Origin of the sequence: Pseudoalteromonas sp. ECSMB14103 (assembly GCF_000813065.1) — a bacterium.
In the GTDB taxonomy this organism is placed as follows: Bacteria; Pseudomonadota; Gammaproteobacteria; order Enterobacterales; family Alteromonadaceae; genus Pseudoalteromonas; species Pseudoalteromonas marina.
The window spans coordinates 288,356-346,026 of sequence record NZ_JWGY01000003.1 but is presented as its reverse complement, the minus strand read 5'-3'; the positions used below and the strand labels follow the sequence as shown (position 1 = coordinate 346,026).

The 57,671-nt window shown below is 38.4% G+C and carries 48 protein-coding genes and 1 pseudogene (2 of these 49 running past the window's edge); 34 read left to right on the top strand and 15 right to left on the bottom strand.

The window, feature by feature from the left end:
* Nucleotides 1–823 carry the 5' portion of a hypothetical protein gene (locus RF53_RS09310; RefSeq protein WP_039037412.1) on the bottom strand. The gene continues 92 nt to the left of window position 1, outside the view, so the window shows 823 of its 915 coding nt (coding positions 1–823); the start codon lies at nucleotides 821–823; its stop codon lies beyond the left edge, outside the window.
* Nucleotides 824–1,210: 387 nt separating this feature from the next.
* Between RF53_RS09310 and RF53_RS09305 the strand changes: the two genes are divergently transcribed.
* From RF53_RS09305 to rluF, 10 genes are all read left to right on the top strand, one after another.
* Nucleotides 1,211–1,513 (top strand): isoamylase early set domain-containing protein, encoded by a 303-nt coding sequence (locus tag RF53_RS09305; protein WP_008127875.1) that lies wholly within the window; start codon nucleotides 1,211–1,213, stop codon nucleotides 1,511–1,513.
* 9 nt (nucleotides 1,514–1,522) lie between these two features.
* Nucleotides 1,523–3,514 (top strand): 4-alpha-glucanotransferase, encoded by a 1,992-nt coding sequence (gene malQ, locus RF53_RS09300; protein ID WP_039037411.1) that lies wholly within the window; start codon nucleotides 1,523–1,525, stop codon nucleotides 3,512–3,514.
* Nucleotides 3,515–5,752, top strand: a complete 2,238-nt coding sequence (gene glgB, locus RF53_RS09295; RefSeq protein WP_039037410.1) for a 1,4-alpha-glucan branching protein GlgB — start codon at nucleotides 3,515–3,517, stop codon at nucleotides 5,750–5,752.
* A complete protein-coding gene (gene glgX, locus RF53_RS09290; RefSeq protein WP_039037409.1) occupies nucleotides 5,745–7,808 on the top strand; it encodes a glycogen debranching protein GlgX in 2,064 nt (687 codons plus the stop codon). Before glgB ends, glgX begins: the two co-directional genes overlap by 8 nt.
* Entirely contained in the window at nucleotides 7,801–10,332 is a 2,532-nt protein-coding gene (locus RF53_RS09285) for a glycogen/starch/alpha-glucan phosphorylase (protein WP_039037408.1), read from the top strand. The genes glgX and RF53_RS09285 overlap by 8 nt, the downstream gene beginning before the upstream one ends.
* An 18-nt stretch (nucleotides 10,333–10,350) precedes the next feature.
* Nucleotides 10,351–11,652, top strand: a complete 1,302-nt coding sequence (gene glgC / locus RF53_RS09280; RefSeq protein ID WP_006791778.1) for a glucose-1-phosphate adenylyltransferase — start codon at nucleotides 10,351–10,353, stop codon at nucleotides 11,650–11,652.
* A 70-nt stretch (nucleotides 11,653–11,722) separates the two neighbouring features.
* Nucleotides 11,723–13,258: a glycogen synthase gene (locus tag RF53_RS09275; RefSeq protein ID WP_039037407.1), complete on the top strand. Its 1,536-nt coding sequence runs from the start codon at nucleotides 11,723–11,725 to the stop codon at nucleotides 13,256–13,258.
* 92 nt (nucleotides 13,259–13,350) lie between these two features.
* On the top strand, nucleotides 13,351–14,565 hold the full coding sequence (locus RF53_RS09270; RefSeq protein WP_039037475.1) for an EAL and HDOD domain-containing protein: 1,215 nt from the start codon (nucleotides 13,351–13,353) through the stop codon (nucleotides 14,563–14,565).
* 15 nt (nucleotides 14,566–14,580) lie between these two features.
* A complete protein-coding gene (locus tag RF53_RS09265) occupies nucleotides 14,581–15,666 on the top strand; it encodes a DUF418 domain-containing protein (protein ID WP_235420612.1) in 1,086 nt (361 codons plus the stop codon).
* A 64-nt stretch (nucleotides 15,667–15,730) separates the two neighbouring features.
* A complete protein-coding gene (gene rluF / locus RF53_RS09260) occupies nucleotides 15,731–16,696 on the top strand; it encodes a 23S rRNA pseudouridine(2604) synthase RluF (protein ID WP_033035542.1) in 966 nt (321 codons plus the stop codon).
* 92 nt (nucleotides 16,697–16,788) lie between these two features.
* On the opposite strand, the gene RF53_RS09255 is transcribed toward rluF, so the two are convergent.
* Together RF53_RS09255 and RF53_RS09250 are read right to left on the bottom strand one after the other, a co-directional pair.
* On the bottom strand, nucleotides 16,789–19,866 hold the full coding sequence (locus RF53_RS09255) for an efflux RND transporter permease subunit (RefSeq protein WP_039037406.1): 3,078 nt from the start codon (nucleotides 19,864–19,866) through the stop codon (nucleotides 16,789–16,791).
* Between the two features lie 2 nt (nucleotides 19,867–19,868).
* The gene (locus RF53_RS09250; RefSeq protein WP_039037405.1) at nucleotides 19,869–20,951 is read right to left on the bottom strand and encodes an efflux RND transporter periplasmic adaptor subunit; all 1,083 of its coding nucleotides are present in this window, start codon (nucleotides 20,949–20,951) and stop codon (nucleotides 19,869–19,871) included.
* A 122-nt stretch (nucleotides 20,952–21,073) separates the two neighbouring features.
* Here RF53_RS09250 and RF53_RS09245 point away from each other — a divergent pair, with 122 nt between their 5' ends.
* Both RF53_RS09245 and RF53_RS09240 read left to right on the top strand, forming a co-directional pair.
* Nucleotides 21,074–21,976, top strand: coding sequence for a LysR family transcriptional regulator (locus tag RF53_RS09245; protein ID WP_008127847.1), 903 nt, complete (start codon nucleotides 21,074–21,076; stop codon nucleotides 21,974–21,976).
* A complete protein-coding gene (locus RF53_RS09240; protein WP_039037404.1) occupies nucleotides 21,966–22,271 on the top strand; it encodes an MGMT family protein in 306 nt (101 codons plus the stop codon). Before RF53_RS09245 ends, RF53_RS09240 begins: the two co-directional genes overlap by 11 nt.
* Before the next feature lie 66 nt (nucleotides 22,272–22,337).
* Here RF53_RS09240 and RF53_RS19380 read toward each other — a convergent pair.
* The 4 genes and pseudogenes from RF53_RS19380 to trhA form a co-directional block, all read right to left on the bottom strand.
* Nucleotides 22,338–22,501: pseudogene (locus RF53_RS19380) on the bottom strand (IS3-like element ISCps9 family transposase); the annotation flags it as partial.
* Nucleotides 22,502–22,582: 81 nt separating this feature from the next.
* A complete protein-coding gene (locus RF53_RS09235; protein WP_039037403.1) occupies nucleotides 22,583–22,912 on the bottom strand; it encodes a helix-turn-helix transcriptional regulator in 330 nt (109 codons plus the stop codon).
* A gap of 170 nt (nucleotides 22,913–23,082) precedes the next feature.
* Nucleotides 23,083–24,765: a hypothetical protein gene (locus RF53_RS09230; RefSeq protein WP_039037402.1), complete on the bottom strand. Its 1,683-nt coding sequence runs from the start codon at nucleotides 24,763–24,765 to the stop codon at nucleotides 23,083–23,085.
* Between the two features lie 253 nt (nucleotides 24,766–25,018).
* On the bottom strand, nucleotides 25,019–25,648 hold the full coding sequence (trhA, locus tag RF53_RS09225; protein ID WP_039037401.1) for a PAQR family membrane homeostasis protein TrhA: 630 nt from the start codon (nucleotides 25,646–25,648) through the stop codon (nucleotides 25,019–25,021).
* A 151-nt stretch (nucleotides 25,649–25,799) separates the two neighbouring features.
* Between trhA and RF53_RS09220 the strand changes: the two genes are divergently transcribed.
* From RF53_RS09220 to RF53_RS09145, 16 genes are all read left to right on the top strand, one after another.
* Nucleotides 25,800–26,132 carry a hypothetical protein gene (locus RF53_RS09220; protein ID WP_008129213.1) on the top strand — a complete coding sequence of 111 codons (333 nt, stop codon included), beginning with the start codon at nucleotides 25,800–25,802 and terminating at the stop codon, nucleotides 26,130–26,132.
* A 342-nt stretch (nucleotides 26,133–26,474) separates the two neighbouring features.
* Entirely contained in the window at nucleotides 26,475–26,747 is a 273-nt protein-coding gene (locus RF53_RS09215; RefSeq protein WP_039037400.1) for a hypothetical protein, read from the top strand.
* A gap of 235 nt (nucleotides 26,748–26,982) precedes the next feature.
* Nucleotides 26,983–27,561 (top strand): LON peptidase substrate-binding domain-containing protein, encoded by a 579-nt coding sequence (locus tag RF53_RS09210; protein ID WP_033025371.1) that lies wholly within the window; start codon nucleotides 26,983–26,985, stop codon nucleotides 27,559–27,561.
* 67 nt (nucleotides 27,562–27,628) lie between these two features.
* Nucleotides 27,629–28,252 (top strand): sigma-70 family RNA polymerase sigma factor, encoded by a 624-nt coding sequence (locus RF53_RS09205; protein WP_008129206.1) that lies wholly within the window; start codon nucleotides 27,629–27,631, stop codon nucleotides 28,250–28,252.
* The gene (locus RF53_RS09200) at nucleotides 28,245–28,925 is read left to right on the top strand and encodes a ChrR family anti-sigma-E factor (protein ID WP_039037399.1); all 681 of its coding nucleotides are present in this window, start codon (nucleotides 28,245–28,247) and stop codon (nucleotides 28,923–28,925) included. The genes RF53_RS09205 and RF53_RS09200 overlap by 8 nt, the downstream gene beginning before the upstream one ends.
* Nucleotides 28,926–28,933: 8 nt before the next feature.
* Nucleotides 28,934–29,887: a YbgA family protein gene (locus RF53_RS09195; RefSeq protein WP_006794848.1), complete on the top strand. Its 954-nt coding sequence runs from the start codon at nucleotides 28,934–28,936 to the stop codon at nucleotides 29,885–29,887.
* A complete protein-coding gene (gene phrB, locus RF53_RS09190; protein ID WP_039037398.1) occupies nucleotides 29,887–31,281 on the top strand; it encodes a deoxyribodipyrimidine photo-lyase in 1,395 nt (464 codons plus the stop codon). Before RF53_RS09195 ends, phrB begins: the two co-directional genes overlap by 1 nt.
* Before the next feature lies 1 nt (nucleotide 31,282).
* Nucleotides 31,283–31,711, top strand: coding sequence for a nuclear transport factor 2 family protein (locus RF53_RS09185; protein WP_039037397.1), 429 nt, complete (start codon nucleotides 31,283–31,285; stop codon nucleotides 31,709–31,711).
* A 2-nt stretch (nucleotides 31,712–31,713) separates the two neighbouring features.
* Nucleotides 31,714–32,424 carry an SDR family NAD(P)-dependent oxidoreductase gene (locus RF53_RS09180; RefSeq protein WP_039037396.1) on the top strand — a complete coding sequence of 237 codons (711 nt, stop codon included), beginning with the start codon at nucleotides 31,714–31,716 and terminating at the stop codon, nucleotides 32,422–32,424.
* Entirely contained in the window at nucleotides 32,421–33,677 is a 1,257-nt protein-coding gene (locus tag RF53_RS09175; protein WP_006794852.1) for an NAD(P)/FAD-dependent oxidoreductase, read from the top strand. The genes RF53_RS09180 and RF53_RS09175 overlap by 4 nt, the downstream gene beginning before the upstream one ends.
* Entirely contained in the window at nucleotides 33,670–34,398 is a 729-nt protein-coding gene (locus tag RF53_RS09170) for a DUF1365 domain-containing protein (protein WP_008129195.1), read from the top strand. Before RF53_RS09175 ends, RF53_RS09170 begins: the two co-directional genes overlap by 8 nt.
* 49 nt (nucleotides 34,399–34,447) lie before the next feature.
* The gene (locus RF53_RS09165) at nucleotides 34,448–35,710 is read left to right on the top strand and encodes an SAM-dependent methyltransferase (protein WP_039037395.1); all 1,263 of its coding nucleotides are present in this window, start codon (nucleotides 34,448–34,450) and stop codon (nucleotides 35,708–35,710) included.
* On the top strand, nucleotides 35,688–36,197 hold the full coding sequence (locus RF53_RS09160; protein WP_039037394.1) for a DUF2878 domain-containing protein: 510 nt from the start codon (nucleotides 35,688–35,690) through the stop codon (nucleotides 36,195–36,197). Before RF53_RS09165 ends, RF53_RS09160 begins: the two co-directional genes overlap by 23 nt.
* A gap of 48 nt (nucleotides 36,198–36,245) precedes the next feature.
* Complete coding sequence (locus tag RF53_RS09155) at nucleotides 36,246–36,725, top strand: chalcone isomerase family protein (RefSeq protein WP_442960098.1); 480 nt, start codon at nucleotides 36,246–36,248, stop codon at nucleotides 36,723–36,725.
* Nucleotide 36,726: 1 nt separating this feature from the next.
* Nucleotides 36,727–37,266, top strand: a complete 540-nt coding sequence (locus RF53_RS09150; RefSeq protein ID WP_006793423.1) for a DUF3833 domain-containing protein — start codon at nucleotides 36,727–36,729, stop codon at nucleotides 37,264–37,266.
* 207 nt (nucleotides 37,267–37,473) lie between these two features.
* Nucleotides 37,474–37,749: an HU family DNA-binding protein gene (locus RF53_RS09145; RefSeq protein ID WP_006793424.1), complete on the top strand. Its 276-nt coding sequence runs from the start codon at nucleotides 37,474–37,476 to the stop codon at nucleotides 37,747–37,749.
* A gap of 91 nt (nucleotides 37,750–37,840) precedes the next feature.
* On the opposite strand, the gene ilvN is transcribed toward RF53_RS09145, so the two are convergent.
* Nucleotides 37,841–38,338 (bottom strand): acetolactate synthase small subunit, encoded by a 498-nt coding sequence (ilvN, locus tag RF53_RS09140; RefSeq protein ID WP_006793425.1) that lies wholly within the window; start codon nucleotides 38,336–38,338, stop codon nucleotides 37,841–37,843.
* Nucleotides 38,338–40,065, bottom strand: a complete 1,728-nt coding sequence (locus RF53_RS09135; protein WP_008129190.1) for an acetolactate synthase 3 large subunit — start codon at nucleotides 40,063–40,065, stop codon at nucleotides 38,338–38,340. Before RF53_RS09135 ends, ilvN begins: the two co-directional genes overlap by 1 nt.
* Nucleotides 40,066–40,549: 484 nt before the next feature.
* Here RF53_RS09135 and RF53_RS09130 point away from each other — a divergent pair, with 484 nt between their 5' ends.
* Nucleotides 40,550–43,564 (top strand): immune inhibitor A domain-containing protein, encoded by a 3,015-nt coding sequence (locus tag RF53_RS09130; RefSeq protein ID WP_039037392.1) that lies wholly within the window; start codon nucleotides 40,550–40,552, stop codon nucleotides 43,562–43,564.
* Nucleotides 43,565–43,616: 52 nt separating this feature from the next.
* On the opposite strand, the gene RF53_RS09125 is transcribed toward RF53_RS09130, so the two are convergent.
* The 6 genes from RF53_RS09125 to RF53_RS09100 all read right to left on the bottom strand — a co-directional run bounded on the left by RF53_RS09125 (nucleotide 43,617) and on the right by RF53_RS09100 (nucleotide 50,697).
* Nucleotides 43,617–44,624, bottom strand: coding sequence for an isocitrate dehydrogenase (locus RF53_RS09125; RefSeq protein ID WP_006793428.1), 1,008 nt, complete (start codon nucleotides 44,622–44,624; stop codon nucleotides 43,617–43,619).
* A gap of 186 nt (nucleotides 44,625–44,810) precedes the next feature.
* On the bottom strand, nucleotides 44,811–46,499 hold the full coding sequence (locus RF53_RS09120) for a hypothetical protein (protein WP_039037391.1): 1,689 nt from the start codon (nucleotides 46,497–46,499) through the stop codon (nucleotides 44,811–44,813).
* A gap of 7 nt (nucleotides 46,500–46,506) precedes the next feature.
* On the bottom strand, nucleotides 46,507–46,893 hold the full coding sequence (locus RF53_RS09115) for a DUF3192 domain-containing protein (protein ID WP_033019488.1): 387 nt from the start codon (nucleotides 46,891–46,893) through the stop codon (nucleotides 46,507–46,509).
* Nucleotides 46,894–46,962: 69 nt separating this feature from the next.
* Nucleotides 46,963–47,736 carry a flap endonuclease Xni gene (gene xni, locus RF53_RS09110; RefSeq protein ID WP_039037390.1) on the bottom strand — a complete coding sequence of 258 codons (774 nt, stop codon included), beginning with the start codon at nucleotides 47,734–47,736 and terminating at the stop codon, nucleotides 46,963–46,965.
* 10 nt (nucleotides 47,737–47,746) lie between these two features.
* Complete coding sequence (gene ppnN / locus RF53_RS09105; protein ID WP_039037389.1) at nucleotides 47,747–49,090, bottom strand: nucleotide 5'-monophosphate nucleosidase PpnN; 1,344 nt, start codon at nucleotides 49,088–49,090, stop codon at nucleotides 47,747–47,749.
* 71 nt (nucleotides 49,091–49,161) lie between these two features.
* Nucleotides 49,162–50,697 (bottom strand): GGDEF domain-containing protein, encoded by a 1,536-nt coding sequence (locus tag RF53_RS09100; protein ID WP_039037388.1) that lies wholly within the window; start codon nucleotides 50,695–50,697, stop codon nucleotides 49,162–49,164.
* A gap of 204 nt (nucleotides 50,698–50,901) precedes the next feature.
* Between RF53_RS09100 and RF53_RS09095 the strand changes: the two genes are divergently transcribed.
* The 5 genes from RF53_RS09095 to RF53_RS09075 form a co-directional block, all read left to right on the top strand.
* On the top strand, nucleotides 50,902–52,683 hold the full coding sequence (locus RF53_RS09095; protein ID WP_039037387.1) for a M61 family metallopeptidase: 1,782 nt from the start codon (nucleotides 50,902–50,904) through the stop codon (nucleotides 52,681–52,683).
* A gap of 155 nt (nucleotides 52,684–52,838) precedes the next feature.
* Nucleotides 52,839–54,926 (top strand): bifunctional diguanylate cyclase/phosphodiesterase, encoded by a 2,088-nt coding sequence (locus tag RF53_RS09090; RefSeq protein ID WP_039037386.1) that lies wholly within the window; start codon nucleotides 52,839–52,841, stop codon nucleotides 54,924–54,926.
* A 430-nt stretch (nucleotides 54,927–55,356) separates the two neighbouring features.
* Entirely contained in the window at nucleotides 55,357–56,628 is a 1,272-nt protein-coding gene (locus RF53_RS09085; protein WP_039037385.1) for an O-acetylhomoserine aminocarboxypropyltransferase/cysteine synthase family protein, read from the top strand.
* A gap of 257 nt (nucleotides 56,629–56,885) precedes the next feature.
* Nucleotides 56,886–57,266 (top strand): BlaI/MecI/CopY family transcriptional regulator, encoded by a 381-nt coding sequence (locus tag RF53_RS09080; RefSeq protein ID WP_039037384.1) that lies wholly within the window; start codon nucleotides 56,886–56,888, stop codon nucleotides 57,264–57,266.
* Nucleotides 57,267–57,277: 11 nt separating this feature from the next.
* Nucleotides 57,278–57,671, top strand: partial view of a M56 family metallopeptidase gene (locus RF53_RS09075; protein WP_039037383.1) — the 5' end (the start) only. It continues 1,223 nt past the right edge of the window; the window shows 394 of its 1,617 coding nt (coding positions 1–394); its start codon is at nucleotides 57,278–57,280; the stop codon falls past the right edge of the window.

The following is a 57,671-nucleotide window of genomic DNA, read 5'->3' as shown; positions in this document are numbered from 1 at the left end:
TGAATACAATTGTATTATCGTCATAAAAAGTGATGGCTTCTTTTTGCGTAACGATGCCTAAATCTATTTTAGACACATCACCAGAGAAAAACTGATCACCTTTAAAGTTCTCAAATAACCAAATACTTGTAGAGTCGAGTAGTACGAGTTTTTTACGATCTGGGCTTAACGCTGCAGAGGTTATCCAGCACAGTTTTTCCATTGTTGTACAGGTTTTAAAAGATCCTATTAATTGGGCTTTAAAGTTAGCAGCGTGGTCGCCTACTTTGTATAAATTTGTAATGCCATCAAAAGGTTCTGTGCGGTTTTTAGTGAATAAATAAAGGTGGCGACCCAGAGCTACAAACGCTTCTAGATCAAAATTACGATTACTTGGTTTTATTGGATTGCCATCCATTTCAGGGTACGTAAACTTTATTATTTCGGCATTTGTTGTATCGGTTTTGATATCAATTGGATTCTCTATTTTATAAATAGTCAGCCAACGCCTATCATTTTTATTGTTACCAAAATCACCTAAAAAGAAATGACCAAATTTATTTTGAGTCATGTCTTCCCAATCAATGTTTTTAGCATTAGATACTAAAATCTCTTGCGCAATCGACCCATCTTTATTTAAGCGGTAAAGCTTTGGATCGTCACCCCCATCGTTAATTGCCCACAAGCGATCGCGCTTATCAAATTCAATGCCTGATATTTCTTTGAGTTTAGGGTCGAATGAAATTTCCTTTTTACTGTATAAGGTGTAGATTGAGGAAATAATAAACACTGCGACAACAAAAAAAATTAATGCCGTAGTTAATAAAATGCTTTTTTTCAACATGAAATTTACGATATTTCAGAGCGTTAACTTGATGTGTATTATCACTGATGTGAATACGTAACAAAAGTAGTTTATTGGGTAAGCTCTCTTTTTACTTCAAACCAAGTCATCAGTGTAATAAAGGTAAGTATTAAATAGTTAAATCGCTCCAATTGGTTTGAAAATTGCTGTGTACTAAATATGCCATTCTTAATATCTATATTTTATGTTTTACGCACTAATAAAGTGCGATAAGTAAGATTGCCTGCACTGTAATAAAGCGTAAACAAAAGTTTGCTTTACTACGGTTAGCTTAAAGTTTGACTGAATACATTCCCACATCGCCAGCTTAAAAATAGGCCCTGTGGCAATAATTAAATACCTTTTACTGTTTAGTTGGAGCCTACTATGTTGCATAAACGATTTTTTAAAACAAAAGATGAAGCGGAAATCACCTTTGAATTTGCTCACCCAGATGCGCAAGAAGTCTGCTTAATTGGCGAGTTTAACAGTTGGCAGCCCGTGCCAATGAAGCTTAATAAAAAACAAGGCGTGTTTAAATGCAAACAACGCCTTCCTCTTGATCAACAATACCACTTTCGTTATTTAATAAATGGCGAATTTTGGGATAACGATCATAAAGCAGACGCTTATGAGGCTAACAGTTTTGGAACTGAAAATAGTATTGTTAACACCCAACGTATTAATTAAGGCCTGTAAATGAACGAACTTTCGCAGTTGTTTTACTTACACGGTATTGGTTATGAGTTTACTAAATACACAGGCGAGCAGATATTTTTCAGTGAAGATACACGTAAGCGTGCCCTGCAATGTTGTGGTGTTGATACAAACGATCATAACAAAATAGCTCAATTAAATTATAAGCTCGATGTAGAGCCTTGGATGCAGCTCTTACCCAATGTAAGTTTAATTGAGCAAACAGACTGTTATTTAAAAGTGAAAATAGATGACAGACAACTTAGCCAAACTGCATCAGTAAGTGTTGAACAACTGGGAATAGAGTGTGAATTTACTAACCTTGATGATTTAATAATTACAGGCGAATACCACTTTAATGGCGTCCGTTATATTGAAATTACACTGCCTTTACCTTCAATACCAACAGGGTATTACCACGCAGACATTACAGTAGGCGAACAGCACGCAAGTACTGAGATCTGGTCTGTGCCCGAGCGTGTTTTTCAAGTTGAAGATACAAAAAAAACGGGGGTGTCGGTTCAGTTATATACGCTTAAAAATAATGAAAGATTGGGAATTGGCGACTTTTCAGATTTACTCACGCTAGTTGACTTGTGCTGTGAGCACAATATGGATTACATATTGCTCAATCCTCTGCATTTGTTGTTTTGCGACATGCCTGAGCGTGCAAGCCCATACAGCCCTAATAGTCGAGCGTTACTAAACCCTTTATACATTTCTGTTGATTTGTGCGAAGACAGTAAAAACAATGCTGAATTAGCAAAAATTATGCAAAGTGATGAGGCGACTTCTCTTTTAAATAAAAGCGGACAGTTTATTAATTACGAGGATGTTAGTTGCGTTAAATATAAATTATTTAAAGCACTGTACAACCATTTTGAATTAACAGCCAGTAAACTTCGTCGTGATGCATTCAATACTTTTTGCGATAAACATCAGCCCACCTTACAAATAATAGATTCACAAACCCCTCTTTTTGATTATTACCTACAATGGCAAGCGCATTTTCAACTTGGTTTATGTCAAGAGCGGTCCAAGAAAGGGGGGATGGCAATAGGTCTGATTAATGATTTAGCTGTTGGGTGCGCTGGCGATGGTGTTGAGTTCAAATCACAACGGTCATTATTCGCCGATAATGCCAGTGTGGGTGCACCGCCTGATCCTTGGGCTGAGGGCGGGCAAAATTGGGGGTTACCGGCTTTAAATCCGCAAAGTTTAGCACACAATAATTACTCATTTTACCGTTCGTTAATTCGTGAAAATATGCAGAATGTAGGCGGGCTAAGAATCGACCATGTTATGGCTATTCGCCGCTTGTGGTGGTGTTTTGAAAATAATGGTCAGCGAGATGGTTGCTATATTTATTACCCCTTTGAACATTTGCTGGCTATTTTGAAAATAGAGTCGCATATTAATCAAAGCATAGTTATAGGTGAAGATTTAGGCATTGTTCCACCAGAAGTAAAACATGCATTATCAAGTAGTGGTATTTTTTCAAACAGTTTGTTTTATTTTGAAAAGCAAAACGATGGTGATTTTTTACCATTACACGAATTACCCTCTCAGTGTTTGTTGATGATTGCAAATCACGATGTACCGCCCTTTACAGGCTGGTGGCAGCACGATGACATAGTTATAAAACAACAATATCACTTAATTGACGACCAACAATCAACGCAAATTACCAACCAGAGAATCGATGAAAAGACGCGATTGCTTCGTTTTATTAATGCTACAGCTAATCTTACATTAACGATACACAGCGATGCTAAGTCGGTTTATCGTGCGCTTAGCCAGTGTTTAGCTGGCTCAGATTCTCGATTGTTTGCACTACAAATAGATGATTTAGATGAACAGCAATATCCTGTGAATATTCCTGGTACAGACAAAGAATATCCAAATTGGCGACGTGTATTAACACATACATGTGAAGAAATTTTTGCTAACAACGCCACGCTTTTAGCTGCAATCGATTCAATAAGGAAGGGTTAAATGAGCAGTACAGCTTCAAATAGTTCGGCATTACCTAAATCTCAATACGCTGACTACGATGCCCAAGTTAATGCACTTAACATAGGGCGATTTAAAGACCCATTTAGCTTTTTAGGTGCACATAAAGTAAGTGAATCTAATATAGAAGTGCGTGTATATTTACCTGGTGCCCAACATGTTTCTTTGTCAATTGACAATCAACTAGTCGAAACGCAAAGATATAAGCACAGTGATTTATTTATAGCCCGTGTAAGTCATTTGCCTACCTCGCCTTATTTATGTACAGCCAAATATAGCGGTACTTCGACTACGTTTTTTGATGAATTTAGTTTTAACAGTGAGCTTGATACAGATGCCATGTACTTATTTAACGAGGGCAGTTTAGAGCATGCATACTTGCACTTTGGCGCGCACTTTACCAACCAGCAAGATGTAGATGGCGTTCGTTTTTGTTTGTGGGCACCTAATGCAGCCAGCGTTTCAATTATTGGTGAGTTTAATTTTTGGCAAGCGAATCGACATTTCATGCGTTTTCACCCTGCCAGTGGTGTGTGGGAGTTATTCATTCCCGAGCTTAAAGCAGACATGTGCTACAAATTTGCCATTACAGCGCAAAGTGGTGAGGTAATAGAAAAAGCAGACCCTTACGCTTTTAAAATGCAACAGGCTCCAGGTACCGCGAGTGTTCTTCAATACAAACCAGAGGCAATAGCGTTAAGTGAAAAAGCAATAAGCAATAGGCAAAAGCGCAATCATATAGACGCACCAATCAGTATTTATGAGGTGCACTTAGCGTCGTGGCAGCGAGGTGAAGGTAATCGTTATTTAAGTTATACCGAACTTGCCGACAAACTCGTAAGCTACGCGCTTGAAATGAACTTTACCCACTTACAGCTTATGCCCATAAGTGAATATCCGTTTGACGGTTCATGGGGCTATCAGCCTGTTGGGCTGTTTGCTCCAACCAGTCGTTTTGGCGATTACAACAGCTTTAAATATTTTGTAGAGCAATGCCATAAATATAATGTAGGGATTTTACTTGATTGGGTTCCTGGGCATTTCCCAAGTGATCCCCATGGTTTACACCGATTTGATGGTACGCACTTGTACGAACATGCCGATATGCGCCAAGGCTTTCATCCAGATTGGAATACTTATATTTATAATTATGACCGTCCAGAAGTTAAGAGCTTTTTGATTTCTAATGCAATGTATTGGCTTCATCAATTTGGCTTAGATGGTTTAAGAGTAGATGCCGTTGCGTCAATGTTGTACTTAGATTACAGCCGTAAAGAAGGTGAGTGGATACCTAATTGCTATGGCGGTCGCGAAAACCTCGGTGCAATTGAATGCCTCAAACAGGTTAATTTACGCAGTTATAAAAACAACCCTGGCATTATGATGGTGGCAGAAGAGTCGACTGCTTGGCCAGGTGTTACGCAGAGTGTTGAGCATAATGGCCTAGGCTTTGGCTATAAATGGAATATGGGGTGGATGAACGATAGCTTGTTGTATATGCAACGCGATCCACTTTATAAGCAACATCACCATCACGAAATCACGTTTTCGATGGTATATGCATTTAGTGAAAACTTTATTTTACCGCTGAGTCACGATGAAGTTGTTCATGGGAAAGGCGCGCTAATTGAAAAAATGCCGGGCGATGATTGGCAAAAATTCGCAAATTTACGTGCTTATTATGCATTTATGTGGGCACACCCAGGTAAAAAGTTATTATTTATGGGGGGGGAAATAGCCCAACGTGCTGAGTGGGGGCATGATCATTCTATTGATTGGCATTTACTACAACATGAAAGTCATAAAGGTATAAAGCAGACAGTAAAAACGTTAAATGAGGTTTATAAAAATCAACCCGCGCTGTATGAACTTGACTCAAGTGCCGCAGGATTTGATTGGATTGACAACAATAATAACGAGCAAAGCATTTTAAGCTTTGTACGTTACGCTAAAAATGCCCATGACTTTGTAGTTGTGATTGCCAACTTTACGCCTATGTCATATCAAGAATATACCTTAGGCGTTCCGAGCAAAGGCGTTTATAAAGTAATAATAAACACGGATGAAAGCGAATTTTTTGGTTCCGGTATTAAAGTATCACAAAACCAATCAAATACTGTTGTCACTAACGACAATCCTCAACATGGTTTTAACCAAAGCATCACTATTGCTATGGGTGGCTTAACAACAATTTATTTGCAAAAGGTACAAGATGAGTAATCAATTCGAAGTAACTCACGGCCTTGTTGAGCCTCTTGGCTCGAGCTTGCATTTAAATGGTGTTAATTTTTCATTGTACGCGCCAAAAGCGACACAAGCGTATGTGTGTTTATTTGATAAAAGTGGCCACTCTGAAATACTAAAAGTGGCTATGAATATAAATGAAGGTGGTATTTGGAGTATCCATATTGCACCTCTCACCACTGGGGCACTTTATGGGTTCAGGGTTGAGGGTGAATATAACCCTGATAATGGCCTGCTATTTAATGAACATAAATTATTAATTGACCCTTACGCTAAAGATTTATTTGGTGAGTTTACATGGAGTGAACGCCATTATGGACAAATGCCAATAGGCACCAAAAGTACCGTTAACAATGCCATTGATATACCAAAATCAAAAGTGTCATCAATTGATTTTTATGAACATAAAAAACCGAATCACAGATGGTCTAAAACAGTCATTTATGAGTGTCATGTAAAAGGGACTACGTGTCGTCATCCTAAAATACCTAAGACGCTGCAAGGCAAATTTTTAGGATTGAGTCACCCGCATTTTATTGACCATTTAAAAAGTTTTGGAGTCACAGCAATAGAGCTACTCCCTGTGCATGCCTTTATTAGCGAGCAATTTTTAACAGGCAAAGGCCTACAAAATTATTGGGGATACAACACGCTTAACTTTTTCACTCCTCACAAAGACTATTTGGTAAACGACGATATTAACGAGTTTAAACAGATGGTTAAGGAGCTTCATGCTGCAGATATTGAAGTTATTTTAGATGTTGTTTACAACCATACAGCTGAAGCGGGTAATGATGGTCCCATATTGTCGTTGCGCGGGTTAGACAACCTTGCTTATTACCGTACAGTAGAAGCTCAACCCAATGTATATATAAACGATACGGGGTGTGGTAACACCATTAATATAGATCACCCAAAAACCTTGCAGCTCGTACTCGATAGCCTGCGATATTGGGTTGAAGTAATGGGTGTCGATGGTTTTAGATTTGATTTAGCAACAATACTGGGCCGCTCAAAGGCTGGGTTTAGTTCAGCGCATACGTTTTTACAAACTATTGCTCAAGACCCTGTTTTAAATAAGGTAAAGTTAATTAGTGAGCCATGGGATATTGGCCCTGGTGGGTATCAACTCGGGGCTTTTCCTCCACCTTGGCGAGAGTGGAATGACCAATACCGAGATGTAATTCGTCGTTTTTGGAAAGGCGATGAAGGGATTATAGCCAACGTGGCTAAACGCTTACATGGCTCGTTTGATATATTTGAGCATAGCCATCGAGGCCCATTAAATAGTATTAATTTTATAACCAGCCATGATGGATTTACGCTTGCAGATTTAGTGAGTTACGAGCATAAACACAATGAAGCTAATGGCGAGAATAACAGAGATGGCCACAGTGCTAATTACTCATTTAATTGCGGGGCAGAAGGCTTTAGCACTGATGAGAAAATAGCCGCATTAAGATTACAACAACAAAAAAATTTTTTACTCACATTAATCCTTTCTAAAGGCGTGCCTATGATTGCTGCTGGCAGTGAAATAGGGCATTCGCAAGGAGGCAATAACAATGCATATTGTCAAAATAATCGCACGAGTTGGCTTGCATGGAAAGACTCACAGCTGAATCATTCTTTAACGCGTTTTATAGACGATGCCCTTAAAATTAGACGTGCACATAGTGCGTTTAAACACAGTGTGTTTTTAGACGATATAGACGAGCGCTTTACAGTGAAATGGTTTACCGAAACAGGTGACACTATGACAGATTCGCATTGGCATGAGAATTCGCGTCAATTTTTAATGTATAGCTTACTAGATAAGCAAAATAAACACGCATTACTTATTGTATTCAATGCTAATAAAAAATCAGTCAGTTGTCAGTTGCCTCCATCACCTATTAATGCGCAGTGGCAAATGGTTTTATCAAGTGTAAATAATGCATCTTTAACAACTCACCAAGATGCACCCGTTGAAATTTCTGCACAAAGTAGTTGGGTTTTTAGTGCTAACTTAGAGGACGTAGCTAATGGCTAAGCAAGTTGAACAAGTATGTGTTGTAAAGGGGTGGCAAGAAGGCCCAGTAATAGACGAAAGCACCTTAAAAGATGATTTAACGCGCCATTTTTATTACACCCTAGGGCGAGACAAAGTCGGTGAGTCGCAGCTGTATTTGTACCATGCATTAGCATTGACGATCCGCGATCGTTTAGTGGCACGGTGTCGAGAAACGAATAAAAAAATCAAACAGCAAAAAAGCAGAAAAACCAGTTACCTTTCACTTGAGTTTTTAATGGGGCGTGCTCTGGGCAATGCGGTATTAAATCTTGATTTAGAGGATCAAGTGTCATCGGCACTACAAGAATATTGTACTGAAATTGAAACAGTTGAAGACGCAGAGCATGATGCAGGCCTTGGTAATGGTGGCTTAGGGCGCTTAGCTGCGTGTTTTTTAGATAGTTGTGCAAGTTTAGCTTTACCCGTTGTGGGTTACGGCATTAGATACGAATACGGAATGTTCAACCAATCAATTAATGATGGTAATCAAATAGAGCAACCCGATAATTGGCTTCGTGAGGGTCACCCTTGGGAGCTAAGTGCTCCCGAGCACTCTAAGCGCATCAAGTTCGGTGGTTATGTAAATAGTTATACTGATAAACAAGGTAGGGAACACCGCCAGTGGGTTAGTAGCCATGACGTGTTAGCAGTGCCTTACGATGTGCCCATTCCTGGTTATAAAAACAATATTGTAAACACGCTACGCTTATGGAAATCAGAAGCGACCGACGAATTTAACCTAACTGAATTTAACGCGGGTAGTTATTCAGAAGCCGTTGCACAAAAAAACTTAGCCGAACAAATCACTATGGTACTTTACCCTAACGACAGCAGTGAAAATGGTAAAGAGCTACGACTACGCCAACAATACTTTTTATCATCAGCGAGTATTCAAGATATAGTTGAACAGTGGGTGAGTGATCATGGTGAAAGCTTTACTGATTTTGCCGATTACCATGTTTTTCAATTAAACGATACTCATCCAAGTATTGCAGTGGCAGAGCTTATGCGAGTGTTAGTTGATGATTACGAGCTCGACTGGGATGATGCATGGCAAATAACCACAAAAACAATGGCCTACACAAATCATACATTATTGCCAGAAGCGTTAGAGAAATGGTCAGTTTCATTATTTTCAAAATTGTTACCCCGTATTTTAGAAATAGTATTTGAGATAAACGCACGTTTTCTAGCCGAAGTTGCACAGCATTGGCCTGGTGATGTTGATAAACAGCGAGAGCTATCGCTAATAGAGGAAGGTGGCGAACCGCAAATTCGCATGGCTTATTTAGCCATTGTAGGCAGCTATTCAGTTAATGGTGTTGCTGCACTGCATACAGAGCTATTAAAAGCGGGTTTATTTAAAGAGTTTTATACACTTTGGCCTAACAAGTTTAATAACAAAACCAATGGGGTTACACCTCGCCGTTGGCTTGCCCATTGTAACCCTACATTGAGTGAATTGATTAGTGAGAAAATAGGCACCGATTGGGTACGTGACTTTGCTCAAATAAACCAGCTACGTCGTTTTTATGATGACACATCATTTCAAGCACAGTGGCAAAAAGCCAAAGTAACAAACAAGCAACGTTTAGTTGATTTAGTGAAAGAGCGCTGTGGTGTAGAGTTTGATGTATCCATGATGTTTGATGTACAAGTTAAACGGATTCATGAATACAAGCGTCAGTTACTAAATATACTCCATGTTATCCATTTATATGACCGCATTCGCCGTGGTGATACACAAGGATTAGTGCCACGTTGTGTTTTACTCGGTGGTAAGGCTGCACCGGGTTACTACATGGCTAAAAAAATAATTAAGCTAATCAATAATGTGGCAGATGTGATCAATAAAGATCCCCTCGCGTCGTCGTATTTACGCGTGGCTTTTTTACCTAATTACAATGTGACAGCCATGGAAGTTATTTGTCCAGCTACTGATTTGTCTGAGCAAGTTTCAACCGCCGGTAAAGAAGCTTCAGGCACCGGTAATATGAAGTTCATGATGAATGGTGCATTAACTATTGGCACGTTAGATGGCGCCAATATCGAAATTAGAGATGCCGTTGGTGCCGATAATTTCTTCTTATTTGGTGCAGAGGCACATCAGATTGATGATATTAAATCTCGTTATAACCCCGCACATTTAATTGAACAAAATAGCGACTTAGCCAATGTTATGCACTTGCTAGAAAGCGGGCACTTTAATTTATTTGAACCTTGCCTATTTGACGATGTAATTAATGCAATTAAGAGCCCACACGATCCGTGGCTTGTTGCACACGATTTCGAAAGCTACGTATCTGCACAAAAGCAAGTAGATAAAGCCTATGCTGATCAAGCTTATTGGACGCAAATGAGTATTTTAAATACCGCTGCCAGTGGCATATTTTCAAGTGATAGGACCATAAGCCAATACAGTGACGACATTTGGCATTTAACCCCACTCAATACTAGTGACACTGACTCAACGACAACTACCAGTAAAGCCACTAAAAGTTAGATAAATGGAGAGAATAGTATGCCTAATTATGCAAATCGCTACATAAGTAGCCTAACTAGAGAAACGTATGCGTTAATACTGGCTGGTGGTCGTGGTTCTCGCCTGCACGAATTGACCGACTGGCGTGCAAAGCCAGCCGTTTACTTTGGTGGTAAACACAGAATTATTGATTTTCCTTTGTCTAACTGTATCAACTCGGGTGTTAGGCGTGTGGGTATAGCAACACAATATAAATCTCACTCACTTATTCGCCACGTAAATCGAGCTTGGGGGCACTTTAAAAAGGAATTAGGTGAATCGGTTGAAATATTACCTGCATCACAACGCCATGGTGATGAATGGTATTGCGGCACCGCCGATGCTGTTTTTCAAAATATGGATATTATTCGTCATGAGTTACCTAAATATGTAATGATTTTATCAGGCGACCACGTTTATCGTATGGATTACGGTGCATTGCTTGCTGAACATGTTCAAAAAGGGGCCGATATGACCGTGTGTTGTATCGAAGTACCTGTTGAAGAAGCTGCAGATACCTTTGGTGTAATGACAGTAGATGAAGAAAGCCGTGTTTGTCGTTTTGATGAAAAGCCAGCAATGCCAAGCTCAGTGCCAGGCAAGCCGGGTACATGCTTAGCATCAATGGGTAACTATATATTTAATACTGAGTTCTTATTTGAGCAACTTAAGAAAGATGCTGAAAATGAAGGCTCAGGACGTGATTTTGGGCATGACATAATCCCCGCTATTATTGAAGAGCATAACGTTTTTGCATTCCCATTTAGAGACCCTCAACAGGAAGGTCAGCCATATTGGCGCGATGTAGGAACACTCGACTCATTTTGGGAGGCTAACATGGAGCTTGTTATGCCTGAGCCTCAACTTGACCTGTACGACCCAGCGTGGCCAATTTGGACATACCAAGAGCAATTACCCCCAGCTAAATTTATATTTGATGATGACGACAGGCGAGGAATGGCCCTTGACTCTACAGTTTCTGGAGGGTGTATTATTTCAGGTTCGGCAGTAAGAAAATCATTGTTATTTTCTAACGTGCATGTGCGCTCGTTTTGTGAAATTGAACAATCGGTTATTTTACCGGGCGCTATTATTAACCGCGGATGTAAAATTAAACGTGCAATAATAGACAGAAGTTGTGAAATACCTGCAGGGCTTGAAATAGGGTTTGACCGTAAAACAGATGAAGAAAATGGTTTTAGGGTATCAAAAAAAGGCATTGTACTTGTTACCCGCGACATGCTTAGTGAACTTGCTAAAAAGTTAGAGCGTCAAACACAAGAAAATAAGAAACTAGCTTAATACAGAGTTAGGCAAAACAAGCTTGCCCTAAAGCGGGTAAGCTTATTAAAACAAAGGAAGTAGTAAATTAATGCATGTATTAATGGTTGCAGCAGAGAACGATGCGTTACCTGGCGCTAAAGTAGGCGGTGTAGCAGATGTAGTCCGTGATGCCCCGAAGGCTCTTGCGAAGCATGGCGTATCGGTTGATGTAGTGATCCCAGATTATGGGTTTGAGCCATTAAATAGGCATTGTATAGGTGAAGTAACCGTGGCGTTTAATGCTCAATCTCATGTAATGACTTTGTTTAAAGTGGATCAAACAAAAAATAATATAACTCAAATTGTAATAAGCCACCCAATGTTTAGTGAATCGGGTAGCGTTTATTGTAATGATGCACCGGGTAGGCCATTTGCAACCGATGCAACAAAGTTTGCGCTATTTAATGCGGCTGTTTGCGAAGCATTATTACAAGGACTACTTAAACGTCCTAGTACGCTGCATTTACATGACTGGCATAGTGCATGCGTTGCTGTTTTACTTAAGTTTGAGCCGCGTTATTGTGCTTTACACGATATACATTTAGCGTACACAGTGCACAATTTAGCACTACAAGGAATAAGGCCTTTTAAGCACGATGAGTCGAGCTTAGAAGCTTGGTTTCCATCATTAAGTTACAACGGGCAACACTTGTGCGACCCAAGGTATTCAAATTGTTTTAACCCAATGCGAAGCGCCATTAATTTAGCAGACAAAATTCATTTAGTATCGCCTACCTACAGCCAAGAAGTGCTTAAACCCAGTAATTACAATGATGGCTTTTTTGGTGGTGAGGGGCTTGAACAAGACCTACAAAATGCAGCCAATCAAGGTAAAGTGGTCGGCATTTTGAATGGCTGTGAATACCCTGCATTGGAAGTAGCAAATGCAGTTATGGACGAGTTGTACAACGAGGCAGAAAAAAGCTTATTTGCTTGGATGAGCAACAGCGAACAGCTTGAAAGCGTTCACTACATTGCGCACCAACGATTAAAGCAATTTAAAGCGACACCAAATAATGGGCCAATTGTGACAAGCGTAGGTAGACTCACAGAACAAAAAGTATTGTTATTATGTCAGCCATTAAATGGTGAACTTGCGATAGACGCAGTATGTAATAGTATTAATGAACAGGGTGGGCGTTTAATCATATTAGGCTCTGGCGATAAAGCGCTAGAAGCATTGTTTACAAAAGCTATGGCACGTAACGAAAATTTACTATTTTTAAAAGGTTATGCGCAAAGAGTAGGTGATTTAATGTATCAATTAGGTGATTTATTTTTAATGCCTAGTTCGTTTGAGCCTTGCGGAATAAGCCAAATGCTGGCAATGCGCGCAGGCCAACCTTGTTTGGTACATAGTGTTGGTGGATTAAAAGATACGGTAATACACAATCAAAATGGGTTTAGTTTTAATGGCGCAACATTACGTGAGCAAACACATACTTTGCTTTCATGTTTAACCGAAACGCTAGCATTTTATAAACAACATCCAAAAAAATGGCAGCAAATAAAATCTAATGCTAAAGCAGTACGCTTTTCGTGGTCTCAGGTTGCAAGTGATTACATTTCAACCTTGTACCGATAAAGTTTGTTTAATTTCACTTAAGCGAAGTGACATTTTAGATTATTTACGCTATTAATAACTTGGTATTAATGGAATTAAATAAAGTAGGTAAAGTGTCTGTATTTGTTGCAAGGCAAGCAATTTTCAATCGGCGTCAAAAAGTAGTTGCTTACGAGCTACTTTTTAGGGACAGTCCTAAAAACTTTTTTCCTGATATAGCCGAAGGGCAGGCAACTGCACGGCTTATTATGGAAAATCAACTTAATTTGGGCACACGCCATATCACCTCTGGTAAAAAAGCGCTCATCAACATTGGGCCTGAATCTTTAGAGCTTGACCTGTGTGCCTTTTTACCGTGCCAAGACGTTGTAATAGAGCTTCTTGAAAGCATAGAGCCCACTGATACAAATTACGAGTTATGCCGAGAGCTCTTTCATAGTAACTTTAATTTAGCCCTTGATGACTTTGTATACAAACCACAATGGGATCGCTTTTTAAAGCTGGTTAAACTCATAAAATTTGATATAACCATAACCCCATTAAACGACATTCACCCTATTATAAAAAAGCTCAAAGATCACAAACAAATTAAGTTACTCGCAGAAAAAATAGAAACACAGGAAGAATACGAAGTTGCCGCTGGCATGGGCTTTGATTACTTTCAAGGTTATTTTTTTGCAAAACCCACCATGATGAAGCACAACGACATTGATTATAACTACGGGTTAGTCGTTGCAATATATGCTGAAATAATGGGCCCCAATCCAGATTTAACCAAAATAGCAGCGTTGTTTGAATTGGATGCCGCACTGGCTTATAAATTACTACGTTTAATTAACAGCGGCGTATTTCCCATACAAAGTAAAATAGCCTCCTTGAAGCAAGCGCTGGTTTATTTGGGCCAGGAGCGGTTAAAAAAGTTTGTTAGTTTAATTGTGACCGCTCACACCGCTGGTAAAAAGCCTGCAGAGCTAATGCAAGTGTGCGTCGTACGTGCGCGCTTTTGTGAATTGATTGCTAAAAAAGTGGCCAAGCATCAGTCAGGAGAGGCGTTTTTAACCGGCTTGTTTTCGCTTCTTGACGCTATATTAGATCAACCAATGAGCTTGCTTGTTGAAAAATTACCTTTTCAGGATGAGATAAAAGCAGCCTTGCTCGAAGAAAAAAACACACTGTATTACATTTTAAAAGTTGTTAAAGCATACGAAACCGGCAGCTGGTGGGCACTCGAACAAGCTGTTATATTTTTAAACATACAAAGTGATATACTACCAGAGCTTTACCAGAAGTCGGTTGACTGGGCCGACAGCTATAAAAATAATATTTAACGGAAAATAGCTTTAATGCGTAATTATAATATGGACTTTATTCGCGGCATTGCCGTGCTTGGCTTAGTGTTTATGAATGGCTATGCCTTTGGTTTTATGGAATTCGGTTATGTGCCTTTAACCATCCCCCCTGTAAGTGACACCATTATTGAATATTTGAATATACTGTTTATAGAAGGCCGATTTAGAACGCTGTTTAGCTTACTTTTTGGCGCAGGTTTATATATTCAATGGCAGCTTTTTAAATCATCTGTGCAAATAAAAAGTAGATTATATTGGCTCATAATTTTTGGTCTTATACATGGCTTTTTACTTTGGGCTGGTGATATTTTGTTTGTTTATGGGGTGTCTGGCTGGTTTATTATTAAATATCTAGACACCGACAACCCTAAGCTATTGCAAAGAGGGCTTGAGTTTACGGGGCTCTCGGCGGTTGTTACGTTTTTAGTGTTGTTCACTATTCCTGACGATCAGAGCTTTCGTGACTCTGCCAAGTTTATTGAGTTATTTAGTCCTCATTACAGTGATTACTTTAATGAAAATCTTTTTATAAATATCCTTATGCTAATCACAGTGCCGCTAATGACGATGTGGATGTGCGTTGGCATCATGCTAATTGGCATTTACGCGTATAAAGAGGGAATATTTAACAAAGGTCTATCAAATCAGCAGTTGTGGGTGTGTGGCTTAGGTGTACTTATATTTTGTAGTATACGAGTAAGTACATCAACGCTTACTGGTGGTTTGGGTATGAGTTTACAAGAAATTTCTAACATGTTTGCTGCTCTGTGTATGGCTGGGCTTTATATTCATGTAATTGTTAAGTTTTGTAATAATAGCCCACAGTTTGGCAAACTAATACAGCAGGCGGGTCGCATGGCATTCACACTGTATATAAGCCAAACAGTTATGCAATTGCTTATTTATAGAGTGTTATTTCCAGAGTGGATACTTAGCTTTAATAGAATAGATTACTGGTTAGTTGCTGCCAGCTTAGTTGCTGTGCAGTTATTATTTACGTTATTTTATAGTCGTTATTTTAAACAAGGGCCGCTTGAAGTGCTGTGGCGCAAATTAACCGACATTAAATCGGCGGCATAACTCGCATTTTTAGGTGGTTTGGGTATACACTAGCGACCCTAAAAAATTAATACCATTAAGTGATATGACCGAATTAAAACGTTTAAATAAATTTATTAGTGAAACAGGTTTTTGTTCACGCCGTGAAGCCGATAAATATATTGAGCAAGGTCGTGTGTCAGTTAATGGTAATGCGCCAGAAATGGGAGTGAAGGTTGCAGCAACCGATGTAGTATTGGTCGATGGCAAACCATTAAAAACACCACCTAAACGCGTTTATATTGCCTACAATAAACCGGTGGGTATAACGTGTACAACCGAGCGTAAAATCCAAAGCAATATTGTTAAAGCGGTTAATTACCCCGATCGTATATTTCCAATTGGGCGCCTAGATAGACCTTCTGAAGGGTTAATATTTTTAACTAACGAAGGCGACATTGTAAATAAAATTTTGCGTGCGGGTAATAACCACGAAAAAGAATACGTTGTCACCGTAGACAAGCCTCTTAATCGCCAATTTGTATCTAAAATGGCCAACGGCATTCCTATTTTAGATACTGTTACTAAAAAGTGTAAGGTTACACAAACAGCCCCTAAAGAATTTAAGATCATTTTAACTCAGGGGTTAAATCGCCAAATTCGCCGAATGTGTGAGTATTTAGGTTACGAGGTGGTTACTTTAAAGCGTACTCGTATTATGAATGTAACATTAAAAGGGTTAAAAGTGGGTCAATGGCGTCATTTATCCGATGTTGAAATGGCGCAAATAAACGACTCAATTGCTGACTCAGGCAAAACACAAGAGCACTCGTTAGATACTAACAAGCAAGTTGATAAAAATGCGGCTATATCACCTAAGCGCGACTTTCAAGGTGAAAACCCTCGTCGTAATAAGCAAAAAGAGCGAGGCGATGAGCAAAAAAATAATCGCACTAATGCACCTTATCAAAAGCGCTCTACAACCTATGTTGGTAAACCAAAAACGGCAAAAGCAAATAGTGCATCTAGCAATAAAGCAGGCGCACGCACTAAGCTAAGTTTAAAAAAATAAGCTAAGCAATTATCACTGTATTTATTTAAGTTATAAAAAATGCCACAGTTTACGCTGTGGCATTTTTATTTAGTTAAACACTTAATATGTCTTTATTTACGTGGTTGGTATTCAATTCTAAAAATCATAGTATATAAAACAGGCACTACTATTAATGTAAGTATGGTCGCAAAGCCTAAACCAAACATAATTGTGACCGCCATAGATTGAAAGAACACATCAAACAGCAAAGGGATCATACCGAGTATTGTAGTGATTGCAGCCATTGCAACAGGGCGCACACGGCTCACCCCAGAATCAAAAACCGCTTGGTAAGGTGAGCTGCCCGCTTTTAGCTCAAGGTTTATTTGGTCGACTAATACAATGCCATTTTTAATGAGCATACCACTTAAGCTTAATAACCCAAGTAGGCCCATAAAACTAAACGGCGCGTTCATTGCTAATAAACCGGCACTGACACCAATAATTGCCAATGGAACTGTAGCCCAAATTACAAGAGGCTGTTTTAATGAGTTAAACAGTAAAACCGTAATAGCAAACATAGCTAAGTAGCCAAGCGGCAAAGACCCAAATATAGCTTTTTGAGCTTTGCTAGAAGATTCATATTCGCCGCCCCATTCTAATGAGTACCCATGAGGTAGCTCTATAGATTCAACAGGGCCACGTACTCGGGCAAACAATTTAGCGGCTGTTTCATCTCCTAGCACATTTTGGTCGGCCATTACCGTTATTGTTCGCTTTCTATCGCGACGCATTATTAGGCTGTCTTCCCATTCAACGATAAACTCATCTACCACTTGAGTTACTGGTACAAATACACCTAAAACAGGGCTGTATATTTGTAAATCATGAACGCTATCTACATTAAGACGCTCATTAGCAGGGGAGCGCGCAATAATTGGCAGTAATTGAGTACCATCACGGTATACACCCACCTGTTTACCCGACAAGCTTGTAAGCAGCACATCATCCAGATCTGATTTACTTATGCCTAAGCGTCGTGCCTTTTGCTCGTTAAACTGTGGACGAATCATTTTGGTTCGCGCACGCCAATCATTACGAATATTAAATGCGCCGTCATCTTGAGCCATAAGCTTTTCGGCTTCAGCTGCGAGTTTTCTAAGAATGACAGGGTCAGGGCCTGTAAAGCGGGCTTCTATTTTTGCATCAGTAGAAGGCCCAATCTCCATAGGCTTTATTTTTAGTTGAGCTGATAACGGTGTATTTTGAGAATAATCACGGACCTTTTGCATAACAACCGCAACTGCTTCGCGGTCTTTTACTCTTATAATAAGTTGTCCATACGACGAGTAAGACTTTTGAGGCGCATAAGTAAGCATAAAGCGCGGCGCACCTTGCCCGGTTGTACTTGTTACTTCTTCTACAAGTTCTTCTTTTTGCAAATAGTTTTCAAGCTTCTTTATGCCATCTAGTGTGGCACGAATATCCGAACCTTGTTGTTGCCAGTAATCTACGTAAAACATAGGTGTGTTTGAGGCAGGGAAAAACGACTGCTTAACCGAACCAAACCCCACTACGGCACTGCACAGTAATACAACCATGAGGATCATTGTTGACTTACGATAGTGCATTGCTAAATCTAATAGCGCTTTATAGCCTGTAAAAATAAACCCTTGGTATGGGTCGCTATCTGAATCGTCTTCGGTGTTTTTATTTTTTTTAAATTCATTTTCTGAAAACATAAGGTTTGCAAAAAATGGAGTTAAAGTAATAGCGGTTATCCAGCTAAGTAACAGCGATATAAACAACACCCAAAACAAGCTGCCCGCAAACTCACCGGTTGCGTCAGAGCTTAAACCAATTGGCGCAAACGCAGTAATACCAATAATAGTTGCACCTAACAATGGCCATTTAGTTTGCTCCACAATGTTAACTGCGGCTTTAAGTTTGGTTTGGCCACGTTTTAGGTTTATTAAAATTCCTTCGGTAACCACTATGGCGTTATCTACCAGCATACCAAGGGCTATAATAAGCGCACCTAACGATATACGTTGTAAGTCTATGGCAAACAACTTCATAAAAATAAAGGTGCCTAAAACCGTTAGTAATAAAATACCGCCTATTAAAATACCGCTTTTAAGGCCCATAAAAATAAGGAGTACCACAATTACTATCGCAATGGCTTCTAGCAGGCTAACAATAAAACCATCTACCGAGGTTTCTACTTCTTTTGGTTGGTTGTATACAGCATTCACGTCAATACCATGCGGGCGCTGGTACTCAAGTTCAGCTAAGTGAGCATCAATACGTTTACCTACATCAACCACATTAACGCCATTCATAAACGATACGCCAATTAATAGCGCTTGCTCAGAGTTGTATCTAATTACATTAGTGGGTACTTCAGCGTACTCTCTAAATACTTCGGCAACATCACCCAAATAAATAAGCTCGCTCGCACCCGGTTTAGAAATCAGCAGAGTTTCAAGCTCTTTAACATCTTTAAATTCGCCAGTGGGATGAAAGCGAATCGACTCATCGCCCACTCTAATTTTACCTGCGTTAGACACCGTGTTTTGAGATTGTAACAATGCAAATATATGGCTGGGTGCAATACCAAGTTGGGCTAATTTACGGGTAGATATTTCTACCATTACTTGCGGCTGTTGCTCACCTGCAATCGTTACCTTGCTTACCCCTTTAACTAATACCAGTTCACGTTTTAAATAGTCGGTGTAGTCTTTTAGTTCATCGTAAGAATAGCCATCACCTACAACAGAATACAAAACACCATATACATCGCCAAAGTCATCTAAAATTGTACTTGGGTAAACACCACTGGGTAAAGACGGAGAAAGATCGTTTATTTTACGACGCATTTCATCCCAAATTTGGCGAAGTTGCTCTTTTCGATAAGTGCTCTTCATTTCCACGGCAATTTGCGACTTCCCGTTGGATGAAATAGAAGTCACGTGGTCAACATAGGGTAACTGTTGAATTGCATTTTCGAGTGGAAAAGTAACTTCTTCCTCGACTTGCTGCGGTGATGCGCCAGGGTACATGGTAATAACCATGGCCTGTTTAAGTGTAAATTCAGGGTCTTCTAACTGGCCTAAATCAAAATACGATACGCTACCACCAATTAAAAGCAGCAGGGCAAACATCCAACTAATTACTTTTTTCTTTATAGAAAATTGTGCAAAGCTCATAATTATAAGCCTCGCTCTTTATTCCATGGACGAACTTTCATGCCTTCTTCAATCGAATGAACACCCGCAGACACCACAATTTGGCCCTCTTTAATACCGCTAAGTACCTCTATGCCATCATGGTGTAATTGGCCAACTTCAACAGCTTGCTTATGGACTTGGCCGGTATTTTCATCATAAAGCCAAACATAGGCATTATTTTTAATTGCTTCTTGAGGATCAGAAAAAACCGATTCAATAGGGAGTATTGTGTAAGCAACCTGCGAACGTGTTACTTTACTTAAATCAATTAAAACGCGGCCAGTCATACCTGCTAGTAAGTTAAAGTCATCAGGCACGGGTAACGAAAACACCACTTTATAAGTGAGTGTTGCTGGGTCGGCTTGAGTGTCCCATTCTTTAATATCGAGCGAGTATTCTTTATCTTCAAAGCCATCAAATTTAACAGTAGGGTGGTAATCCGTGCCTTTTTTGAATCGTGCCACTATTTTTTCAGGAACCTGAATTTCTACGTCCATTAAATCGCGCGTTTCTAGGCGCAAAATGTTTTGCTTAGCTTGAATATTTTCAAAATTCTTTACAAACACTTTGGCAACAGTGCCCGCAAAAGGGGCTCGCAATTCACTGTACTCTAGGTTGGTTTCAGCAATTTTAAATGCCGACTCAGCAATTTGCATATTGGCGGTTGCTTGGTCGAGCTCAGATTGGCTGGTAATTTTTTTCTCGAATAATTGTTCAATTCGTCTCAGTTGCGATTTTGCCAGTTCGTAACGTGCTTTACGTTCATCAAACTGGAGTTGAAAATCTTCAGGGTCTAATTTGGCTAGTAAATCGCCTTTTTCAACGTGTTCACCAGCAAGAACCGGAAACTCTATAAGTTCTCCGTTTACCCTAAATGCAAGGTAAGATCCTTGGTTTGCAACCACCTCAGCAGGGAAACTACGAATATTGATTTGAGAGTCATGGCCAATATTGAACAGCTTAACAGGGCGAATGGGCTCTTCTTTAACTTGTTGTTCTGGCTCAGAACAGGCAATTAAGCTAAGTAGGGTCGTTGTTAGTAAACATAGACGAAAGAGTTTCATGTCTTCTCCGTTGCAATATTGGCAAAATAATTAAGTGCAGGATACGCTGCAAACATATAAAATAAAATTCATTAAATTTTAGAGACTCAATAAGTTTTACTTATAATGTTTTGAGGCGGTATATGAAGCTGAATCAATTAGTAATATTAGATGCCATAGTGCAAAGCGCAAGTTTGAGTGGCGCTGCGCAAAAGCTTCATAAAACACAGCCCGCGCTAACGTTGGCTATAAAAAACTTAGAAGCGCAAATAGGCTTTGAGCTGCTAGATAGAACTAAGTACCGGTTACAGCTTACTGAAAAAGGACGTATTTTTCATCGTGAAGCACAACAGTTACTGCATGCAAATGACGAGCTTGCCAAACTCGCAGAAGAGCTTTCGTTAGGAAATGAACCCCAATATCAAATTTGTTACGAACAGCTCTGCCATAAACAAAGTTATAACAAGATCATAAGTAATACTTTTAGGCAGTTTACGAGTACAGAGTTTTGTATTACCAGTGGCAAACGGTTTGTATCGTTAGAACAAGTTAATAGTGGGCAAGCAGAGTTAGGTATTGGCCCCTGGTTTGATTTATTTCATGCTACAGGTGACTTAGAAAGTGTGCCCATAGGTAAGCTCGATATTGGTATAGTAAGTGCTAAAGGGCTATTACCCCAACAGTTAACATACACACAATTACAAACCTATCCGTGTTTAGCTATGTTTGAAAGCGATTTAAGTATAGACAGCGATAGGCTATCTTACTCTAAGGGTTCTGCAATGATGAAAATAGACGATGTAGCAACTTTAAAATCGTTTTTACTTTCAGGGGCCGGATGGGCAATGATGAGCCTAGAGCATTGCAAACCTGAAATAAAAGCAGGCTTATTACAAGAAATCCATATTACAGACCGCGAACATAAATTTAGCGCACAAATAAGAGCGTTTAGGCAGCATGCTATTCATCATGGCCCTGTGGCACGCACTGTATGGGAGCAATTTAAACAACTAAGTAAGGCCTACGCTGATAAAAATGGATATTGAAAAAGAAACCCTTATTTATACCGTAATAGCCGGTATCCCAGCAGGAAAAGTAGCAAGCTATGGTCAAGTCGCTACGTTGGCTGGATTTCCGCAAAACTCACGCTTAGTTGGGCGTTTATTAAAAATAATGCCAAGTGATTCTGTTATTCCATGGCATCGTGTTGTAAACAGCCAAGGTAAAATAGCGTTCCCTGTAGGCAGTAACAAGTACCAAGAACAGCGTCAAAAATTATTATCAGAAGGTGTACTTTTTAAAAACGACAAAGTAAATATGCGTGAGTGTAGATGGCAGTAAAATTAACACTTTAGGCTAATTGCCAGTGTAGATCCGATAAATAAGTGCCATTCGGCACAGTAAAATACCTTCTAGATATTTTTGCAAAGTACTCAGTATTAACAGATGAATACCTAGCGCCCCTGCAACATCCTTTGATATTGCATCGTCTCGTAAGCTTAGTTTGACTGCTTTGATTTTAAAATTAACGGGGTAAAATATGTCTTTCTAGATTGGGTATATCTAGGCATTTTAGCCTCCTCAAAGTGATGAGGAGGTGTCCACTAAATAGGGTGAGGAGCAGCGCCCGTTTGAGTAACTTGTTATACGCATTATACCGTTAAAATAAAAGCGATTATAAATGCCACAAAAAATGAGACTAGTGTTGCTTTTATATTCACATGATCAACTTTGTATCTAACCGCACTTAAGAAAGTTGGAGCCATATCAATAGGAATCTTTTCTTTCTCAATAATATCGCTTGTCTGAATATCATAAGCAGAACAGATTGACATGACCGATTCAGGTGATGCGACTCCTGATTTTTCGATACGTTGAACGGTTCTTAAACTGATCCCTGCAACATCCGCGAGTTGCGATTGACTCCATGCTTTAGATTCTCTTAACTGCTTCAACTTTTTTACGTTTAATTGCATTTCCATAATTACTTCCTCAAAGATAAAATTTCAAATTATTATCGTAAGAAAGCCCCTATATTGATACGTCATATATGTGACATTCATTGACAGATTAGCGCCACCAGTGCGTATAACGCCGCGCTCTGCGGAAATTTAGGAGCGCCAGCGAGTAAATTTTCCGTAGCAGCGCCTTGTTATGCATCCTCAAAGCTCACTCCGAACTTCTTGACCCTTCTTTTGTTAATTTCGCTTTCTGAGGCAATTCTTCGTAGTGCCTCTGTAGCTCTATTGGCAATCTCTTTTTGTTGATCACTAGCATTCCCAAACTGGCCAAAATTCAAACATGTAGTCACAAAGGATGAAAGGTGCCGACCAACCTCGGTTTTAAATAAATGGTAGTAATCATCAATAGGTGTGTTTGCTAGCACAACTTCGTCGCGTTGATTCCATCCACTTTGGCCAGCAATCCTATCTAAGACTTGTTTCGCTGTCTCGGTAGTAACAGACTGTTTATAAGTATCGTTAAATTTGTCTATAATCTCTTGATCTCTAATATCACCAAAGAAATTATTCTCCTCCATGTTAAAGAGCTCAGTTTCGTCTTTTCTACTTTCTATGTAGATATCAATAATTTCTGTTGCTTTATCCTCTTCACCTAATTCCCGAAACAATGAAACAGTGCCATTTAGATTCGTGGGTGTAATATATTTACAGTTTTCCTTAAAGCTTTCATACAATCCATTAATAACCTCATCGCCGTTATCATTGAAAGTATCATGATAGAGTCGCCAAGCTTCCGAGAAAGAGCCCTCAGATTTAGATGCGACTATTTCCTGATTTTTATTAGATGCTTTTTCTTTGAAATCTTCTTCGACGAAATATCCTGTTTTGACAGTTTCTGCCAACAATAAATCTAACTCGTCATTAAGCTGATAACCATATGCTTGTAGAGTAGTTTGCCACTTCTTATCTTGTTCACTGACTTCTTCATCCCCTATACCAAGAAGTGTATAGCCCTTACTAGTTATAAACTCTAAGGTTGGTATATCCTCATTCGAATTTGAACAGAAATAACTCCATGCATAAAGCACTAGGGAGTGTATGACTTGATCTGATATTTCTGGTTCAAAATCTTCTGTTAGAGGTAAAGACAAAGTAACCAATCTCTCGATTTTCTTAAGTATACGAATATTTCGAATACCTAGGCTTGTAGTCAATTCTCTTAGCCTAGAATGAGCGGGCGTTTCGTCAGAGTATGCTATTGACGCGCACTCTTCTGGATCTGGTGCAAAACCAAGCTCGATATCAATTACCTTTTCACGGTATTTCTCATAATCTTCGAGACCATCTTCTCCGTCATTGAGAAGCAACACTACCTTACATTTCTTTTGCTCTTTTAGTAGTGATACCAAGCCTAATACATCCTTTATTTCTAGTCCTTTCCCTTTTCTTTCTAAGTCGTCTATACAAATAAGAGTGCTATTTAGTGACAAAAATGAGATTGTCTCTATTGCAGGACTGAATGATTTAACTATTGGCGCACCCTTTAATAAGTTAAACGATTGCCTTCCAAATGATTCGATTAGGCTCGAAGTATTATTTTTGAAAGTATCAATACTAGCCTCAGTACCGATAATTTCTTTCTTAATAACATTTTCGAAAATTGAATACTTAAAAGCTTCTAGGGAGTTGATACCAAAAAGGGATACGTAGGAGTATCGTTCAAGGTTTATTTTATCTTCAGAGTTGGCATCTTTAAGAAACTTCTTCCAGCTAAAGGTCTTTCCAACTCCCCACTCGCCTTTGATAGCCATAACCTCAGGTTCACTTGAGGATAAGAACTGAAAGATTTTTTCTTTGATCACTTCTACCGACATTCATATTCCTTCAAAAATGCATAACATGTTTGTAGCGAGCTAATCGCGCGTATTTCTACCACAGCATCGCTTGTTTGTCTTAATTATTCATTTGTAACAAACTTCTTAAGTATTTGCTAGTACTAACAAAATACAGTCGTTCTGGTTTTTAATTCAAGACAAAAACGAGCGATTGGGTCGTTTTACTGACTATGCAAGCAATATACTTTGACGAAAATGAAAAGTAACTATTAACGACAGCTCTAAGCAGCCATTAATAAACGTAGGTGCTGATCGAAATATAATGACAAATACAACCAGCTATTACGAATAAGTGCCAAATTGCGTGACTGAATTGAGTTGTTTTAGCGCTGTAAAATAATGTGCCTGCGCTATAAAAAATTCCGCCAGCGAGTAGCCAATACAAAGCTTTTACATCAATGCTTGAATACAACGGATAGATAATGGCTAATGCAAACCACCCCATGAGTAGGTAGGTGGCTAAGGATATTTTTTTGTTACCATTTTTAACAAGTATTTTGTATGCAACACCTGCAATCGCAACGGTCCATATAAAGCTGAGTGTACCCCATGACCAGGCCCCCGATAGTGAGAGCAATAAAAAAGGAGTGTATGTGCCTGCAATGAGCAAATAAATGGCGCAGTGGTCACACTTTTTATACAAGGCACGCAACTTAGGTTGCACGCTCGCGTGGTATAGTGTTGAAGATAAAAATAGTATAAATAAGCTACTACCGTATATTGCGGTACTTATATTGGCTTTAGTGCTGGTTGCTTGGTTAAATAAATCCCACATAACAAAAACAGCAAAAAAAATACCGAGTGCGTGGCTTATAACATTGAGCTGTTCTTCTTTACGAGAATAAGGGGCGTCGAGTGACATTACTGCTCCTACCACTATTTAATTTGCGTTTAGTGTACAAGTGTACGCTGAAATTTTCAATCACTGTATAAGTTAAAGCTTTTTCTTGATTTTAAACAAAAATAATTCACTATGGGTTGGCCTATTTTCAACTAAACTCAAGTTAATAACCATGAAAGCAAATTTAAAAGCCGCATTACTAACAGCCATTATTTACCCAGGGGCAGGGCACTTTTCGTTAAAAAAACATTTAATAGGTGCAATATTTGCTGGTGTGTTTTCGGTATTATTAATTTTAACGATGAAAGATATATTTGCCGTTGCACAATGTACAGCCAATGAAATTGTGGCAGGAAAAATACCGATGACCATCACCTCTATATTAGGTGCTGCAAAAGAGCCGTCACTGGCATGTGCAAAACTTGCAGAGTACAAATATTTGCCACTTATGATAATTATTTGGGTGCTGAGTATGGTTGATGCCTATCGTTTAGGTAAAAAGTAAACCCAGGCCTACACATTTTTTTGATATTCACTTTTTTGTTATTTCAAAACCATTATTTAAAGTTGTGTGTTTTTTTGTAATGACTTTGTAATTCACCGTGCCATTTTGTATTTAAATTTTTTAGCTAGCATAAAAAAATTAAGCATACCCCTATTTATTTTTTAACTAAAAAATGGCTAAAAAATAAAATTACGTGGTTAAATTAACCTTTCCTGAATTTCAATAAATTAACCAGCTCATTAAAACTTTATTAATATCAGCGATTTAAACTTTATTTTCATCTTGGCACAACCCTTGAGTATATAACTACGTCTAAACAATACACAAACAAGGAATACCATTATGAAACATTCAATTAAAATCGCTATGGCTAGTTTATTAGTATTAGGTTCTTCGCAAGTAAACGCGACAGAAGTGGACCTAGATGTAACTGATATTTTAACAAACAGTGTAACTACCTACATTAAGCAAACCACCATTGAGCTTGAAAAATCTATAAAAGAAACACTTTATTTTGATACAAAATTAACACTGGAAACGTTAATTGAGCCTGTTGATTTAGTGAGTAATGAAGCGGCAGAAAGTAAAGACCCTGCAGTTAATAACGCAAAATAAGCAACTTAAAGGAATAAGGCGATGAGTACCGAACTTGGATTATTTGCACTTATGTTGGCACCCGTAGTGAGTATTATAACTGCGTATGTATCTGTACAAGCATTAAAGAGTATGGGTGGGTGGCTTAATATTTAACCAATTAAGTATAATGCAATTAATTCGGTTTACTTAAAGCTGATCGACTTAGTAAAAACGCACGTAAATAAAGGAAGTGTTATTGATAGAAGTAGACTTTATGAAACGTGCGATTTTCCCATTACCCATTTTTATTTTACCTGAAGGTTATACGCGTTTGCGTATTTTTGAACCTCGTTATTTAAACATGGTTAAAACCGCATTGAAAAATAACACGGGGTTTGTGCTATGTACGTTTGAGCATGACACACCTTTTAACATTAGTGCCCAAGGATGCTTGGTTGATATAATCGACTTTGACCAAGACGATAATGACGTGCTGCTTATTGATGTTTTTGCGTCTAAAAGTGTTCAAATAAATGATGTTTACCAAGACGAAGAAGAACTTCGCCATGGTTTAATATCTGATTGCAAAACGCCTTACTGGTATAGCGATAAAAACAAACAAGTTGGTGAGCATTTTTTATTGCATGACGCATTGCGTAATGTTTTTTATGGTAACCCTGAACTTAGCCTACTTTACAAAACAACTAACTTTAATAATTTAGCTTGGATAGCCGCTCGTTGGCTTGAGTTGTTACCTATTTCGATCGAGAAAAAACAACAACTTGCGTTCGAAACTAACTTTGATAACTTACTTAATTTCCTCCATACTGTAATTAATAACGAATTTGCCTAAATAATGTGATCTCATAGCATTTATTGCACGTATTACCTTTATCAAAACAATAATGGGATTAATTACTATGGTAAGTCAACAACAGTCAACTCGTTGTGAACCTAATACAGGTAAGTATACTGCCATGCCAGAAACGCCTAGTTCTGAACTCATGCAAGCATTACTATCGGTTGCACAAGACCGTGATAAAAAAGCATTTGCCTATTTATTTGAATACTTTTCACCAAAAATTAAACGCTTTGGAATAAAGCAATTTGGTGTAGAAGCACAAGCCATGGAGCTTGTACAAGAAACATTAACGTCTGTATGGCGCAAAGCACACTTATACAACAGCGATAAGGGTGCTGCTACTACGTGGGTTTATACAGTTATGCGTAATGCGTCATTTGATATGCTTCGTAAAATGAAGAGCAATAAAGAAGAAAACATCAGCGAAGACATTTGGCCTTTAATTAATGATTCTGAAGACACAAATCACGAATACACTGACCATTTAGAAGACAAACAAATTAAACGCTACCTTGATAAATTGCCCATTGCTCAACGTGAGGTTGTTCGTGGTGTTTATTTTCAAGATATGTCGCAAGAGCAATTAGCTCAACAACTTAATATTCCAGTAGGCACGGTAAAATCACGATTACGTTTAGCCTTGCAGAAATTACGTAATGAAATGGGAGATCAGCATGATTAAACATCACCCGAGTGAAACACTACTTACAGAGTATTGTTCAGCGTCGTTAAGTGCCTCTTTGAGCCTTGCAGTTTCGATACATGTGGATATGTGTCCTGTTTGCCAAGAAAAAGTATCAAAAATAGAAGCAAGCAATGCAGATGCTTTGTTTAGTGAAGACGCCGAAGCTTTTGAGCAACCAGTTAATAATCAATCTCAGTTGCTTGAAGAGTTTGATATGAATGTGCTTGACTTAATTACTGCAGACGATTCTGTAGACGAAGTGTATGAAGTAGAGCCAGTTAAAGTAAGTGTAAATGATCACAATTACCAACTCCCTCGTGCTCTGACTCGTATTTCGCACAGCAAGTTTACTCAAGTTGGCAAATTAGCCCGTTCACGTGTAGCACTAGATGATGGTGCATTACGTTCAAGTTTACTGCACATAGATGCGGGCGGTGAAATTCCTGAACATACGCACACAGGTTTTGAAATAACCCTATTACTTGACGGTGAGTTTTGTGATGAAGACGGACACTACGTGCCAGGTGACTTTATTTGGCAAGATGGTCGTCATCAACACACGCCAATAACAAAAGATGGGTGTTTATGCTTTACAGTTGTGAGCAGTGCGCTACATTTTAATAAAGGGCTAAGTAAATTACTAAATCCAATTGGTAATTTAATCTACTAAGAGATTACATGCAAAAAACTACAATAAAAATAGGTATAAGCGCCTGCTTAGCAGGCGAGAAAGTTAGATTTGATACAGGTCACAAAAGGTCAAACTTTTGTATGGACGAACTTGCAAAGCATGTTGAATACACACGCTTTTGTCCTGAGGTTGCGGTTGGCTTACCAATACCTCGACCTACAATTCGCCAAGTTCGAGTTGGCGACACAATTAAAGTTTGCCGTCCTGATGGCTCTGGTGATGTTGGGCCGCAGTTAACTGAATACGGTATAAAGGTTGCTACTGAGCAAGCTAAAGAGTTGAGTGGTTTTGTATTTTGTGCAAAAAGTCCAAGTTGTGGCATGGAGCGTATAAAAATATACAACGAGGCTGGGACGGGTAACACCTCAGAGGGCGTTGGTTTTTTTGCAGAACAAATTATGAAGCACAACCCACTTTTGCCTTGCGAGGAAAATGGTAGGTTAAACGACATACACCTGCGTGAAAATTTTGTAATGCGCGTGTACGTTCTAAACAGTTGGCAGCAGCTTGTAAAAGAACCATTAAGTGTTCATCACTTAACGCAATTTCATGCAAAGCATAAGTATTTATTAATGGCACACAATTACCAAGCTTATCGAGAGCTTGGCAAGTTACTTGGAACCTACGCTGGTGATGATATAAACGCATTGGCCGATGAATACATTTTAGGTTTAATGACAGGGCTTAAAAAACCAGCATCTCGTCGTAATAACTGTAACACCTTAATGCATTTACAAGGTTACTTTAAAAAAGACCTCGCTAAGGTTGAAAAGCAAGAACTACGTGAAGCAATAGACGAGTATCGTTCTGGTTTAGTGCCGCTTTATGTGCCTCTTACTTTACTTAAGCACCATCTAAAAGTTCACCCTAAAGAGTACCTAGAAAAGCAGGTGTTTTTTAATCCCTATCCTCATGATTTAAAACTACGATTTGGTATTTAATGAATACATTATTTTGGTTTAGGCGCGATTTGCGCCTTTTTTCGAATGAAGCGTTAATAGAAGCGCTAAATAATGGCGCTAAACACGCCATTTTTTTTGTTTGCGAAAAGCAGTGGCAACAGCACCAAGCAGCGCCAATACAAATTGATCTACTAAAGCGACGTGTAACTTATTTGCAAGAGCAACTTGCCAACTTCGGCATCACGCTTAATGTAATAAACGCTCCTAACTTTAGTGATTGTGAATCTGAACTACTTTCGTTTTGTGAAACTCATGATTTTCAGCATATTATTGCTAATACAGAATATGAGCTTAACGAAGTAAATCGAGACAAAGCAATTTTAGCGCAATGTGACAAACGTTCCATTACTTTTACATTATACGAAGGAGATTTAATTGCGCCTGTTGGTAGCATTAAAAACCAAAGTAATGAAATGTATAAAGTATTCACACCATTTAAACGCGCATGGTTAAAACAGTATCAAGATACTCACTTTAGCTTGGCGCAATGGCCACTAGAACAAAACCCTATAAAAATTGAAAAAAGCCAGCACCTTGAAAGCGATGGTAGTTCGGATAAATGGCCTGTTGATGATGAAACACTTTTGAGTGTTGTTGATAATTTTATTTGCGATAAGTTAACAAGCTACGACGATCAGCGTGATATCCCCAGTATTAAAGGTACATCGGGTTTGAGCCCGTATTTAGCGCTGGGCATTATTAGCCCAAAGCAGTTGCTAATTAATATACAGCAACGTTACCCCGACATTCTGACTACATCAAAAAGTAAAACATTCACGTGGGTTAACGAGCTTATTTGGCGAGAGTTTTACAGGCATCTTATTGCAGAGTACCCGAAGCTCTCTCGTGGTGAAAACTTTAACGAGAAATACAATCCTGTTGAATGGCGAAAAAGTGAAAAAGAATTTAACGCGTGGTGCGAAGGACGTACGGGTTACCCACTCGTAGACGCAGCTATGTTACAGCTCAAGCAAACTGGATGGATGCATAACCGTTTAAGAATGGTAGTGGCCAGCTTTTTAACTAAACACCTATTAATTGACTGGCGTGAAGGTGAGCGATTTTTTATGCAGCACCTTATTGATGGCGATTTAGCTTCTAATAATGGTGGCTGGCAGTGGGCTGCAAGCACAGGGTGTGATGCACAACCGTATTTTAGGATTTTCAACCCTATTACTCAAAGTGAGCGCTTTGATCCAACAGGTAAGTTTATACGTAAGTATTTGCCTGAGCTTGAAAATGTGCCAGATAAACACATTCATTTTCCGCATACTTACTTAGCTGCAACAGGCAAGGGAAGTGAATGTTACTGGCCAGCAATTGTTGACCACAAAGCTGCACGTGAACGTGCGCTCGCTGCATTTAAGGTATGATATGGATAACCAGTTACCAGTAGATAATTTTGTTGATATTTACCAGCAACTTAATAGCTCTAATTTGGACTTATTAAGTGACATTTATGCCGACAATATTCAATTTATTGATCCGATGCACGAAATTAACGGCATTGAAAGTTTGCGTGACTATTTTGCAAATTTATATAGCAATGTTAAGCATTGTCAATTTGATATAACGGATTCGTTTGGTATCAACAACAATGCATTTGTTTATTGGACAATGCATTATTCACATCCCAAACTGGCTTCTGGTAAAACCATATCTGTGCAGGGGCACAGTAAACTAACTTTTGATAATGATAAAATTGTTAAGCATCGTGATTATTTCAACGTTGGCGAACTACTTTACAAGCATATTCCAATTCTAGGTAGTGTAGTTAGTTACATTGATAAGAGGGCGGGCTAATTATGGTTACCTTAATTACAGGCGCAACGTCAGGCATTGGCGAACAACTAGCTATTAAATATGCACAAATGGGCGACACCGTTATTGCATGTGGACGTAATACAGAAAAACTAGCTGAGCTTTCAAAACATAACAACATAGAAAGTTGTAAGTTTGATGCAACAAGCCTAAAAGATATTAAAGAAGCAACCATTGGATACCCACACTTTGACCGAGTAATTCTTAATGCGGGCAATTGTGAATACATAGACGACGCAAAAAACTTTGATAGCGCTCTGTTTGAGCGCGTAATTAATGCAAATTTACTGTCGGTTGGCTACTGCTTAGAAGCATTACTCCCTAAAGTTAAAAGTGGCGGTCAATTAGTTATTGTTAGCTCAAGCGTTACATACTTACCGTTACCACGCTCCGAGGCTTATGGGGCGTCTAAAGCGGGCGTAAGTTATTTAGCTAAAAGCCTAGCCGTTGATTTGATGAATGTGGATGTCACGTTAGTTCACCCAGGGTTTGTAAAAACCCCTCTGACCGAAAAAAATGATTTTCCCATGCCTATGGCAGTGACCGCTGAAGAAGCGGCAGATTATATGATCAAAGGAATAAACAAACGACGTAAAGAGGTACACTTTCCGTATCGCTTTACGCTTATATTAAAAGCATTGCGGGTATTGCCTTTACCGCTTTGGCTTAAAATAGCAAAAGGATTAACCCGTTGAAAAAAATAGCAATAATAGGAACTGGTGTATCAGGTTTAACATGTGGGCATTTGCTTCACAAACACTACGATGTCACTTTATTTGAAAAAAACGATTACATTGGCGGGCACACTGCGACTGTTGACGTAGATGTTAAGGGCGTTAATTACGCCGTGGATACCGGATTTATTGTTTTTAATAACCGAACCTACCCTTATTTTGAAAAGTTACTTGCGCGTATTGGTATAAAAAAGCAAGAAACCCAAATGAGTTTCAGTGTTCATAATGAGGCAACAGGCTTTGAGTACAATGGCCATACCTTCACCAGTTTATTTGCACAAAGAAGAAATATTTTTAGGCCTAAATTTTGGCGCTTGTTATCTGACATAGTTAAATTTAACAAACTATGTAAAGCAATACACGAAAAAGGCGAATATCAGCAATCGCAAACACTCGGTCAGCTACTTAATGAAAATCAGTTTAACGACTTTTTTAAATATCATTATATTTTACCTATGGGCGCAGCTATTTGGTCTACTAGTATTAAAGAAATGGAAAACGTAGGCGTAGAGTTTTTTGTAAAGTTTTTCTTTAATCATGGCCTTTTAGATATCACAAATAGGCCGCAATGGTATGTTGTACCTGGTGGTTCACGTGAATACATAAACCCATTAATTAAAGGGTTTGCTGACAGAATAAAACTTAACACTGATATTAAATCGGTAACACGTGCAAATGACGATGTAACCATTGAGCTTGCCAGTGGTGAGCAGCACGTTTTTGATAAAGTTATTTTTGCGTGCCACTCAGACCAAGCACTCAAACTACTTGGTGATGCAACAAGCCAAGAAAAATCAGTACTTGGCGCAATTCCTTACACTGAAAATTCAGTAGTACTTCATACAGATACAAATTTACTACCTGACAGAAAAGCCGCTTGGGCTAGTTGGAATTATTTATTAAATAATAATACCGATAAAGCAGCTGTTGTTACCTACCAGATGAATATATTGCAAGGTATTCAATCAGACACGCAGTTTTGCGTTACGTTAAACCACCTTGAAGGGATAGATAAAAGCAAAATATTGCGTGAATTCACTTATCATCACCCTGTTTTCAACAAAGAGTCTATTGCTGCGCAAGGGCTTAAACAAACGATCGATGGTCAAAATAATAGTTATTTTTGTGGTGCCTATTGGTACAACGGCTTTCATGAAGATGGTGTACGCAGTGGTGTAGATGTGGCAAGGCAGCTAGGGGTTGAATTTGACTAGTGCTGTTTATTTAGGCGATGTTAAGCATCGCCGTTTTGCTGTTAAGACTCATCATTTTAGTAATCCACTTTATATGATGTGGGTTGATCTCAACAACCCAGAGCAATTGAACAATAAGCATAAATGGTTAGGTACGTCTGGTTCAAAAGCATTAAAGTTTAACGAATCAGACTACTTTGTTAATAAGCCCCACAATAATGATGCGTCAATCATTGAACGTGCAAATCATCAGTTATTATCGCTTGGTGTAACTGAGACTTTTAACCATGTATACATGCTTGGACAGCTCCGTTGCTTTGGTATTTATTTTAGCCCAGTAAACTTCTTCTTTTATGGTCATAGCGACAGTGAATTTAAGTACATGGTGGCTGAAGTTAGTAATACACCATGGAACGAGCGACACTACTACTTGATACCACTAGAAAAAAAAGTGAACTTTAAAAAAGTATTTTCCGTATCACCTTTTATGAACCTTGATATGAACTATCATTGGACAATTAGGTTAACGCAAGATAAAACATTGATTCATATTGAAAATAAACGGGATGGAGAATTGCTATTTGATGCTACTCTTCGATTAACCCGCAAAGAACTGACTGAAAAAGAAATGAGTCAGTTGTTAAAACGATTCCCAGCAATGACGTGGACAATATTTAAAGGTATTTATTACCAAGCGTTGAAGCTGTTTATAAAAAGAGTGCCTTTTTTAGGTCATTCTTAAAAGTCACAAATTACATACAAGCAGTAATAAAAATAATATAGGTGTTCTAATGGAAAAAGTGTCTAGCTTAAATTGCGAACAAAACACAGGCTGGTTTACAGGGCTTTATAAAAAATTAGTATTTAAAGCTTTTTCTTCAATAGAAACAGGGCAAATCACCGTTATCGATGAAGATCTGCAGCTTGTTTTTGGAGATGCATCATCCGACTTAAAAGTAACGGTAACAATTCACGACAAAGCGATGTACAAGGCGTTTGCATTATCTGGAAGTGTTGGTGCAGGCGAGTCTTACATTTTAGGTCAATGGAGTTGTGACAATCTAACCCGACTAATTGAGTTATTTGCTATAAATGAAAAACAGTTAGACGAGTTTGAGAAAAAATTCGCGTTTTTCAGCAACATTGCCCACAGACTAACTCATTTAAAAAATAAAAATTCTGAGTCAGGCTCTAAAAAAAATATAGTTGCTCACTATGATCTAGGTAACGATTTATACGAATCGTTTTTGAGTAAAGAAATGCTTTACTCGTGTGCTGTTTATCCATCAAAAGATGCCAGTCTAGAGGACGCGCAGCAGTACAAATTAAAGCGCATATGTGAACAAGTAGAATTGCAACCTGGCGATTCCGTTATAGAAATTGGCACTGGATGGGGCGCATTTGCCATTTACGCAGCAACACATTACGACTGCCACGTGACGACTACTACAATATCTGACGAGCAACATGACTTTGTTGCAGAAAAAATTAAAGAGTTAGGCTTAGAGAACAAAATTACGCTTCTTAAGCTTGATTACAGACTACTCACGGGCAAATACGACAAACTCGTTTCGATTGAAATGATTGAAGCGGTTGGCCACGAATATTTACCTAGCTTTTTTACCCAGTGTGGTTCGCTACTCAAAGACGATGGCGCAATGTTGATACAAGCAATCACCATAAGCGATCAGCGATACAAGCACTACCTTAAAAATTCAGATTTTATCCAACAGTATATTTTCCCTGGTGGGTGTTTACCCTCATTAAACGAAATGAGTGAGCAAATCAAAAATAACACAGATATGGTTATCCATACTGTTAGTGATATTGGAACGCATTACGCACGAACCTTAGCTGACTGGCGTGAACGCTTTATCAAAAGTTGGCCAGATCTAGACCGCACGAAATTTGATGACCGCTTTTATAGGTTATGGTTATTTTATTTTGCGTACTGTGAAGGCGCATTTAGAACGCGTGCAACCAGTACTGTACATTTAATGGCGCGTAAACCTCGCTTTAGTAGCAATGTAGATGAAATTGCACTCGCTTATTAATTTTGTCTTGTTTCAAGCAGTCTGGTTTTTATCATTACTGCTTGAAGGACAATCACTTTTATTTAGCGCTGGAATCATTGTCTTAATGTTTTATTTGTCAAAGCAAAAAAAACAAGATGCATTATTGCTATTAAAAGCACTTCCTATTGCTTTGCTACTTGAATACATAGCGGTGGAGCTTGGTCTACTTTCATTTAAAGTTGATCCTTTTCCAATTTGGCTGGTACTTCTATGGGCCGCGTTGCTTCTTTCATTAAATACATCGATGCATTTTTTAAGTCGATTAAGACTTTGGCAGGTATTTGTTGTTTGCCTTATTTTTGCGCCAGCTAGCTACTGGGCGGGTGCGCGTTTTAACGTAATTAATTTAGGCTTACCGCTATGGCAGTTTTGGGTAGCCTACGGTGTTATTTGGTCGGCAGCCTTTACGTTTATTGTATTTATAAACCAAAAAATTAAGTCGATTATTTTAGCAAGTCAAAATTAGTTTACCCTTTTATTTGTTATTAAAAGAAGGACTTTAATCGTGAAATCAATCATAACCATAACTGTTTTATGTCTTTTATTGTCTACTTCTGCCTTTGCTAATGTTGAATTTAGCAAAGTGGGCGAGGGTAGAATGGAATACTTGTTTTGGGATGTTTATGACGCCACCTTGTATACCCCTTCTGGCGATTATGCTTTGGGTGAACACCCCGTCAAATTTAAGCTGACCTATTTACGTGATTTTGACGCCAAAGATATAGTTAAAGCAACCAATGAGCAGTGGGAGCACATAGGTAAAAAAAATCTAGTCGGCAAGTACGATGAGGTGCTTTTGTCTATTTGGCCAAACATAGGTAAAGGTGATTCGTTAACGCTAATAACTGATAAAGAAGGAAAAAGTACTTTTTTGCATAACGATAGCGAGGTTGGCGTAATTGGTGATGTTGCGTTTTCAAGTGATTTTTTAGCTATTTGGTTAGGTAAAAATACGTCAGAGCCAGCTTTAAGAAAAAAACTATTAGGAAATTAAAATGATTATTAATAACGCGTTAAAAACGATTTTTGTGTGTGTATTTGCACTTTTTTTGGTTAGTTGCTCAGCGCCTAATGTAGAACACTACAGTAAAACAACTCCCAATTTTGACTTTAAAACCTTCTTTAGCGGCAAATTAAAAGCTTACGGTGTAGTGCAAGACTTTAAAGGTGAGTTAACCCGTAAGTTAGTCGTTGATATGAACGCTACGTGGGAGGGCAACCAGGGCGTCATAGAAGAAGACTTTGTATATGATGATGGTGAAACACAAAAACGCATCTGGAAAATAACCCTTAATGACGATAACACTCTTACAGGGACTGCCGCTGACGTTCTTGGCGTTGCACAAGGCAAGAGTGATGGCAGTGTATTTCATTGGAACTACAACGTAGAACTCCCTTATGACGGAAGCACTTTAGAAGTTAATTTTGATGATTGGATGTACTTGGTAACACAATCGCGCTTGATTAACCGCACATCTATTGTTAAGTTTGGTGTCGAGGTCGGGGAAGTGACCTTAGTTATCGAAAAAATATAGTTTTTATATGCTGATTAACATGCACCAAAATTGTACAAAAATTAAGTCTTTGTTAACACAAGATGCTGTATTTTAGCGGAAATTAATATAATTTTATGTGTTTTATAAGATTTTAACTAAAAATTGCAATTTGCTGTTGCTAACTTTTAAAAAATACATAAAGATAGGTTTTGCGAAGGCAAAATAATAACGAATAGGAATCTAACAATGAATAAAGCTCAATTAGTTGAAAAAATTGCTACTGACGCGGAAATTTCTAAAGCCGCTGCTACACGTGCTCTTGACGCATTTACTGGCGCTGTAACTTCTGCACTTAAAGAAGGTGATTCAGTAGCATTAGTTGGTTTTGGTACTTTCTCAGTTAAAGAACGTGCTGCACGCACAGGCCGTAACCCTCAAACGGGTGCTGAGATCCAAATCGCAGCGGCAACTATCCCAAGCTTTAAAGCAGGTAAAGGTCTTAAAGACCAAGTAAACCTATAATTGGTTTTACAAATTAATTGAAAAAAGGGCTAATAAGCCCTTTTTTTTTGTATTGAAAAAGCCGTAATGTAACGGCTCAGTATTTGAAAAGTTATGCTTTTAAGGCTTTATCGCCTCTACCAATTCCAACTGCACCTGAACGTACAACTTCTATGATATCTGTTTCATGGCGTAGCGTATCTAAAAATGATTCTATTTTGTCTGTGCTGCTCACAAGTTGTAAGCTGTAACTCTGACGGCCCATATCTAAAATATCACCTTTAAACACATCTACTACCCGGGTAACTGCAGCACGCGTTGTTTCGTCTTGTGCAAATACTTTTACAAGGAGTAGTTCTCGTTCAATGTGGCTCATTTCTGTTAAATCAATAATTTTTAATACATCAACGAGCTTGTTCACTTGCTTGGTAATTTGTTCAACAATTCGGTCATCACCCATTGTTGTTATGGTAATGCGCGATAAAGACTGATCGTCAGTAGTACCTACCGTTAGGCTGTCAATGTTATATGCTCGTTGTGAAAATAGTCCAACAATACGAGATAGTGCACCGGGTTCGTTTTCTAATAATATTGATAAAATACGACGCATTATGCTTTAACTCCTTTACGTAACCACATTTCGTCAATGCCACCTAATTTAATTTGCATTGGGTACACATGTTCTTTTTCGTCGACAAGTATGTCTAAAAATACTAGACGATCCGTTATGCTCATTGCTTTATCAATCGCGGGTTGAAGCTCGTCAAGTGTGTTTACCTGAATGCCTACGTGGCCATAGCTTTCAACTAATTTTATAAAGTCAGGCAGTGAGTCCATGTAAGATGATGAATGACGACCGCCGTACACCATATCTTGCCATTGGCGTACCATTCCTAATGAGCGGTTGTTAAGAGAGACGACTTTAACGGCTAAGTTGTACTGCAAGCACGTAGAAAGCTCTTGAATGTTCATTTGAATAGAACCATCGCCAGTTACGCACACCGACTCTTTATCAGGAAATGCGAGCTTAACGCCCATGGCAGCCGGTAAACCAAAGCCCATAGTGCCTAATCCGCCTGAATTTATCCATTGGCGAGGGTATTTAAATGGGTAATACTGTGCTGCAAACATTTGATGCTGTCCTACATCAGAACTGATGTAGGCTTCGCCGTCTGTTGCTTTATAAAGCGCTTCAATGACAGCTTGAGGTTTAATTTTTTCTGAAGGGCTTTGTTTGTAACCCAAACATTTTTGTTCACGCCAGCTAATAATTTGTCGCCACCAATCTTCTTGTGCACTGCGATCTATTTGAATTGTGCTTTTGTCTATTCCATCTTGTAGTTGTTTAAGTACAGTGTCTAAACAACCTACAACAGGTATATGCGCCTTAATGGTTTTAGAAATAGAGGTGGGGTCTACATCTACATGGACAATCGTTGCATTAGGGCAAAACTTTTTAACGTTATTTGTAACCCGATCATCAAAGCGAGCACCTAATGCTAATATAACGTCGGCATTTGCCATAGCTTTGTTGGCCTCTAGCGTCCCGTGCATCCCGAGCATACCGATAAAATTAGGGTGAACCCCTGAAATACCACCCAGACCCATTAAAGTGTTGGTAATAGGTGCATTCAATGATTCTACTAAGCGTGTTAATTGCTCTGAGGTGTTTGAGATGATAATGCCACCACCAGAATATATAACTAGTTTTTTAGCTTCTAATATAGCAGCCACTGCTTTTCTAATTTGTTTTGAATGGCCTTTAGTATTTGGGCTATAAGTGCGGAGTTCAGTCGTTGCAGGGAAGTCGTATTCAAATTTGACAGCAGGGTTAAGCATATCTTTTGGTAGCTCAACAACAACAGGCCCAGGGCGACCAGTGCTTGCGATATAAAAAGCTTTTGCCAATATTGCAGGTATTTCTTGTGCACTTCTGCAGTTAAAGCTGTGTTTTACAATTGGTCGAGAGCAACCCACTATGTCTGTTTCTTGGAAGGCGTCGTCACCAATTAGACTAGTAGGTACCTGCCCAGATAATACAACCATCGGAATTGAGTCCATGTATGCAGTTGCAATACCGGTTATACAATTTGTAGCACCAGGGCCTGAAGTAGCAAGAACAACACCGACCTCACCAGTAGCACGTGCATAACCGTCAGCCATGTGTGTTGCTGCTTGTTCATGCCTAACTAAGATGTGCTCAATATCATTTTGTTGAAAAAGTGCATCGTATAAATCTAATACTGAGCCACCTGGGTAGCCAAATATATATTTTACCTTTAATTCTTTTAATGCCTGAACGACTAGTTCAGAGCCATTATACTCTTGTTTGCTCATCCTCATTCCTCTGCGCTTTTTTTGTGCATAAAAAAACCCCCGCGTGGTGCGGGGGTTTTTAAAAAGCAGTATTACCTTTTAATACATCCCCGCTGGGCTTATTACTAAGACCAGTACGAGAACGACTAGAAGGTTAAATTGTGTTTTCATAGTTATTTACTCTACTCAGCAAAACACTGCTTTGGTGTGAAATTTTATATGGGTTTATTTTTAAGTGTTTTAAGTGTTTATGTCAACCTTGAATGTTGTTTTTTGCATTTTAAATTCGTTTTTTATTGTTTTTTAGTGGTTTGTTGCTTTTTGTGCGTTTAATTTGAAGTTTTTAGGGAGATAATATGCAGCGCGCTTATTTTTGCTTTGTTTGCTGTTGTTTTAGTATTAAGCAATTATAGATTGCTAACGTATACTTAAAGCTGGTTTATAACATGTTTAAATAGTTGTTATTAGGTATGATGTGCTTAACAAATTGTTTGAGGAATATACAGTGAACAAAATAGCGTTACTTACACTTATTACTACGTTGTTTAGCTCTATAACTGTAGCTAAAACATCTACTCCGCACGATATAGGTGTAACCAACAAAGAACGTATTTTGTATTGGCTTAATAAAAAAGAAGACTTAACTTCCGATGAGTTAGAAGCGTCTTACAATGAATACATCAATAACAAATCACCTGTGCAAGTAGCGTTAAAAAATGGGTTTAGTCAGCTACCTCGTTTATCGACATATAACTCAATGCAAAAGGGGCTCTTACCTAGTGAACAATCTAGTTTTTCAGCGGGGTTAACCCCAGATGATCGAGTCAATACAGTTAAAGTATTAACTATTTTAGTTGATTTTCCTGATTTAAAGCACGACGAAAACCAGTTAACTCCCCAAGACACTGATATGTTTTATACCGATTACTCCCCCGATCATTACCAGCAGATGCTGTTTAACACTAACGGCTATGAAGGCCCTGACGGACAGGTTCTTTTATCGGCGGCCGATTATTATAAAGCGGCTTCTGGCAATAGCCTTAATTTTGAAGGGCAAGTTTTCGGGTGGGTAACTGCAAATAATAACGCTAAATTTTATGGTGAACGTTTAGGCTCTACCCGAGATAAAAATGCGCCGAGCCTTGTAAAAGAAGCTGTTGAAAAAGCGGTTGCACAATTTAATATTAATTTGGCTGATTATGACTTAACTGATCTTGATGACATAGACGGTGATGGTATTACCGACGAACCAAATGGGATAATCGATCATGTTATGATTTTTCATTCTAGTATTGGTGAGGAGTCGGGCGGGGGTTATTTATCAACAGATGCAATTTGGTCACATCGTTATTATGTTTTAGACGAAAATAGCCAACCAACTGAAGTTGTTGGGAGTGATATAAAGCTATTTGGTTACACAATAAACCCTATTGATGCCGCCATTGGTGTTGTTGTTCATGAGTTTGGGCACGATTTAGGTTTAAAAGATGAATACGATTTACAGTCTAATACGGTAGGTGAGCCTGTCGCCTCATGGTCGGTTATGTCGTCAGGTACATGGGCGGGTTCACCACGCGGGTCTGAGCCAGTAATGTTTAGCCCATATGCGCTAGAATATCTTCAAACACGCTACCAAGGTAATTGGGTAAACCAGCTTAGCCTTGATATGGATGAGGTTGTTACGAACCCAGTGCAAGTGATTAATAACGCAGCAAGTACGTCTAAATCACAAAGCCAAGTAAAGGTCACATTGCCACCAAGGCTTGAAAAATTTAAAACGCCAGTAGAAGGCGTTTTTCAATATTATTCAAATACCGGCGATAATCTTAATACTCGTTTAGTGAACACCATTAATTTACCAAGCACGACAGAGTCGCTTATGCTGAGCTTTGTTGCTTTTTATAGCATTGAGCAAGATTATGACTTAGTTCAAATAAAGGTTAATGGTGTGCCAATCGCGGGTAACTATACGCAACCTACTAACCCTTTCTATGGCAATATTGGTCCTTATATTACAGGTGATTCATTTTTAAATCCTGATGCACAACTTCCTAACGGATACTTAACGCATCAATTTGATTTATCTGCTTATGCAGGGCAAACAATAGAGTTACAAGTACAATACTTAACAGACGCTAATACGCATTATTATGGTTTTGTTATTGACGATATGCGCATTGAGCAAAATGGTTCATTAATTTGGCAAAATAACGCAGAAACTCAAAGTAATACGACCTTATCTGGGTTTGCAAAAGTAGGGAGTTATGTATTTGCTATGCCATCTTACTACTACCTGCAGTTGCGTGACTATTCGGGTATAGATAGTGGATTACAAAAAGAAGGTTACTCGCCGGGATTATTACTGTGGTACAGCGATGAGTCGCACACTGATAACAATACAACTGAGCACCCCGGTAGTGGTTTTGCATTGGTTGTTGACGCAGATCAGCGTGCTATCAATAAAGGAGGCACGCAATCACCAGCAAATACCGCTATTCAAATAAGAGATGCCGCATTTAGCCTTTATGCTCAACGAGCAGGGCTCGGAGATGACGATTTATCTGCTATCAGCTCTTTTAGTGACGAGGTGGACTATGGCTTTGCAGAACAAGCTGAATCGGGTGTTAAATTACCACAAGTTGGCTTTGGTTTTACGCTCACAAACCAAGAAAACGATAATCAAAGCATAGAAATATTATTAAATTACGAGCCATCAAATGGCATTAGTTACTCACTCTCAGATTTCACAGCAGATTTTACAGTTGATGGATTGACGCTTTCGCCATCCGATACGTTTACTTGGGATTTTGGTGACGGCAGAACAAGTTCTGAGTTATCCCCTTCGCACGTTTTTGAGAGTTACGGACGCTATGATGTTAAATTTACTGCAAGCAACGGTGAAGAAGAGCAGGTAGCAACAACAACAGTCATTATTGTCGCACCCCTGAGTATTACTGAAATTGATTACGAAATAACACAAGGGCTACTAACGGCAAAAGCTGAAGTTGCAGGAGGGTTAGCACCATACAGTTATTTGTGGAATTTAGGCGACGGCAGTTCGCTAGCATCACAGAGCATTTCATATGACTATTTACACTCGGGTGATTATTTATTGTCGCTAACAGTGACTGACGACCAAGGAATGTCGGTATCTCAAAACGTAAATGTAAACGTAAATGTTCCACTTGCAGTTAATACCGTTTTTTCAACAAATAATTTAACGGTCCAATTTAACGCTGATGTGTTAGGTGGGTTTAAAAATTATACATATAGCTGGGATTTTGGTGACGGCAGTGAGCTTTCTCAAGTTCAAAACCCAAGTCATACGTATCAAAATGCTGGCAGTTATTCTGTTACTTTAACTATAACCGACACAATTACGGGAGAGGTTATTAGTGATGACTTATCCGTAACGGTAGCACAATCTCAAACTAATAGCGGTTCAAGCTCTAGTGGAGGGTCGCTTGGTGGGTTATTAATTTTTATGTTGTTAATTTCAATTAGATTTAAACGCCCTTAAATGGCATAAAAAAGCCAGCAAAAATGCTGGCTTTTTTGAACGTTTTATTAAATTACAGGCGATCGATCACTGACTGTGTGAAATCAGTTGTTCCGTGGCTGCCACCTAAATCACGTGTAGTACGGTCACCTGATTTAATTACATCAGCAACAGCGCTACGAATTCGCTCCGCTGTGTCACCCATGTTTAAGTGCTCTAGCATTTGAATAGACGCTAAAATTACTGAGGTAGGGTTTGCTAGGTTTTTACCCGCGATATCTGGTGCGCTACCGTGCACAGCTTCAAAAATTGCAGCATCTTCACCAATGTTTGCACCTGGTGCCATACCTAAACCGCCTACTAAGCCAGCACATAGGTCTGATAAAATATCACCAAATAGGTTAGTCGTTACAACAACGTCAAACTCTTCTGGTGTCATTACAAGTTTCATACACGTTGCATCAACAATCATCTCTGTTGATTCAATTTGTGGGTAACGCTCAGCTACTTCACGAGCAACTTTTAAAAATAAGCCAGAAGTAGATTTTAAAATGTTCGCTTTGTGAACCGCTGTTACTTTTTTACGGCCTTCTCGTACCGCAAGCTCATAAGCAAATGTTACGATTTTTTCAGCGCCTTCACGCGTTATTACAGACTTTGCTTCTGCTTCATTACCGTCTTCGCTCACTACTTGGCCAGCGCCTGAGTACATACCTTGTGTATTTTCGCGAATAGTGATGATATCAATATCATCGTAACGTGCTTTAGTGCCTACAAATGATTTTACTGGACGTACGTTAGCGTATAAGCCAAATTGCTTGCGCAGTGTTACGTTAATAGACGTAAAACCTTCACCTACAGGGGTAGTTAACGGGCCCTTAAGTGTGATTTTGTTTTTAGCAATTGTATCAATTGTCTCTTGTGGAAGTAACTCACCTGTTTTTTCTAGAGCGGCTAGGCCAGCATCAACAAATTCATAATCAAAATCGCATCCTGCGGCTTTTAGTATTTCAAGTGCTGAGTCGATGATGCTAGGACCGATGCCGTCGCCTTTGATCACTGTGATGGTTTGTTTGGCCATTATCTTTTCCTTTAAAGAGTTTGATGTGCACATAAATTACTACTCTGAGAGAGTAGCTGCTTGTTAGGTCATTTATGTGAATGGTTGAAAATTTTAAGGGCGCATTTATACCAATTTAACGCTTATTTTGCCAGTTTATAGAATAAATAATGGGTATAACTTGTATTTATAATGGTAATAACCGAACTAAATATTGTTATATATTTGAAGATTTCCTAATTGGTCGTAAAAAGTGCGCTCTTCATTCCAGCCATTTAAGCTTAGTTGTTCACTAAGAATTTGCTGTTGCCATGGGGTTAATTTTAGTTCTGGTTTGAAAACCTGTTGCGCAATAACTTTTAAGGCGACCCATAGCTTATGTTTATTTGTTAGCTGTTTTTTTGCTGTTTGCTCTGCCTGTAACAACGTGTTTGCCCAAGGGTTATCGCTCAGTAATTGTGAAAACAATGCTTCGATGTGTTCATTTTTAATACTTGCTACACCAAAAAATGCACTAAATGGTGAACTTAGCGTTTTGTTAGGCACTTCATCGATAGCTATTTTTCGTGTTAAGTGAGTACTGCATTGGGTTAACATAAAATGAGTATATGCATACAGAGGTAAAGTTATGTGCTCAAATTGATACTGCTTATTAGGTGCTACCAATAAAGCCATTATTTTTACTAAGCTGTCTAATCGATTTACTATAAACCTTTGTAGTGGGTGAGGTGTTGAATTCACCAATTGTTCAAATACAACGCGCTGAATAATCGCAGGTGCGTTATTGTATCCAACCATCGACAAGCTATGGCGGAGATCTTTAGCTGCTTGATGTTCTTTATTATAAGGTTTTACGGCTTCACATACTCGCGCAATAATCTCAGGGTGATGACCCATTATTTTATTCAAACCTTTAAAACTATATTCTTGGTTAACTTTAATTTGACTAATTAACTCAATTAGTTGCCTTGGTTTATCTAAACTGCTTGGCTCGTTAATAGTAATATGTTCACTGTTCCATACACTGTATATAAGCTTTATATCTGCACACTTCCACTGTTTTGGGGTGTCTTTTAGTGAGGCTTTTATTCTATACCAAGCTAATTTCTGTTTATTTTCTGAGTTAACTAAAATGTGTCGGTTTTGTTTGTCGGTCGCTAAATAAACCATACTTTGATCTTGATATATAACTCGGCTACCAGCTAAAAAGGGTCCCACGTCGGCCACGTAAGACTTAACCAAGTGTTGTGCAAACAGATTTGGCGTGCGCAAATATAAGTCGGCCAAAGCTTGATAAAAACTTATGTGCTTTTTAGCAGGGGTATGAGTTATATTCATTGCTATTATATTAGCTAATGCAACAAGCGTAATTCCACCATCGTAAAGCATTGTTTTAGGCGTGTTTACAAGGGCTTGCTTATATTTATTTAGTTTAGCGAGTATATGTGTAATAGGGGCTGCGCTATTGCCGCAGCTCAACATTATTTTTGCTGCAAATTGGTGGCGAAGCTGCCAAATTTTTTTATCATTGGCACTAAATTTAGACTGTTCAGCTAGCTTATTTAACTGCGAACAAACACATATATGCTCCACAAGCGCAGCGCTAATATAAAGTTCGGTAAGTTTTTTATCGTAATTTTGGCTAGCGCATAAGCCGGCGGTAATTACACATTGGCTTATAACTAAATTAGTCGAATAGCTGTATTGAGGATTAAATAACGTTAATTTAGACAACAGTGCATTAGGGCAGTGTTCGTATAAGATTCTATATTGTTCAGCTAATTTACAAGCCATAGGGTATAAGGCTTGCCATTGCTCTTTGTTATTATAGCCGGTTAAAAAACGCTGCGTATTTTCGTGCAGTTGCTTTAAACGATTCGCAAGAGGCTCATCCATTATGCCTTCACCTAACTTCTTCCTGATATTTACTGTACGCACTAGGTCCCCATAAAATGAGCTGGCCATTTTTAAATAATAAACCTGTGCATTCATCCATTGTCGTTATCCCGTCTGACGTAATATGCTGAGTACGATAAAAAATAATCTGTAATACTTGTTCGTTATCCCGCTTAGCAAATGTCAGGTCTGGGCTACCAAGATAATCAAGTACGGTATTGAGTGTAGTTTGAGAATCTAGCGAAAGTTTTTCAATGTAGCGCTTGTTAAATGACTCTCGATCTTGCCAAATCATAGCTTGAGGGTCGTCTTTGTAAAAAGCAATCACCAAAGTTGCAATGAGCGCATATAGCCCCAATCCTAAAATTAAATACCGTATAAACTTTTTCAACACTATTTACCTTAAATACTACCACGGGTATTAGTATACGTTTTGCTATAAATACACGCTATTTACTTGCGACTAATTAAGCCTGAGCTGCTTTAAACTAAACCCTAAATTTATATCTGTTCTTAAACTAACCAATTGTTTGGAGATAACGTACATATCCATATTGGTTTCAAGCTTTTTGCGTAGTCCTGAATTAAGTAATTCATCGCTCAATGCTTCATTTATAGAGGTGTAATTATTAACAAGCTGTTGAGCTGATTTTATACCAACGCCTTTAACACCAGGAATATCATTAGTTTTATCGCCTGCAAGCGCCCAAAAATCGACGAGTTTATTTTTATCTACCCCAAAGCGTTCATGTATTCCAGGTTCATCTAAGTGCTGCCTTTTAAAGTAATCGTAAATATGTATTTCACTGTTTAAATACGGTAAAAATCCCTTGTCAGTGGATACGATAGTACTCGTGATTTTATTATCAGCCGCTTTGCAAGCAAGGGTAGCAATAATATCGTCAGCTTCATCATTTATTGGTTCAAAAACAACAATACCGGTTTCCTCTATTGCTGATTTAAAATGATGCAACGCACTTTTTAGCGTTTCAGGCATTGGGGCTCTTGAGTGTTTGTAATGTTCATAAAAGTGATAACGCCAACTTTTATCCCCATCAAATACCGCAATAGCATGTGTTGCATCCGTTATGCGAAGCATTTTTTTGCATGCTTGAGCTACACGCTCGCTGCAAGTAAGCACCAATTGCTTTTCGTTGCTATGTTTTTGATTTGCGTCAACTGCGTAAATGCGCCTAATTAAATTAAGCGCATCAATTAATAATAAATGGGGTTTCAAACTATACGACTCATGCTTTTATTTTGTAACACGGAATATACTTACTACCAGGAAGTTTCATACGACCTTGATCAACAAAAGCCTGTAAAAGTACATCCATATCTTGCATTAAGGCAGGCTCGCCGCTGAGGGTATAAGGTCCATGTTGTTTAATAGCGCGTACACCCTCATCTTTAACATTACCCGCAACAATACCAGAAAATGCACGTCGTAAGTTTGCTGCAAGCTGTTGTTTTGGTTGATCCAAATGTAGGTCTAAGCTTGCCATATTTTCATGTGTGGGTGCAAAAGGCTGCTGAAAATCGTGATCAATTTTAAGCGTCCAATTAAAGTAATACGCATCGCCTTCACTTTTTCTATACTCGCGTACATTGGCCATTTTAGATTTTAGCTTTTGACCTACTAAACTCGGATCATCAATAATCACTTCAAATTTGTCTAATGCTTCTTTGCCGAGTGTCATTTCAATAAATTCACAGAGTTTTTCAAAGTAATCTTTACTTTGTTTTGGTCCTGTTAAAATAACGGGCAAACACTGCTTTTCGTTATCAGGATGCAATAAAATCCCTAGTAAGTACAATAGTTCTTCGGCAGTGCCCGCACCACCTGGAAAGATAATAATTGCATGAGCTGTGCGTATAAATGCTTCCAACCGTTTTTCTATATCTGGCAAAATAACGAGTTCGTTTACTATTGGGTTAGGGGGTTCAGCTGCAATAATGCTGGGTTCTGTTAACCCTAAATAACGATTGTTTTTAATACGTTGTTTAGCATGGCCAATGGTGGCACCTTTCATTGGACCTTTCATTGCCCCAGGTCCACAACCAGTACAAATATTCAATCCACGCAAGCCAAGTTCATAACCCACTTGTTTGGTGTACTTGTACTCAGTTTCGTTTATTGAATGTCCACCCCAACAAACCACCATATTAGGCTCGCTGTTTACACGAAGTGCATGCGCATTTCTGAGCATATCAAACACCATATGAGTTATGGCTTTTTGTTCTTGCAGGTCTTTTTCGTACTTTTGACAAATAAATAAAATATCGCGAATAACTGAAAATATATGTTCGTGTATACCGGTGATTATTTCACCATCTACAAAGGCTGTTTTTGGAGGGTTTTCAAGCTCAATTTTTATACCTCGCTCTCGGCTAAGCAAACGAATATCAAAATCTTTATACTTGTCGTATATTTGAGAACTTTCGTCTGTGTGGCTGCCTACATTGAGTACCGCCAACACGCAATTCCTAAATAATTTATAACGTTCACTGGTAGAAGATTGTTCTAATAAATCAACCTCCAACTGAGATAGTAAATCTAATACACCAGTTGGGTTTAACTGTATTAACATGGGCGTACTCCTTGCTATTTATGTAAATTACTACTGAGTCATACATTTACAATATTTATAATCGAATGACATTATTTACTTATACAAAGGCGGTCTCTACCTGAATTTTTGGCTTCATACAGAGCGTCGTCGGCTCTATCAAAAGCTTTAATTGGCGTATCACCTTTTTTTAATTGCGTAGCGCCTACGGAGATAGTTATTTCAATTTGCTTGTCTTTAAATTTAAACGGGATACTTTTTATAACCTTTCTGAGTTTTTCAAGCGGTGCAACTGCATTATCAACAGTGGTTTCGCTCATTAATAGCACAAATTCTTCACCGCCATATCGTGCTATAAAATCAGATTTTCGTATCGACTTTTGTAATGCTTTTGCAATAACTTGCAACGTTATATCGCCAGCTGTGTGGCCAAATCTATCGTTAATTGACTTAAAGTGGTCAACATCGATAACGACCAGCGTAACATTTGATTGCTGAACATTAAATAAATGCATTTCGTGATTGTAACGTTCGTCAAAAGCGGCTCTATTAGGTAATTTTGTTAACCCGTCCAGCAGGCTTTTAAAACGTTGATCGTTTAAGCGTTTTTTGTATTTTGTAAGCTTTGTTTCAAGCGTGCCAATACGGCCATTAATCTCATTAAAACTAGATACAAGTATTTCTCTGTCTTCGCGTTCTAGTTTTTCTTTTGCCATAAAGTCTTGAGTTAACGACTTTAACTCATTATCAACAAGCTCTTTTAATGATGAAATAGAAGTCGCAGATTGTGTTTTTTCGTTTAAGCTTTCTATTTTACTTTTAATACTTTTATTTAGGTTTTCAAACTCAGTCCCCATTGAGGTTGAGTGCTTACTTGTAGCGACTATTGATTTGTGTAGTTCTTCAATTGTTTGGTTAAGCGACGATAAAAAGCTTTGAGCTGACTCTCGTTCTTTATTTATATTTTTAACAACAACAGTAATTATATTTATGGCCGTATCGAGCAAAGACCCTAAATTATCGCTTTCAGATATAATGCTCTTAATACGTTTAATTTCTACAGTTGCTTCATCTTCAAGAACTAAGTCGTTAGCGAGTTCAAGCAGCTTTTGCGCTAGTGCAGGCGTGGCCTCACAGCTAATATTGCTATCAGCACGTAGCTTTGTGTTTAATGCCTGATGATAAAAGCTTATTAATTTTTCTAGTAGCGGAATAAAGTCATGAGTGGAGTGGACGTTATTCATTTCGTGATCAAGTAAGTTTCTTAACGAGCGGCGTGTACCCTCTGGCAAGCCTTTGGTTTTTTGTAGTTGTCTGCCAGCAGATAAAACACTTTCTTGCAGGTCACGTTGCTGCGATAGTTGTATGGCTTCTTGCTTTTTTAACAGCTCTATTGTTTCGTCGATTAAAGGGGATAAATCGTCAAAACCAACGCCTTTATTTAATGCGCTTCTAAAGTTAGCAAGTCTGTTATCAAGTTCCGTATCTAGACCCTTACAGGCTAAAGATAATTTAGATGAGAAAATAGAAAGGGTGTCTACTTGATGTTTTCGCGCGTCTTCAAGTGCCATGCGCGCACCAATTGCTTGTTTAAGTTTTTTCTCTGTAGCAGTAGATTTTTCTGACACCTAGGCAAGCCACCATGATTTGTAATTTTATTATTCTAAGTCTACAACAAATTTATATTAAGTGTAGTTATCTCGGTAAAAACTCTATAATTTTATTAACCTAGTGCGTACAAACTCGTATACATGAGTGTTTATCGCTTTTAATTCACATTTAAATGTTCGCTTGTTAACCTTGAATACAATTAAGGTCTTAATTAGGTTTCTATGAAAAAGTTATTAGTTTTATCAATTTGTGCTGCGTTATCTGCATCTGCATTTGCAGATGTTAACTACTCATTGAGTATTGAACAGCCCCAACACCATCTTGGTGATGTGCGCGTTCAATTCCCTAAATCAGCACAAGCCCATCTTGATATTAAATTACCTTCTTGGCGCACCGGTCGTTATGAAATACTAAATCTTGCCAATGGCGTACGTTACTTTAACCCAACAGATAAAGAGGGTAATCCTTTAAAGTGGGAAAAAATTGATCACAGCACATGGCGTGTTCACATTGATACACCAACAGAAGTAAGTGTAGGGTATCAGGTCTATGCAAACGAGCTTGGTAAACGTGCTCGCCATATTGATGATAGCCACGCTTTTATAGACGCTTCTGGCTTTTTTATGTTTAGCGAATCATTTCGACAAGAGCCTGTAACGGTTAATTTAGATGTTCCGAAACAGTGGCGTTCAGTATCTGGAATGGATAATTTAGATTCCACTCATTCGTTCAAGGCAGCTAATTACGATGTGCTTGTGGACTCGCCTATCGAAACAGGTATTAACCAACTTCACTCATTTAACGTTGATGGACGTGAGTACGAATTAGTTATTTGGGGAGAGGGTAACTACGACGTTGAATTAATGCTGCGTGATCTTAAAAAGCTAGTAACAACCGGTAATGTAATTTGGGATAGTTACCCATATGAGCGGTATGTATTTATGGTGCATGCTACTTCTGGCGCTGGTGGTGCAACCGAGCATTTAAATTCGACCATAATTCAAAGGCCGCGTGATCGATTTGGCTCTCGTGAAGATTATTTAGGTTTCATAAGCACAGCAGCTCATGAGTTTATTCATACTTGGAATGTAAAAGCATATCGTCCAAATGGATTGGTACCTTACGATTACACCAATATGAATTACTCAAAATTACTTTGGATTGCAGAAGGCTCAACAAGCTACTTTGAGGATCATTTATTAGTGCGTTCAGGCATTGAAACGACAGATGAGTTCTTTAAAGGCCTAACAAAAACCATAAATCGACACTTACAAACACCAGGCAGAGAAGTTCAAAGTGCCAGTGAAACGAGTTTTGATAAATGGATTAACCAAGGTGGGGATCACGGACGCAACTACAGTACCAACATATATTCAGAAGGCTCATTGTTGTCAATGGTACTTGATATTGACTTACTAGAAAAAACAGCGGGAAAAGTAAGTTACCGTGATGTGCATAAAGCACTATATAACAATCATAAGCTACCAGCGGGCTTCGATGAAAAAGACGTACTAAGCATTTTACAAAACCTGACAGGTCTCGATTATTCAAATTGGTGGGAAGAGCATGTTGACTCACCTGCAAATATTAATTTTGACGAGTTGCTTAATAAAGTAGGTTTGACTTTAGAGCGACCAAAAGTTGCTAAGGCTATTGCCAGCATAGACGCAGTGGCTAAAAATACCGGCCAGCTTTTAACATTAACGCATGTTCAACGCGGTGGTAGCGCGTGGAAAGCAGGCTTAACAACTAACGATAAAATTGTAGCTATTAATAAGCTCCATGTTAATAAAGATTTAAAGTCTAGCCTTGAGACGTTTAAACCTGGTGATAAAGTAGTTATTGACTTTATTCGTCGTGATGCATTACAAAGCCTCACATTAGTATTAACTGAAAAGTTTGATAAACCTAAAAAGGTAACTGCTAATTTACAAGCAAGTGAGAAACAAAAAGCCCTTTTCAAAGCTTGGATGGGTGTTGAGCACCCCAATGATACTAAATAGCATTTAAAAATAGTAATAAAGGAGCTAAGGCTCCTTTTTTATTGCTCCAACAATTAATAATAAACCTAAGCTTATTTTTTAAATATATGTGTATGGAAATTCAACAATTAACTTCTATTATAAAATAAGGAAATTTTAAAGGAGATAGACTCAGCATGACTGCCAACTCAATTGTAAATCAATTATCTAAACAGTTTGTAACTAACGATTCATTGCACCAATTATTTGAAAGTGTTAATTCAATCTCAGTGCAAGGTTATGATGAGCAAAGACGAGTTGTGTATTGGAACAAAGGGAGTGAACTCCTTTATGGCTATAAACAAGAGGAAGCACTTGGAAAGAAGCTAGAAGAACTGATAGTACCAGCCCCTATGAGAGACATGGTAATTGAGGCTCATACAAAGTGGATCAATGAAGGCGTAGCAATCCCTGCTGCAGAAATATTACTTAAACATAAAAATGGAACTGACATATACGTTTATTCAAGCCACGCAATGTTTGAAAATGAATTTAAAAACAAGCAAATGTATTGTATAGACATTAATTTGTCGGATGTCAAAAAAGCCCAAGCCATTGCCACATTTAAAGAACAAATGCTAAAAACCATTTTTGAAGCAATCCCAGACTTGCTTTTTTTAATGGACTATAATGGAATAATTATCGATTACCATGCTAATAATCAAGATGCCCTCTATGTCTCCCCTGACCAATTTGTTGGTAATAATATGCTTGATATTTTACCGAAGAGTGTTGCTAAAAAGTTTGAAATTTACATAGAAAAAGCAATTGAACAAGATGAAATTGTAACGTTTAAATATGAGCTGTCCGTTCCTCAAGGGCAGGTGTATTTTGAAGCAAGAATTAACAAAGTTTTAAAATACGACCAAATAATGATAATTACTCGAGATATAACAGAACAACACCAATCAGAGCAACTCATTCGTAAACAAGCTTATTTCGATAGCCTTACACAATTACCAAACCGTTTACTCGCTCTTGACCGTTTATCACAGCTAACAGTTGAGGCGACTCGTAATGATGAAAAAGCAGCGGTATTTTTCTTAGATTTAGATGATTTTAAAAAAATTAACGATTCACTAGGTCATGAAGCAGGCGATAAAGTTTTAATTGAAACAGCCAATCGTTTACAAAGGGCATTAAGAAAAGCTGACACAATTGGTCGCTTAGGTGGCGACGAGTTCATTATTTTGTCAAAAGGAATTTCCACTCAACAAAATGCCGTGGGTATTGCCGAAAAACTCCTGCAGAATTTTCGAGAACCTTTCACAATTGAGGGGCGAGAGTTAATGTTAACAATTAGCATTGGGGTAGCAATCTTTCCAGATAATGGCAAATCTGTGTCTGACTTATTAAGAAACGCCGATACGGCAATGTATCAAGCCAAAGCTCTGGGTCGAAATACATACTCGTTTTTTACTAATCAAATGAATACTGTAATCCAACGACGCTTAACAATAGAAGAGCAAATGCGAGGTGCTTTGCAGCGCAATGAATTCATTCTTTATTACCAACCGCAATTTGATGTTAAAAAGAACGAAATTATAGGGGCAGAAGCATTACTCAGGTGGCTAAACCCTGTACTAGGCAGTGTGGCACCAGATGAGTTTATCCCTATTGCAGAAAAAACAGGCGTGATCATATCTATTGGTGAGTTTGTTATTGAAGAGTCACTTAGTTTACTCAATCGATGGAAGAACGTAGAACAGCTCAACAGAAATTTTTCAATTGCAGTAAATTTATCTCCTAGCCAATTTAAAGACCTGAGCCTGTTCAACTTTATCAAAACATCGTTATCAAATGCGAACATTGAACCTCAAAGTCTTGAACTTGAAATTACAGAAGGTGTTTTAATGAGTGGAGAGTCCAGCATTACAGACACATTAAACGATATAACAAATTTAGGTGTTATATTGTCAATGGATGATTTTGGCACAGGTTATTCCTCGTTAAGTTATTTAAGGAAGTACCCGTTTAATGTACTAAAAATAGACCGTGGTTTTATAAATGGGATTACAAAAAATAATGAGGATTACAGTTTAGTAGAAGCAACAATTGCCATGTCACATGGTTTAGGGTTAAAAGTTGTCGCTGAAGGCGTAGAAACAAAAGAACAACTCACAATATTAAAAGAACTTGGTTGCGATCTAGCTCAAGGATATTATTTTAGTAAACCAATACCTGAGCAGGACCTCATTGATTTTTCGATACGTTTTTATAGTTAACTTGCAGTAAACCTTGTAACGGGTGCGATGTAACTACCGTGTTTAAATAACATTTTTTAAATGGTTTTCTAATTCAAACATAAATCGATTTAAGACTTCGTTTAATTTATTACTTCCATATACAGCAGCATGAAGGCGTATTTGTTGGGTTTTTACTGTGCCATGGCTCTTAAATCGGTCGAGTTATATCAGTACTTCACATTCAGCGTCTGCTATCTATTGAGGTGATAATTTAATAGACAATAAGAATTAACAAGTTTAGTTCATGCTCTAGTATTAGCTGGTAGGTGCTCTAAAATAAAATCAACTAGTTTAATCTTAAATTGTGTATTTATTGATTATAATATCTCTTTATTTTGCTTTTATATTTTTATGTGCATTTAATTACCTTTAAGTGGTATGTTTTAATAATTTACTAAAGGAATTAATTATGAAATTAGAGTCATTAGCACTGCACCATGGTTACGAGTCTGAAGAAACCACGAAATCAGCAGCAGTACCTATTTACAATACCTCATCCTACACGTTTGATAACACGCAACACGGTGCAGATTTATTCGACTTAAAAGTACCAGGTAATATTTACACCCGCATAATGAACCCTACTAATGCCGTGCTTGAACAGCGTATTGCTGCAATGGAAGGGGGCATTGGTGCGCTAGCGGTAGCCTCGGGCATGGCAGCTATTACCTATGCGATTCAATGCTTATGTGAAGTAGGCACTAATATTGTCAGCACCAGCCAAGTATATGGCGGTACGTATAATTTATTTGCCCATACATTACCCCGCCAAGGTATTGAAGCGCGTATGATTAAGGCTGATGACTTTAGCGCATTCGAAGATGCCATTGATGACAACACCCGTGCTGTTTTTTGTGAATCTATCGGTAACCCTGCAGGTAATATTGTCGATATTGAGCGTTTAGCTAAGATTGCTCATAGCAAAGGTGTGCCGCTAATTGTTGATAATACTGTGGCGACCCCGTATTTATGCCGTCCATTTGAGTTAGGTGCCGATATAGTGGTTCATTCACTGACAAAGTATATAAACGGACACGGTACAGCTATTGGCGGTATGATTGTTGATTCAGGTAAATTTGATTGGAAAGCCAATGCCACACGTTTTGCAATGATGAATGAGCCCGATCCGTCGTATCATAATGTTGTGTATACCGACGCTTTTGCAGAAGCAGCCTTTATTGGACGTTGTAGAGTAGTGCCACTGAGAAATACTGGTGCAGCGCTTGCCCCTAAAAACGCATCTGACATTTTAATCGGCCTTGAAACCTTAGGCTTAAGAATGGATCGCCACTGCGAAAACGCGCAGCAACTGGCTGAATACTTAGAAAATCACCCTAAAGTTCTTTGGGTTAACTACGCGGGTTTAACATCAAGCCCTTATAACGCAATGAGTAAAAAAATTACCAGTGGTAAGGCCTCAGGCATTTTAAGTTTTGGTATCGCGGGCGGACTTGATGCAGGCACGCGTTTTATTGATGCGCTAAATATGATCCTGCGTTTAGTTAATATTGGCGATGCTAAATCGCTGGCTTGTCATCCAGCATCAACCACGCACCGTCAATTAAACGATGAAGAGCTTGCAAGCGCAGGTGTGAGCCGCGATTTAATTCGCCTATCAGTCGGTATTGAAAACATTGCTGACATAATTGCGGATGTAAGCCAAGCGCTCGATAAAGCATAGTTACCTCACTACCTTTCATAAAAAGCTTAAAACATAAAAAGCGTTAGTTGAAAATACACTCTCGTTTTTTATGTTTTTCTAAAATCGATTAATAAGTATACCTCTTTATTTTATCTACCTTTTTTATAAAACCTTCCTAAGACTTTTATATTTCTACCGTTTGTTTTTTATTCATATGACAATTTTGTATTGACACTAAGATTACTTACTACTACATTTGTAACAGTACAACTACAAATGTAGTAATAGGAGCGACAATGAAACTTAGTGATTTTGAAATGGATATTATGCAGCTGCTCTGGCAGGAAGAACCCTGTACTGCGAGTCAACTACATAAAGTACTTTTATCAGATAAACAAAAAGATAAAAAAGTAGCTTATACAACGGTTAAAACCATTGTTGATAGGCTAGAGCAAAAAGGTGCTATAGAGCGCTGTGGGCTTGAAGGGCGAGCTATCGTATTTAGAACAATCGTGACTCAAGACACGTTATCGGAGCAAGCTATGCCTAGTTTTATGCAACGATTTTTTAAAGGTAATTCTCGTAGTTTAATTGCCCACTTTATCAAAGAAGAAAAGCTAAATGATGAAGATATAGAATACTTACAAACGCTTTTAAAAAATAAGAAGTTAGATTAAAGGAGAGGGTAATGACGGATTATTTACTAACTTGCACGCTTATTAGCTTATGTATTTTACTTACAGTAAAAGGATTAAAAAATGCCCCTGCACGATTAAACTTTTACATTTTAATGATTGCCTTGGCATGTTGGTTTGTCCCTTGGCAGTACTTTTCCCAGCTACCGTTATTTGAAGGGACAAATCGTTACACATTCAACGTGGCGCAATTAATTCCCGATGTTAAAGCATTAATACCAAACGCTGAACAAGTAGCAACTAAGGACGAATTACAAAGCGATATGGGTATATGGGACTTATTGCCATCACTTAGTAATGTTTTTATGGTTTTAGTTTTAGCCGGTTTTGGATTGTTTTTATTACGCATGGGCTTATATGTAAAGCTTATAAAAAATCTATACATTA

Excerpts from the sequence above, each read along its gene's own strand:
- glgB (WP_039037410.1), top strand. The coding sequence starts at position 3,515 with ATGAGCAGTACAGCTTCAAATAGTTCGGCATTACCTAAATCTCAATAC.
- RF53_RS09220 (WP_008129213.1), top strand. The coding sequence starts at position 25,800 with ATGAAAGCAAATTTAAAAGCCGCATTACTAACAGCCATTATTTACCCA.
- RF53_RS09285 (WP_039037408.1), top strand. The coding sequence starts at position 7,801 with ATGGCTAAGCAAGTTGAACAAGTATGTGTTGTAAAGGGGTGGCAAGAA.
- RF53_RS09275 (WP_039037407.1), top strand. The coding sequence starts at position 11,723 with ATGCATGTATTAATGGTTGCAGCAGAGAACGATGCGTTACCTGGCGCT.
- RF53_RS09150 (WP_006793423.1), top strand. The coding sequence starts at position 36,727 with ATGATTATTAATAACGCGTTAAAAACGATTTTTGTGTGTGTATTTGCA.
- trhA (WP_039037401.1), bottom strand. The coding sequence starts at position 25,648 with ATGTCACTCGACGCCCCTTATTCTCGTAAAGAAGAACAGCTCAATGTT.
- RF53_RS09305 (WP_008127875.1), top strand. The coding sequence starts at position 1,211 with ATGTTGCATAAACGATTTTTTAAAACAAAAGATGAAGCGGAAATCACC.
- glgX (WP_039037409.1), top strand. The coding sequence starts at position 5,745 with ATGAGTAATCAATTCGAAGTAACTCACGGCCTTGTTGAGCCTCTTGGC.
- RF53_RS09180 (WP_039037396.1), top strand. The coding sequence starts at position 31,714 with ATGGTTACCTTAATTACAGGCGCAACGTCAGGCATTGGCGAACAACTA.
- RF53_RS09230 (WP_039037402.1), bottom strand. The coding sequence starts at position 24,765 with ATGTCGGTAGAAGTGATCAAAGAAAAAATCTTTCAGTTCTTATCCTCA.
- RF53_RS09145 (WP_006793424.1), top strand. The coding sequence starts at position 37,474 with ATGAATAAAGCTCAATTAGTTGAAAAAATTGCTACTGACGCGGAAATT.
- RF53_RS09080 (WP_039037384.1), top strand. The coding sequence starts at position 56,886 with ATGAAACTTAGTGATTTTGAAATGGATATTATGCAGCTGCTCTGGCAG.
- RF53_RS09210 (WP_033025371.1), top strand. The coding sequence starts at position 26,983 with ATGAAACGTGCGATTTTCCCATTACCCATTTTTATTTTACCTGAAGGT.
- malQ (WP_039037411.1), top strand. The coding sequence starts at position 1,523 with ATGAACGAACTTTCGCAGTTGTTTTACTTACACGGTATTGGTTATGAG.
- RF53_RS09200 (WP_039037399.1), top strand. The coding sequence starts at position 28,245 with ATGATTAAACATCACCCGAGTGAAACACTACTTACAGAGTATTGTTCA.
- glgC (WP_006791778.1), top strand. The coding sequence starts at position 10,351 with ATGCCTAATTATGCAAATCGCTACATAAGTAGCCTAACTAGAGAAACG.
- RF53_RS09120 (WP_039037391.1), bottom strand. The coding sequence starts at position 46,499 with ATGGATGAGCCTCTTGCGAATCGTTTAAAGCAACTGCACGAAAATACG.
- ilvN (WP_006793425.1), bottom strand. The coding sequence starts at position 38,338 with ATGCGTCGTATTTTATCAATATTATTAGAAAACGAACCCGGTGCACTA.
- RF53_RS09265 (WP_235420612.1), top strand. The coding sequence starts at position 14,581 with ATGCGTAATTATAATATGGACTTTATTCGCGGCATTGCCGTGCTTGGC.
- ppnN (WP_039037389.1), bottom strand. The coding sequence starts at position 49,090 with ATGTTAATACAGTTAAACCCAACTGGTGTATTAGATTTACTATCTCAG.
- RF53_RS09205 (WP_008129206.1), top strand. The coding sequence starts at position 27,629 with ATGGTAAGTCAACAACAGTCAACTCGTTGTGAACCTAATACAGGTAAG.
- RF53_RS09125 (WP_006793428.1), bottom strand. The coding sequence starts at position 44,624 with ATGGCCAAACAAACCATCACAGTGATCAAAGGCGACGGCATCGGTCCT.
- RF53_RS09235 (WP_039037403.1), bottom strand. The coding sequence starts at position 22,912 with ATGGAAATGCAATTAAACGTAAAAAAGTTGAAGCAGTTAAGAGAATCT.
- RF53_RS09245 (WP_008127847.1), top strand. The coding sequence starts at position 21,074 with ATGAAGCTGAATCAATTAGTAATATTAGATGCCATAGTGCAAAGCGCA.
- RF53_RS09165 (WP_039037395.1), top strand. The coding sequence starts at position 34,448 with ATGGAAAAAGTGTCTAGCTTAAATTGCGAACAAAACACAGGCTGGTTT.
- RF53_RS09250 (WP_039037405.1), bottom strand. The coding sequence starts at position 20,951 with ATGAAACTCTTTCGTCTATGTTTACTAACAACGACCCTACTTAGCTTA.
- RF53_RS09195 (WP_006794848.1), top strand. The coding sequence starts at position 28,934 with ATGCAAAAAACTACAATAAAAATAGGTATAAGCGCCTGCTTAGCAGGC.
- RF53_RS09185 (WP_039037397.1), top strand. The coding sequence starts at position 31,283 with ATGGATAACCAGTTACCAGTAGATAATTTTGTTGATATTTACCAGCAA.
- RF53_RS09160 (WP_039037394.1), top strand. The coding sequence starts at position 35,688 with ATGAAATTGCACTCGCTTATTAATTTTGTCTTGTTTCAAGCAGTCTGG.
- rluF (WP_033035542.1), top strand. The coding sequence starts at position 15,731 with ATGACCGAATTAAAACGTTTAAATAAATTTATTAGTGAAACAGGTTTT.
- phrB (WP_039037398.1), top strand. The coding sequence starts at position 29,887 with ATGAATACATTATTTTGGTTTAGGCGCGATTTGCGCCTTTTTTCGAAT.
- RF53_RS09255 (WP_039037406.1), bottom strand. The coding sequence starts at position 19,866 with ATGAGCTTTGCACAATTTTCTATAAAGAAAAAAGTAATTAGTTGGATG.
- RF53_RS09090 (WP_039037386.1), top strand. The coding sequence starts at position 52,839 with ATGACTGCCAACTCAATTGTAAATCAATTATCTAAACAGTTTGTAACT.
- RF53_RS09240 (WP_039037404.1), top strand. The coding sequence starts at position 21,966 with ATGGATATTGAAAAAGAAACCCTTATTTATACCGTAATAGCCGGTATC.
- RF53_RS09215 (WP_039037400.1), top strand. The coding sequence starts at position 26,475 with ATGAAACATTCAATTAAAATCGCTATGGCTAGTTTATTAGTATTAGGT.
- RF53_RS09135 (WP_008129190.1), bottom strand. The coding sequence starts at position 40,065 with ATGAGCAAACAAGAGTATAATGGCTCTGAACTAGTCGTTCAGGCATTA.
- RF53_RS09085 (WP_039037385.1), top strand. The coding sequence starts at position 55,357 with ATGAAATTAGAGTCATTAGCACTGCACCATGGTTACGAGTCTGAAGAA.
- RF53_RS09095 (WP_039037387.1), top strand. The coding sequence starts at position 50,902 with ATGAAAAAGTTATTAGTTTTATCAATTTGTGCTGCGTTATCTGCATCT.